At 64.4% G+C, this 57,026-nt stretch carries 59 protein-coding genes and 6 pseudogenes (1 of these 65 running past the window's edge); 37 read left to right on the plus strand and 28 right to left on the minus strand.

Going from position 1 to position 57,026, the window contains the following annotated elements:
• The 5 genes and pseudogenes from RJ1_RS12810 to RJ1_RS47660 all read right to left on the minus strand — a co-directional run.
• A partial coding sequence (locus tag RJ1_RS12810) for a MarR family winged helix-turn-helix transcriptional regulator (RefSeq protein WP_073360419.1) occupies positions 1–335 on the minus strand: 335 nt, incomplete at its 3' end.
• Between the two features lie 73 nt (positions 336–408).
• A pseudogene (locus tag RJ1_RS49270) lies at positions 409–545 on the minus strand (hydrogen peroxide-dependent heme synthase); the annotation flags it as partial.
• Positions 546–549: 4 nt separating this feature from the next.
• A pseudogene (locus RJ1_RS47655) lies at positions 550–728 on the minus strand (response regulator transcription factor); the annotation flags it as partial.
• Entirely contained in the window at positions 689–856 is a 168-nt protein-coding gene (locus RJ1_RS48810) for a transposase (RefSeq protein WP_083400701.1), read from the minus strand. The gene RJ1_RS48810 and the pseudogene RJ1_RS47655, both read right to left, overlap by 40 nt.
• 171 nt (positions 857–1,027) lie before the next feature.
• Positions 1,028–1,246, minus strand: coding sequence for a hypothetical protein (locus tag RJ1_RS47660; protein WP_240319677.1), 219 nt, complete (start codon positions 1,244–1,246; stop codon positions 1,028–1,030).
• 195 nt (positions 1,247–1,441) lie between these two features.
• Here RJ1_RS47660 and RJ1_RS12820 point away from each other — a divergent pair, with 195 nt between their 5' ends.
• Positions 1,442–1,852: a hypothetical protein gene (locus RJ1_RS12820; protein WP_240319678.1), complete on the plus strand. Its 411-nt coding sequence runs from the start codon at positions 1,442–1,444 to the stop codon at positions 1,850–1,852.
• 235 nt (positions 1,853–2,087) lie between these two features.
• A complete protein-coding gene (locus tag RJ1_RS12825) occupies positions 2,088–3,020 on the plus strand; it encodes a DUF2267 domain-containing protein (RefSeq protein WP_240319679.1) in 933 nt (310 codons plus the stop codon).
• Positions 3,021–3,546: 526 nt separating this feature from the next.
• Here RJ1_RS12825 and RJ1_RS12830 read toward each other — a convergent pair.
• A complete protein-coding gene (locus tag RJ1_RS12830) occupies positions 3,547–4,755 on the minus strand; it encodes a fatty acid desaturase family protein (RefSeq protein ID WP_073360421.1) in 1,209 nt (402 codons plus the stop codon).
• Between the two features lie 735 nt (positions 4,756–5,490).
• On the opposite strand from RJ1_RS12830, the gene RJ1_RS12840 reads away from it, so the two are divergent.
• Positions 5,491–6,984 carry a wax ester/triacylglycerol synthase family O-acyltransferase gene (locus tag RJ1_RS12840; RefSeq protein WP_073360423.1) on the plus strand — a complete coding sequence of 498 codons (1,494 nt, stop codon included), beginning with the start codon at positions 5,491–5,493 and terminating at the stop codon, positions 6,982–6,984.
• Positions 6,985–7,295: 311 nt separating this feature from the next.
• On the opposite strand, the gene RJ1_RS12845 is transcribed toward RJ1_RS12840, so the two are convergent.
• The 4 genes and pseudogenes from RJ1_RS12845 to RJ1_RS12860 form a co-directional block, all read right to left on the minus strand.
• The gene (locus RJ1_RS12845) at positions 7,296–8,702 is read right to left on the minus strand and encodes a selenium-binding protein SBP56-related protein (RefSeq protein WP_073360425.1); all 1,407 of its coding nucleotides are present in this window, start codon (positions 8,700–8,702) and stop codon (positions 7,296–7,298) included.
• Positions 8,703–9,112: 410 nt separating this feature from the next.
• Positions 9,113–9,412: pseudogene (locus RJ1_RS12850) on the minus strand (DUF4193 domain-containing protein); the annotation flags it as partial.
• A 15-nt stretch (positions 9,413–9,427) separates the two neighbouring features.
• The gene (locus RJ1_RS12855) at positions 9,428–10,828 is read right to left on the minus strand and encodes an FAD-dependent oxidoreductase (protein ID WP_073360427.1); all 1,401 of its coding nucleotides are present in this window, start codon (positions 10,826–10,828) and stop codon (positions 9,428–9,430) included.
• Positions 10,829–10,844: 16 nt separating this feature from the next.
• Positions 10,845–11,732: an AurF N-oxygenase family protein gene (locus RJ1_RS12860; protein WP_073360429.1), complete on the minus strand. Its 888-nt coding sequence runs from the start codon at positions 11,730–11,732 to the stop codon at positions 10,845–10,847.
• Positions 11,733–11,989: 257 nt separating this feature from the next.
• Between RJ1_RS12860 and RJ1_RS47665 the strand changes: the two genes are divergently transcribed.
• Complete coding sequence (locus RJ1_RS47665; protein ID WP_240319680.1) at positions 11,990–12,652, plus strand: hypothetical protein; 663 nt, start codon at positions 11,990–11,992, stop codon at positions 12,650–12,652.
• 136 nt (positions 12,653–12,788) lie between these two features.
• On the opposite strand, the gene RJ1_RS12870 is transcribed toward RJ1_RS47665, so the two are convergent.
• Positions 12,789–14,282 carry an MDR family MFS transporter gene (locus RJ1_RS12870; RefSeq protein WP_073360431.1) on the minus strand — a complete coding sequence of 498 codons (1,494 nt, stop codon included), beginning with the start codon at positions 14,280–14,282 and terminating at the stop codon, positions 12,789–12,791.
• Positions 14,283–15,013: 731 nt separating this feature from the next.
• Here RJ1_RS12870 and RJ1_RS45850 point away from each other — a divergent pair.
• The 4 genes and pseudogenes from RJ1_RS45850 to RJ1_RS12895 all read left to right on the plus strand — a co-directional run.
• A pseudogene (locus RJ1_RS45850) lies at positions 15,014–15,286 on the plus strand (sigma factor-like helix-turn-helix DNA-binding protein); the annotation flags it as partial.
• Entirely contained in the window at positions 15,270–16,367 is a 1,098-nt protein-coding gene (locus tag RJ1_RS12890; RefSeq protein ID WP_073360435.1) for an anti-sigma-D factor RsdA, read from the plus strand. The pseudogene RJ1_RS45850 and the gene RJ1_RS12890, both read left to right, overlap by 17 nt.
• Positions 16,368–16,538, plus strand: a pseudogene (locus tag RJ1_RS45855) (acyl-CoA desaturase); the annotation flags it as partial.
• A gap of 290 nt (positions 16,539–16,828) precedes the next feature.
• Complete coding sequence (locus RJ1_RS12895) at positions 16,829–17,101, plus strand: hypothetical protein (RefSeq protein WP_073360437.1); 273 nt, start codon at positions 16,829–16,831, stop codon at positions 17,099–17,101.
• Positions 17,102–17,145: 44 nt separating this feature from the next.
• Here RJ1_RS12895 and RJ1_RS12900 read toward each other — a convergent pair whose 3' ends face one another.
• Positions 17,146–17,550, minus strand: coding sequence for a hypothetical protein (locus tag RJ1_RS12900; protein ID WP_240319681.1), 405 nt, complete (start codon positions 17,548–17,550; stop codon positions 17,146–17,148).
• A 296-nt stretch (positions 17,551–17,846) separates the two neighbouring features.
• On the minus strand, positions 17,847–18,335 hold the full coding sequence (locus tag RJ1_RS12905) for a DinB family protein (protein WP_073360439.1): 489 nt from the start codon (positions 18,333–18,335) through the stop codon (positions 17,847–17,849).
• Between the two features lie 997 nt (positions 18,336–19,332).
• Here RJ1_RS12905 and RJ1_RS12910 point away from each other — a divergent pair.
• The 4 genes from RJ1_RS12910 to RJ1_RS12925 all read left to right on the plus strand — a co-directional run bounded on the left by RJ1_RS12910 (position 19,333) and on the right by RJ1_RS12925 (position 21,354).
• Positions 19,333–19,548 (plus strand): FAD-dependent oxidoreductase, encoded by a 216-nt coding sequence (locus tag RJ1_RS12910; protein WP_073360441.1) that lies wholly within the window; start codon positions 19,333–19,335, stop codon positions 19,546–19,548.
• A 41-nt stretch (positions 19,549–19,589) separates the two neighbouring features.
• Complete coding sequence (locus RJ1_RS12915; RefSeq protein ID WP_275887701.1) at positions 19,590–19,862, plus strand: FAD-dependent oxidoreductase; 273 nt, start codon at positions 19,590–19,592, stop codon at positions 19,860–19,862.
• 553 nt (positions 19,863–20,415) lie between these two features.
• Positions 20,416–20,562, plus strand: a complete 147-nt coding sequence (locus tag RJ1_RS47670) for a hypothetical protein (RefSeq protein WP_240319682.1) — start codon at positions 20,416–20,418, stop codon at positions 20,560–20,562.
• Between the two features lie 363 nt (positions 20,563–20,925).
• Positions 20,926–21,354: a hypothetical protein gene (locus RJ1_RS12925; protein WP_073360445.1), complete on the plus strand. Its 429-nt coding sequence runs from the start codon at positions 20,926–20,928 to the stop codon at positions 21,352–21,354.
• Between the two features lie 169 nt (positions 21,355–21,523).
• Here the strand turns inward: RJ1_RS12925 and RJ1_RS47675 are convergent, their stop codons facing one another.
• Both RJ1_RS47675 and RJ1_RS12935 read right to left on the minus strand, forming a co-directional pair.
• Positions 21,524–21,802, minus strand: coding sequence for a hypothetical protein (locus RJ1_RS47675; protein WP_240320044.1), 279 nt, complete (start codon positions 21,800–21,802; stop codon positions 21,524–21,526).
• 429 nt (positions 21,803–22,231) lie between these two features.
• Positions 22,232–23,239 carry a LacI family DNA-binding transcriptional regulator gene (locus tag RJ1_RS12935; protein ID WP_073360447.1) on the minus strand — a complete coding sequence of 336 codons (1,008 nt, stop codon included), beginning with the start codon at positions 23,237–23,239 and terminating at the stop codon, positions 22,232–22,234.
• Between the two features lie 134 nt (positions 23,240–23,373).
• On the opposite strand from RJ1_RS12935, the gene RJ1_RS12940 reads away from it, so the two are divergent.
• From RJ1_RS12940 to aguB, 3 genes are read left to right on the plus strand one after another with little or no spacing between them, the layout of a single operon-like run.
• Positions 23,374–23,598 carry a hypothetical protein gene (locus RJ1_RS12940; RefSeq protein WP_073360449.1) on the plus strand — a complete coding sequence of 75 codons (225 nt, stop codon included), beginning with the start codon at positions 23,374–23,376 and terminating at the stop codon, positions 23,596–23,598.
• Positions 23,598–25,151: a sodium:solute symporter family protein gene (locus RJ1_RS12945; RefSeq protein WP_240319683.1), complete on the plus strand. Its 1,554-nt coding sequence runs from the start codon at positions 23,598–23,600 to the stop codon at positions 25,149–25,151. The genes RJ1_RS12940 and RJ1_RS12945 overlap by 1 nt, the downstream gene beginning before the upstream one ends.
• 45 nt (positions 25,152–25,196) lie before the next feature.
• Entirely contained in the window at positions 25,197–26,165 is a 969-nt protein-coding gene (gene aguB, locus RJ1_RS12950) for an N-carbamoylputrescine amidase (protein WP_073360451.1), read from the plus strand.
• Between the two features lie 739 nt (positions 26,166–26,904).
• Here aguB and RJ1_RS46720 read toward each other — a convergent pair.
• The gene (locus RJ1_RS46720) at positions 26,905–27,057 is read right to left on the minus strand and encodes a hypothetical protein (RefSeq protein WP_162850314.1); all 153 of its coding nucleotides are present in this window, start codon (positions 27,055–27,057) and stop codon (positions 26,905–26,907) included.
• Positions 27,058–27,348: 291 nt separating this feature from the next.
• On the opposite strand from RJ1_RS46720, the gene RJ1_RS12955 reads away from it, so the two are divergent.
• On the plus strand, positions 27,349–27,660 hold the full coding sequence (locus RJ1_RS12955; protein WP_074872799.1) for a hypothetical protein: 312 nt from the start codon (positions 27,349–27,351) through the stop codon (positions 27,658–27,660).
• A gap of 163 nt (positions 27,661–27,823) precedes the next feature.
• On the opposite strand, the gene RJ1_RS12960 is transcribed toward RJ1_RS12955, so the two are convergent.
• Complete coding sequence (locus RJ1_RS12960) at positions 27,824–28,531, minus strand: cutinase family protein (protein WP_073360456.1); 708 nt, start codon at positions 28,529–28,531, stop codon at positions 27,824–27,826.
• 613 nt (positions 28,532–29,144) lie between these two features.
• On the opposite strand from RJ1_RS12960, the gene RJ1_RS12965 reads away from it, so the two are divergent.
• The gene (locus tag RJ1_RS12965; protein WP_073360458.1) at positions 29,145–29,435 is read left to right on the plus strand and encodes a DUF4193 domain-containing protein; all 291 of its coding nucleotides are present in this window, start codon (positions 29,145–29,147) and stop codon (positions 29,433–29,435) included.
• A gap of 122 nt (positions 29,436–29,557) precedes the next feature.
• Here RJ1_RS12965 and RJ1_RS12970 read toward each other — a convergent pair whose 3' ends face one another.
• The 5 genes from RJ1_RS12970 to RJ1_RS12985 form a co-directional block, all read right to left on the minus strand.
• Entirely contained in the window at positions 29,558–29,869 is a 312-nt protein-coding gene (locus RJ1_RS12970; RefSeq protein WP_073360597.1) for a hypothetical protein, read from the minus strand.
• 466 nt (positions 29,870–30,335) lie between these two features.
• Positions 30,336–30,527: a hypothetical protein gene (locus RJ1_RS12975; RefSeq protein ID WP_073360460.1), complete on the minus strand. Its 192-nt coding sequence runs from the start codon at positions 30,525–30,527 to the stop codon at positions 30,336–30,338.
• 821 nt (positions 30,528–31,348) lie between these two features.
• Positions 31,349–31,630, minus strand: coding sequence for a hypothetical protein (locus RJ1_RS12980; RefSeq protein ID WP_083400427.1), 282 nt, complete (start codon positions 31,628–31,630; stop codon positions 31,349–31,351).
• Positions 31,631–31,790: 160 nt separating this feature from the next.
• Positions 31,791–31,931 (minus strand): hypothetical protein, encoded by a 141-nt coding sequence (locus tag RJ1_RS46725; protein WP_162850315.1) that lies wholly within the window; start codon positions 31,929–31,931, stop codon positions 31,791–31,793.
• Between the two features lie 1,204 nt (positions 31,932–33,135).
• Positions 33,136–33,369 (minus strand): hypothetical protein, encoded by a 234-nt coding sequence (locus tag RJ1_RS12985; protein ID WP_240319684.1) that lies wholly within the window; start codon positions 33,367–33,369, stop codon positions 33,136–33,138.
• Positions 33,370–34,138: 769 nt separating this feature from the next.
• Here RJ1_RS12985 and RJ1_RS12995 point away from each other — a divergent pair.
• Both RJ1_RS12995 and RJ1_RS13000 read left to right on the plus strand, forming a co-directional pair.
• Positions 34,139–34,834 (plus strand): chymotrypsin family serine protease, encoded by a 696-nt coding sequence (locus RJ1_RS12995; protein ID WP_240319685.1) that lies wholly within the window; start codon positions 34,139–34,141, stop codon positions 34,832–34,834.
• Between the two features lie 833 nt (positions 34,835–35,667).
• Positions 35,668–36,428, plus strand: a pseudogene (locus RJ1_RS13000) (SDR family NAD(P)-dependent oxidoreductase).
• Positions 36,429–36,456: 28 nt separating this feature from the next.
• Here RJ1_RS13000 and RJ1_RS13005 read toward each other — a convergent pair.
• Together RJ1_RS13005 and RJ1_RS13010 are read right to left on the minus strand one after the other, a co-directional pair.
• Positions 36,457–36,753 carry a VWA domain-containing protein gene (locus RJ1_RS13005; protein WP_073360466.1) on the minus strand — a complete coding sequence of 99 codons (297 nt, stop codon included), beginning with the start codon at positions 36,751–36,753 and terminating at the stop codon, positions 36,457–36,459.
• 539 nt (positions 36,754–37,292) lie between these two features.
• The gene (locus tag RJ1_RS13010; protein ID WP_240319686.1) at positions 37,293–37,901 is read right to left on the minus strand and encodes an alcohol dehydrogenase catalytic domain-containing protein; all 609 of its coding nucleotides are present in this window, start codon (positions 37,899–37,901) and stop codon (positions 37,293–37,295) included.
• Between RJ1_RS13010 and RJ1_RS13015 the strand changes: the two genes are divergently transcribed.
• The 3 genes from RJ1_RS13015 to RJ1_RS13020 all read left to right on the plus strand — a co-directional run bounded on the left by RJ1_RS13015 (position 37,900) and on the right by RJ1_RS13020 (position 39,656).
• Positions 37,900–38,232, plus strand: a complete 333-nt coding sequence (locus RJ1_RS13015) for a WhiB family transcriptional regulator (RefSeq protein ID WP_083400703.1) — start codon at positions 37,900–37,902, stop codon at positions 38,230–38,232. The genes RJ1_RS13010 and RJ1_RS13015 overlap by 2 nt on opposite strands.
• Before the next feature lie 54 nt (positions 38,233–38,286).
• Positions 38,287–38,406: an SHOCT domain-containing protein gene (locus RJ1_RS49275; RefSeq protein ID WP_378379383.1), complete on the plus strand. Its 120-nt coding sequence runs from the start codon at positions 38,287–38,289 to the stop codon at positions 38,404–38,406.
• A 224-nt stretch (positions 38,407–38,630) separates the two neighbouring features.
• Positions 38,631–39,656 (plus strand): patatin-like phospholipase family protein, encoded by a 1,026-nt coding sequence (locus RJ1_RS13020; protein WP_073360468.1) that lies wholly within the window; start codon positions 38,631–38,633, stop codon positions 39,654–39,656.
• 96 nt (positions 39,657–39,752) lie between these two features.
• Here RJ1_RS13020 and RJ1_RS13025 read toward each other — a convergent pair whose 3' ends face one another.
• A complete protein-coding gene (locus tag RJ1_RS13025; RefSeq protein WP_073360470.1) occupies positions 39,753–40,193 on the minus strand; it encodes a hypothetical protein in 441 nt (146 codons plus the stop codon).
• A gap of 196 nt (positions 40,194–40,389) precedes the next feature.
• Here RJ1_RS13025 and RJ1_RS13030 point away from each other — a divergent pair, with 196 nt between their 5' ends.
• Positions 40,390–41,406, plus strand: a complete 1,017-nt coding sequence (locus RJ1_RS13030; RefSeq protein ID WP_073360472.1) for a hypothetical protein — start codon at positions 40,390–40,392, stop codon at positions 41,404–41,406.
• Positions 41,396–41,950, plus strand: coding sequence for an FtsB/FtsL family cell division protein (locus RJ1_RS13035; protein ID WP_073360474.1), 555 nt, complete (start codon positions 41,396–41,398; stop codon positions 41,948–41,950). The genes RJ1_RS13030 and RJ1_RS13035 overlap by 11 nt, the downstream gene beginning before the upstream one ends.
• An 81-nt stretch (positions 41,951–42,031) precedes the next feature.
• Here RJ1_RS13035 and RJ1_RS13040 read toward each other — a convergent pair whose 3' ends face one another.
• Positions 42,032–42,697 (minus strand): GntR family transcriptional regulator, encoded by a 666-nt coding sequence (locus tag RJ1_RS13040; RefSeq protein ID WP_073360476.1) that lies wholly within the window; start codon positions 42,695–42,697, stop codon positions 42,032–42,034.
• A gap of 260 nt (positions 42,698–42,957) precedes the next feature.
• On the opposite strand from RJ1_RS13040, the gene RJ1_RS13045 reads away from it, so the two are divergent.
• The 12 genes from RJ1_RS13045 (at position 42,958) to RJ1_RS13100 (ending at position 54,368) form a co-directional block, all read left to right on the plus strand.
• A complete protein-coding gene (locus RJ1_RS13045; RefSeq protein WP_073360478.1) occupies positions 42,958–43,692 on the plus strand; it encodes a carboxymuconolactone decarboxylase family protein in 735 nt (244 codons plus the stop codon).
• Positions 43,693–43,882: 190 nt separating this feature from the next.
• Positions 43,883–45,238, plus strand: coding sequence for an MFS transporter (locus tag RJ1_RS13050; RefSeq protein ID WP_073360480.1), 1,356 nt, complete (start codon positions 43,883–43,885; stop codon positions 45,236–45,238).
• 63 nt (positions 45,239–45,301) lie between these two features.
• Positions 45,302–46,930, plus strand: coding sequence for a class I adenylate-forming enzyme family protein (locus tag RJ1_RS13055; RefSeq protein WP_240319687.1), 1,629 nt, complete (start codon positions 45,302–45,304; stop codon positions 46,928–46,930).
• Positions 46,918–47,925, plus strand: coding sequence for an alcohol dehydrogenase catalytic domain-containing protein (locus RJ1_RS13060; protein WP_073360484.1), 1,008 nt, complete (start codon positions 46,918–46,920; stop codon positions 47,923–47,925). The genes RJ1_RS13055 and RJ1_RS13060 overlap by 13 nt, the downstream gene beginning before the upstream one ends.
• The gene (locus RJ1_RS13065) at positions 47,922–48,725 is read left to right on the plus strand and encodes an HTD2 family dehydratase (RefSeq protein WP_073360486.1); all 804 of its coding nucleotides are present in this window, start codon (positions 47,922–47,924) and stop codon (positions 48,723–48,725) included. Before RJ1_RS13060 ends, RJ1_RS13065 begins: the two co-directional genes overlap by 4 nt.
• 29 nt (positions 48,726–48,754) lie before the next feature.
• Positions 48,755–49,678, plus strand: coding sequence for an SMP-30/gluconolactonase/LRE family protein (locus RJ1_RS13070; RefSeq protein ID WP_073360488.1), 924 nt, complete (start codon positions 48,755–48,757; stop codon positions 49,676–49,678).
• Positions 49,675–50,778, plus strand: a complete 1,104-nt coding sequence (locus RJ1_RS13075) for a CaiB/BaiF CoA transferase family protein (protein ID WP_073360490.1) — start codon at positions 49,675–49,677, stop codon at positions 50,776–50,778. Before RJ1_RS13070 ends, RJ1_RS13075 begins: the two co-directional genes overlap by 4 nt.
• 10 nt (positions 50,779–50,788) lie before the next feature.
• Complete coding sequence (locus RJ1_RS13080) at positions 50,789–51,190, plus strand: Zn-ribbon domain-containing OB-fold protein (RefSeq protein WP_073360492.1); 402 nt, start codon at positions 50,789–50,791, stop codon at positions 51,188–51,190.
• Complete coding sequence (locus RJ1_RS13085; RefSeq protein ID WP_073360494.1) at positions 51,187–52,344, plus strand: thiolase family protein; 1,158 nt, start codon at positions 51,187–51,189, stop codon at positions 52,342–52,344. The genes RJ1_RS13080 and RJ1_RS13085 overlap by 4 nt, the downstream gene beginning before the upstream one ends.
• A complete protein-coding gene (locus RJ1_RS13090; RefSeq protein WP_073360496.1) occupies positions 52,341–52,919 on the plus strand; it encodes a Rossmann-fold NAD(P)-binding domain-containing protein in 579 nt (192 codons plus the stop codon). Before RJ1_RS13085 ends, RJ1_RS13090 begins: the two co-directional genes overlap by 4 nt.
• On the plus strand, positions 52,916–53,665 hold the full coding sequence (locus RJ1_RS13095; RefSeq protein WP_073360498.1) for an SDR family NAD(P)-dependent oxidoreductase: 750 nt from the start codon (positions 52,916–52,918) through the stop codon (positions 53,663–53,665). Before RJ1_RS13090 ends, RJ1_RS13095 begins: the two co-directional genes overlap by 4 nt.
• A gap of 31 nt (positions 53,666–53,696) precedes the next feature.
• Complete coding sequence (locus RJ1_RS13100; protein WP_240319688.1) at positions 53,697–54,368, plus strand: NIPSNAP family protein; 672 nt, start codon at positions 53,697–53,699, stop codon at positions 54,366–54,368.
• A gap of 332 nt (positions 54,369–54,700) precedes the next feature.
• On the opposite strand, the gene RJ1_RS49280 is transcribed toward RJ1_RS13100, so the two are convergent.
• The gene (locus RJ1_RS49280) at positions 54,701–54,844 is read right to left on the minus strand and encodes an SOS response-associated peptidase family protein (RefSeq protein WP_240319689.1); all 144 of its coding nucleotides are present in this window, start codon (positions 54,842–54,844) and stop codon (positions 54,701–54,703) included.
• A gap of 211 nt (positions 54,845–55,055) precedes the next feature.
• On the opposite strand from RJ1_RS49280, the gene RJ1_RS13110 reads away from it, so the two are divergent.
• Positions 55,056–55,586, plus strand: a complete 531-nt coding sequence (locus tag RJ1_RS13110) for an MTB12 C-terminal domain-containing protein (protein WP_240319690.1) — start codon at positions 55,056–55,058, stop codon at positions 55,584–55,586.
• Positions 55,587–56,664: 1,078 nt separating this feature from the next.
• On the opposite strand, the gene RJ1_RS13120 is transcribed toward RJ1_RS13110, so the two are convergent.
• On the minus strand, positions 56,665–57,026 hold the final stretch of the coding sequence (locus RJ1_RS13120) for a tyrosine-type recombinase/integrase (protein ID WP_073360502.1). Its footprint extends 2,029 nt past the window's final position; 362 of the gene's 2,391 nt are visible here — the last part of the coding sequence; its start codon lies off the right edge, out of view; its stop codon occupies positions 56,665–56,667.

Genomic DNA, 57,026 nt, shown 5'->3' on the forward strand with positions numbered 1-57,026 from the left:
ACACCGGCTTCGGTGAGTTCGACATCCAATTGCCGCTCGTCGGCGCGGCTGCGGGTGCGCGTGATCAGTCCGGACGCCTCGAGGCGCTTGAGGAGCGGCGAGAGGGTGGGGGAATCGAGTTGCAGTGCGGTCCCGATCTCCTTGACCGCCATCGGGGCCTTTCCCCAGAGTGCGAGCATCACCAGATACTGCGGATGCGTCAGCCCCATCGGCTCGAGCAAGGGACGGTAGACGGCGAGCACCGCCCGGTTGGCGATCGCGAGCGCGAAACACACCTGCCGGTCGAGAGCGAGTAGATCGTCGCCGGCTTTCCCCTGCTGGATGTCTGCGGTCATGCGACCAGACTACCAGAATGATTCGTGCAATAACTAATATTGCACGAATCATTCTGGCGGTAGTCGGCGGTCGTCAAGGTAGTCGCGCAACGAGGGCGTGGAGGTCGGTACGCGGACCCGAGAAGAACGGCGTCTCCAGCCGAACGTGTCGGCGTGCGTCATGTCGACTATCCGGCTCGGTTCCGGAGCCTCGAGGGCGAGATTCCACTCCTAGTCACCCGTCTCCACCTTGCTCCACTACCCAGGCGGCGATCTGTGTCCGCGAGGTAAATCCCGTTTGGTCAGGATGTGTTCCACATGCCCTTGCGCGGTGCGCTGCGAAATCATGACCTTGGCGGTGATCGCCTATTTGGTCAGGCCCTCGGCAACCAGATCGGCGACCTGGCGCTCCCGAAGGACGCCTCGATCGGGGTTGTGCCAGTGAAGGAGGCGAACGCGACCGCCGAACGGAATCGGTGGAACGAACCGACCCGGGCGAGGATCTTGCCCGCGTTCAGCGCCCCGATCCCGATCCCGCACAGCTGAAGTCATTGAGCTTCCGGAGTCGGCGACCGCTGCCTCGATGTCGCTGCCGGCCTTGGCGATCCGCCGATCCAGTTGCCGCATCTCGGCGACCAGGTCGACAGCGAGACCGCGCAGGGTTGCCGACGACGTCGCGAGGACGGACCCGACGCAGCATCTCGGCCGCCTGGTCAGCGCTCAACCCCCGGGGAGCTCCGGCGGGAACCGGGTGGGTGAGCACGACGTGGAGCCGGTTGACGGTAAGTACGGGTCTTGACCAGATCGTCGCGTTGCTCGACGATCGCCCGCAGCGCGGTGACCACGGCATCGATCCGGGCGATGCTCAGCCCGTGGCCGGTCAGCGCGGCGCCCCGACCGAGACCGCGTCGGCGTCGTCGCTCTTGCGGCATGTGGCTCACCGACATCATTGAGCACACACGGGTGAGTGCAACCTGTATCTCTGCGCGATCAAGGACGTCTACTCCACACCGATTTGCGGTTGCTCGGTCGCACGTCGCACATCGCACATCGCACTCCGCACGACCTCGAACGACGATCCGCAGAAAGGTCTACCGTCGAGGTGAGACTCCAGAGATGAGGCCACGGTGAGTACAACCGATAACAAGCGACGAGACGTCCTCGACGAGCACACGCTCCACATGGGCGCGGGCTTCAAAGAGCAGGACCGCTCGCACGTGCTAGAGGTGTTGTCGGCGCTCGCGGCGCACCTGGGGCGTTGGGACCCCAGCGATGTGGACGTGGAAGTCTCGGTGAAAGACCGGGGCGGCAAGGAACAGCGAGTCACGTTACGCACGACGCTCCCCGGCCTTCCGCCATTAGTGGCAGCCGCCACCGATCCGCACCTGGATCAGGCTCTCGGCGCAGCGAAGCGTGAGCTGATCCGGCAGATCGAAGACCAGAAGTCGGCGCGGGAACCTAAGAACAACCGACAGCTCAGGAACAAGACAATCCGACATCTCGGCGCCCTTCGGACGCCGCGCGCGGATACTCCGTGACCGCCGGCGTCGGCAAGCTGGGCGGCTTCACGAAGGTGCTTCGGCAACATGGCGCCGTTCTTCTTCACCGGGAGCGTGACCGTGAAGTGTCCCGACCCGCACAATCCAGTTCGTCGCCATAGACGAGCCGTCCACTTCAGATCGAACACACTCGGGGGTGTACGCCCCCGACCGTGGGCGCCTGCTCAGCGGGTCGAGACGGCCCCGGTCCGGATCGCGGTGGTCCGGGATCGACGTGATCGCGATAAGGCTCCCCGAGCACACCTGCACCGACCGCACCCTGGAGTACCAGGGAGTCGACGCCGCGGTGGATGCCGCCGTCGGCGCTGGGCTGTGCCTCGAGGTCGCCCTGCTGGTCCCGCTCGGCGTGGTCAAGGGACAACCGCGGACACCGGCAATCGGGAGCCCGCGGCTGCACCGTCCACGCGATGTGATCGAAGCCGGAAACTGCCCCGCATTCGAGGTCGTTCGCCCCTGTTGGCGGCCATCGGGGCGGGCGATCATGGAGACACGCACGACTCTGCAGGAGGACCTCATGACGCACCAAAACGACCCTCTCGCGCACGCCCAGCACACGGCACATGAATGGCTGAAGGTTGTCGCCGAGCGGCTCGGGACCGAAGATCGCAACTACACCTACCGGGTGCTGCGGGCATGGTTACATCTGGTTCGCGACCGGCTCACTGTGGACAGCGCAGTGCATCTCGCCGCCCAGCTGCCCGAGTTCCTGCGCGGAATCTATTTCGAGGGCTGGGTACCGAGCAAGGTGCCCATCCGTTACGACACCACCGGGTTCACCACCCTGTTCGCGTACGAAGGCGGCATCAGCCCAGCCGACGTCCCCGCCACCGCCAGTGCAATCTCCGCCGGGCTGGGTACGCTGTTCTCGCCCGGGCAGCTCGACCATGTGTTCGCACAGATGCCGACCGGGCTCCGCGGCGAACTCGCGAGCGAAACCCCCACCCCGGCCGCCGCGCCGCGAACCTCCGCCGAGCATCTTCGGCTGAACGCCATGGAGGACAGGGTGCAGGCGCTGACCGACGCGGTTTCGGCACTGGCCCACGGCCTCGAAGAACTCCCGACGGAGGAGCCTCCCCGTAGCCGGGCGGCAAAGGCAGCTCAGGAAGCGCACCGAATCCTGATGGTGGCGGGCACGACCAAGCGATAGCCCGGCCTGTTGCCGGCTGCCCTCGGGAACCGGACGCCGCGCTGCCGAGCCCCATGAGCAGGACCCGAGCGCCCGGTCGACCTCATCCGTGCCGTGTGGGCTACCGGTGTCCGGATGCGAGTGTGCTCGACGCTCTCCGCGAACGCCGCGGGCAGGGTTCGCCGACGGTCGACCACGTCGCATCCGCCTACCGAGACGAACACTGCCGATCAGCCACGGCCAGGTGGCCACCCAGCCTTCACTTCGGCCCGAATGCTTGTTCGAGAACCACAACGCAGGTAAGTCTTCGGGATCGAAAATCGCTGAGGGTTCATGGATCATCTGACCACCACGGTGCTCGACGTTCCGGCCGCGCTGGACTAGCTCGGCGCTCACTTCCTCAGCGAGCCGGATGCGAGCAACTGCTGACCGGCCTTCCTCACCACACGAGCCAACACCCATTGGCGCGCCCCGAGATTCGCGACACCCCGAGGTTCCCCAACGAATCGGCGAGGTCGCCTGTGTTCGAATCACGCCCCTGGCGATATCAGACTCCCGCACGAGCGCGAATAGCTGTCAACAGGCCGCGGCGCGTGCCCGTGACCGGGTCGATCTGCGGCCCCGAGTCGTTGAACCTGCATTCCGACGCCGTCTCGGGTGCGTCGTCGGCGGTCGCCCTGAGGAACTTGTTCGGCAGCGCCAGCTTGGCGATGGTGCGCCACGACTTCAGGTACTGAGCGGGCAGCGATCCGGTCGTGTAGGGCAGGTCGTACCTTTCGCACAGCGCACGAACGCGCACGGAAATCTCGCGCAGCCGATTGCTCGGCAGATCGGGGAACAGGTGATGCTCGATCTGGTAGCAGAGGTTCCCGCTCATGAATTCCATGACCGGCCCCGCCTCGAAGTTCGCGCTGCCGAGCATCTGGCGCAGGTACCACTGCCCCCGCGTTTCGTCCTCCACCTCGGCTTCGGTGAACTTCTCCGCGCCGTCGGGGAAATGCCCGCAGAAGATGACCATGTTGGTCCAGACATTGCGGATCATGTTCGCCGTCAGGTTCGCGGTGAACGTGGGCAGAAATGCCGGTCCGGTCAGTGCCGGGTAGACGACATAGTCCTTGGCGATCTGTTTGCCGACCTTCTCGAGCACCTCGCGACATCTGCGCTCGAACTCCACACGATCGACACCGCCCTTGGCCACCTTGCCCAGCTCCAAGTGCTGGAACGCCACGCCGTACTCGAAGAACAGCTGCAACAGCAGGTTGTAGACGGGATTGCCGACGCTCAACGGGTTCCAGCGCTGATCGCGGGTGACGCGCAGCAGGCCGTAGCCCACGTCGTCGTCCATCCCGAGCACGTTGGTGTACTTGTGATGGATGTGGTTGTGGGTCTGCTTCCAGTGCGCCGACACGCCGGCGATGTCCCACTCCCACGACAGCGAGTGGATCTCCGGATCGTTCATCCAATCCCACTGACCGTGCATGACATTGTGGCCGAGTTCCATGTTCTCGACGATCTTGGCAGTACCGAGCATCGCCGCGCCGGCAAGCCAAGCCGGCGGGAACACACTCGCGAACAACACTGCGCGACCGCCGATTTCGAGGGACCGCTGCAGCCGGATCGCGTTTCGGACGTACCGGGCATCACGCTCGCCACGCGAGGCTTCGATATCACGCCGGATCGCGTCGAACTCGACGCACAACGCCTCGACATCCTCCCCGGTCAGGTGGGCGTAGTCTGTGACATCCGAAATCGCCATGAATTTACGCTAGCGTAGGTTACGCAACGGTAGGTTACGTCCAGGTGAGAGGTGAGTTAGCTAGGACGGTACTTCCCGCCGCCCGAGCCGATCGTGGACAGCTTCGGTGACAGCGCGGCCCGGCTCGAAGGCCCCAACGGTATCGGGGGCATGCGAGCAGGATTAACCCTTGGTGTCGGCCCGCATCGGGCTACGCACCGATGCGGGCCGCGCAGGTTGTCGCCTGCGTGAGGCTATGTCGTGGCTCTCGCACAGATTGCCTCGACAACCCGTCCGACCGACTCGTCGGGAAGGTGAGAGGCCACGTCGGCTTCGCTGATCAGGCCGATCAGCCGATGGTCCTCGACCACCGGGAGCCGACGGGTCGATCCCACTTCTTTGACCCTCCCCCGCGGGGCTGGGCCAGACAACTGGTGGCACTCGACCAAGGAGTGGACACGTCGACCACGGTCGGCGTAGGTACTTTTCCATACTCGGCACGATCGCCGAGTTCTCTGTTACCTGTAGACGCCGCAATGTCCGCACGAACGCTCGCGACTGCCCGGTTGCGGCCGTACCAGCGGCCGCACATCGAAACTCGGTGTGCGCCAACTCGAAATGGATCGATCCAAGCTCTCTGAGGACTCGGTAAACGAATTGCACGGGACACCACGGGGACGCGCCGCGGCGTAGCGTTGTGGTGACGCCTCGTGGGCTCGCCCAGCAAGTCGGCTCACCCAATCCAGGTAAAACCTTATGCACCAGCTCAGTTCACTCGATGCGCAGTTCCTCGACGCCGAGACATCCACCACCTCCACCCATGTCGGGGTCCTGAGTATCCTCTGCCCCACCACGCCGAGCGGCGGGCTCACCGTGCAGGACCTCCGGACGCTCGCAGACGGCCGATTACACCTGGTGGGGCCACTGCGGTGGCGGCTACAGGAGGTGCCCCTCGGGCTCGACCGGCCCTACTGGGTCGACTCAGAGTTCCTCGACCTCGGCTATCACGTCCGGGAGGTCGCCCTGACCGGTCCCGGCACCGACGAACAGCTCGCCGAGCAGATTTCCGGTCTGGCGGCACGTCCACTGAGCCGCGACCGGCCCCTGTGGGAGTGCTATCTGGTGAACGGGCTCACCGGTGGCCGGCAGGCGATATACACCAAGGTGCATCCCGCGGTGATCGACGGCCTGACCGCGGCGCAGGCCCTCGCGGTGCTGATGGACACCAGCCCGCGACCCCGCACGGTGCCGCACCGGCTCAGCGACGAGCAGTACCAGGCGGCCGGCGCCCTGGGGATGCTCGGCAACAGTGCCTGGCATCTCGCACTGTTGCCCGCGCGACTGATGTGGTCCTCGCTCCGGCTGGCGCCGCACCTGCCCGAGCTCGCCCGCGCCCTCAACGGCCCCGGCGCGGACCTGCTGGGCACACTCGCCCGGAGACTGACCTCGGGCGCGCGGCGGTGGTCGGCTGACGAGCCGACGGTCGGGGCACCGACACCGCCCGACACCCCATTCAACGGCCCCGTCACCGCGCTCCGACGCTTCGCGTTCACCTCGTTGCCGCTCGGCGAGGTCGAGGCGGTCAGGACCGCGTTGGGGTTCACCGTCGACGATGTGGTGACGGCGTTGTGCACCACCGTGCTGCGTCGCTGGCTCATCGACCACGATGCCCTGCCCGACACGGCGCTGGCCGCGGCCATGCCGATCGCGTTGCGCGCCGACGCACAGTTCGCGGCCGCCGGCCATCGGCTCTCCCTCCTGCCCATCGCCCTTCCGATCACCGAAGCCGACCCGGCACGCCGCCTCCAAAAGGTGCACACCTCGCTCACAGCGGCACCCCAACGTTTCCGCGCCGCACCCGCCACCCTCGCCCGCGACTTCGGCGCCGCGCTTCCGCGGGCGCTGCGTGGTCTGATCTCGCGCACACCGCTGCGAACGCTGACCATGCCCACGCCACCGGTCAACCTGATCATCTCCCACGCCGCCGGCCCTGCTCGGCCGCTGTATGCCGCGGGCATCGAGGTGACCGGGAACTTTCCCGTCTCCGCCGTCAGCGACGTGGCCGGCGGTATCACCATCGCCGCCATGTCCTACGACCGGCACCTCGACGTCGGCATCATCGCCTGCCGAAACCTCGTCCCCGATGTGTGGGACGTGACCGGGCAGCTACACCGGGCCCTCTCCGAACTGACCGCGTGCACTCGCAACGTCCGAAACTTACGCCCCGGCCGTCCCCCGGTATCGCGGTAACCGCTCTCGTCATCGGGCCACCATACCGACCCGACTACGTAAAACGTCACGGCTCGACCCAGACACGATTTCGCGTGGAGCCCGTCCTGTAGAGCGGATCCTCCACCAGGACACGTCACCAAAGTGTTACCCGGAATCGTTGGCAGCCGGGGAATCCGGCTGCCCGTCATCAGGCGTCGGCGATGGGCGCGATCACGTACGGCGCCCCTCCGACCATCGCCGCGAGGACAGGGAATTGAGCGATCAACTCGCTGTACGCGATGCCGAGCCCCGGGGCTCGCGGCACGGCACGCGGCGCGCCAGGCCGACTGCTACCGATAGCAGTATGAATCGGAGGAGGCATCGCCGCCTTGGAGGCGAACCTGGTGCACCCGCAGACCCCGAAAGTCCTCGTCATGAGGGAAGAAGGTCTCGTCGATGGTCATTCCGCCGCGAGGATCGGCGTGCATCTCAGCCATCCAGGCACCAACGCCGTCCGGGTAGAACTGGTCGTCCCAGGCACCGTAAAGGGAGTTGGTGACGTAGACCCGCCGACCATCACGGCTGATCTCGACCATCTGTGGGCCACCGGACAGCGGCTGGTTCGGTGCCGCCGGATGGGCGCTGTGGCCGACGATCCCTCCGAGCCGAATGGACCCGGTCTCTATGGGGCTGGCTGGGTCGTGCACGTCGAACTGTTTGAGTTCCCCGATACCCCAGCAGGAGACGTAGAGGAATCTGTCGTCGACCGACAGGTCGATATCGCTGACCAGCGGTGGCACCGCACCGAACGGTTTCAGCGCAGGCGGCAACAGGTCGGGATCGGCCGGCTCGGCCGGGATAGTGATCACCTTGTCCACCGCCCAGCTGTCCCTGTCGCGGTGCCAACGCCACACCGAGGCCGACAGATCCTCAGTCGAGATCACCACGCCGAGGAATCCCCACGTGGCCTCCGGGTCGTGTGACGGGCGCAGCTCGAGCGGCATCTGGTGCTGCGCGCCGAGATCCACTCGTTGCTGGTGCTTGCCGGTGGCGAGGTCCCAGAAGTGGATCGCGTGGCCGTACTTGTTCTCCAGCAACAGCTCCGGTACCAGCCCGCCCTCGATCATCGACGGTGTGCCCCACTCGCTGCTGATCAGTGTGTTCTGGTTCAGATGCCACCAGGCGTCGTACGCGAGATATTGAGGCCCCCGGTCGGTCTCCCATTGCCGGAGCACATCGAATGTGGAGTGATCGAGCAATGCGATCCCGCCCGGCCCGTCCGATCCATTGGCGCCGCCGAGGCAGGTCATGAACACGCCGTCCGGCCCGCAGTGCAACGTGTGTGGCCGGGAGTAACCGGCCTTGGCTGCGAGCTCGGCGCTGTCCACGATCTTGGCCAGCGTGGGCTGACGTGGATCGGGCTGAGTATCGAACACGTACAGGTGGGACGAGCGCAGACCCGGCACGATCAGGTACCGGCGAGTCAACCCCTCCATGTGGTGACCCTCGTGTTTCAGCGCGCTGCTACAAGCGTTCCAGCCGAAGTGGTGCAACTCGTTGCCCCGATGGGGTACCTCGGTCCAGCCCACCACCCGGCCGTATGTGCCCGAGCCGGGATCCACGTCGATCACGCTCAGCGCATCGGGCTTCTCCGCTGCGCGATCGAACGCAACCACGTAGGCCAGTTGCTCCGGTGCGGCGGCGGCCGCCTCGGCTGCGCTGCGGTAGAAGGTCGGATCCATAGTTGGCTGACTCATCTCAGCCTCCTTCGTATCGATACGACGAGACCCGCTCATACCTCCTGTTACAAGTACCGCAACCCGCGCCCACGGGGTCGCAGCGATGACAGAGGACGCACAGGCTCTCGGTGTACACCAAACCCGTCTGCGCGCACAGACACCCGCCCGCCTACCGCGTACCGGGACATGGATACCCACTAAGGATAGGAGAAGCGGACGACCGGCGGAACCGGCTCGACCCGCCGACTCCAGCTCTTGCGGGAATCTCACAACACACCATCTGTCCGGAATCGCGATCCTCAGCCAGGCCTACATGAATCCCATCCGGCATCCATGCGGGCAGGCGCACGATGACCTGGCCCGGCCGCGCATAGATATGCAGTCATACACGGTCCGGTTTTCGGATCCCAGCCTGTGCCGGGATGTGCTCAGCCGGCGCAGTCCAGGCAGATCATCTGCCCACCGGCCGTGTCGGCGAGGCGGCTGCGGTGATGGACGAGAAAACAACTGGTGCAGGTGAATTCGTCTGCCTTCTCGGGTGTCACCCGCACCGTGAATTCCTCGCCGGACAGGTCGGCCCCGGGCAGCGCGAAGGACTCCGCGGTGTCCGTCTCCTCGACGTCGACCACGGCCGATTGTGATTCGTTTTTTCTGGCCTCGAGCTGGTCGAGCGAGTCCTCGGATGGCTCGTCGTCGGTGTTGCTAACTCTGGGTGCGTCGTAGTCGGTCGGCCGACCCGGGCGTCACGCCCGCGAGTGCAGGTCTGCGGCGAGCTGTGTCACGGTCCCCGAGGCGCAGCTGCGGTTGTCGCCGACGCCGCCGGAGGCGCCTCGTTTCGCCCAGCCGACGACATACAGTCCGTCGAGCGGTTCGCCCGTCTCGATGGAGATCACTCGTCCTCGGCGGTTGGGCACGACCCCCCGCTCGTCGACGGGGATGCCGTCGATCTGCTTCGTCGTGAATCCAGTCGCGCATATCGCGGAGTCCGCGAGGAAGGTCCGACCGGTCGTCGTGGTGACGGCGACGCCGCCGGCTTCTGTCTTCCCGAGATCGGTCACCTCCTGCCCGAAGGACAACACCACGCGCAGCAGGCCCGCGGCGGCGGTCGGGCCGTCTGCCGCCCAGATATCGGCAGCGGGCAGGGCGGAAATGTCACGTAGTAGCGGGGCGTCTGCACCGGCGCCCGGCGGGCGGCCGGAGCGGTCGATCAGCACCTCGGTGTTCTCGAGGTCCAGAAGTTCGTAGAACGCCGACGGCGTGAAGGAGGCGCGATCCGGGGCCGATCGCGACAGCACCACCACCTCCGTCACCGCTTCGGCCGCGGCACCTCGGTCGCGTGTCTTGGCCATCCATCGGATGACATCGAAGGCGACGTTTCCCGCCCCGATCACGAGGGATCTCGGTCCCAGCGGCCCGCGCGGGCGAAAGCCGGACACCCCACTGTTCTCGGCCACCAGAATGTCGATGGCCTCATAGACACCCTCGCCGCGATCCGCAGTCGTGGGTCCGAGTCTGCGCGGTTGTGAAGCGCCACATGCGAGCACTACGGCGTCGAATCTGGTCCGGAGGTGGTCGACCGAGACATCCACACCGACTTCTGTGTTGTGGATGATCGTGACGCGATCGTCGCCGAAGGGCACGTCGAAGAGCCGGATCATGTCGCGAACGCCGACGTGGTCCCGGGAGACTCCCCGGCGCAGTAGGCCCCCGATCTCGCCGTGCTGTTCGAAGACGGTGATGCGCACCGAGGTCGATCGCCGGAGGAGTTCGCGAACGGTGTACATCGCCGCCGGCCCGGATCCAACGACGGCGATCCTCAGCCTGTCGCTCGGCCTGCCCAGCGGTTGCTCGAAGCGGATCCGTCGCGACCGGGGCCGGGACTTGGCGGGAGCCTGCTCGAAGAACTCTGCGTTGCGGGCCGCGTAGGGCCGTTCGGTGAGGGTCAACGCCCACTCGGGTTTGATGGCAGACGCCGGGCAGGCCTCGACGCAGGCGGTGCAATCGATACACGAGCGCGGGTCGATGAACAACGTCTCGGCCGACTCGAAACCCGCTTCGCCGGGGGCAGGATGAATGCAGTTCTGCGGGCACACCCGCACGCACGAGGCATCCTTACAACAATGCCCCAGGACAACATGGGTCACAACGACTCCTGCTTGCTCAGAGAAGATTCGATTTTCGGTAGATCCATCGCGCGCCGAAATTCAGCAGCCCTTCCCTGCTCAGGAATTCGATAAAAGGTTCTGCGGCCCTGCGGAACATTATCCGGTGGTGTTCGTTTGCGTCGATTTCCGGCCCCACGACCTTCCAATCCAGGCCGAGGTCCTCGTACATTCGACGATTGATCAGGCTCTTTGCGATGAGATGCGTTCCCATCGCGATGACCAGGGTGCTGATAAACCGTCGGACGCGCGAGATCTTGATCAACCGAGTCCGGATTTTCTGACGCGCATACGCCATGTGCCGGGCTTCCTCAATAACATGGATATAGCAAGCCCGGCGGATGGGCGCGGCGACGTCTTCGCTCGCCATCCAGTCGCGTTGCATGACGTCGAAGATCTCTTCTCCGGCCAGTACGATTCCGTACGCCACCTCGTCCCACGCGATGGTCCTGAACAGCCATCCGAAAAAGTCCAGTGAGCGGTCGCGTCGATAGAAGTGCGATCCGATGCTGTCGATGACGTTGACGAACATCAACGAGTGCAGGTTCTCGTCGGCGCATTCGTTGAACAGAAACTTGACGTCCGAGCGGGCGGGGTCCGCACTGTGGCTCGCCCGCAGCAATGCCACCTGCAATCCCACCTCCAGCCAGATTCCGACGCCCAGGAACTGCGCGACGTCGCTTCTGGTGAGGCGGACGCGTTCCGGCTCGGTCATGGAGTCCCACGTAGCGGTGCCGAACAGAGGCGACCACTCAGGTGTCATCCCGTGAAATTCGGCGCCATCTGAATCGGGTTCGCAAACTAGCGGGTCACGGGGATCGAATGAGAGACGCTTGGCCGATTCCAAGAGAGTCTCGAATATCGCATCGCTTCCGGATGTCGTCATCCTTTCTTACTCCTATATCCTGTTCCAATCGAATCTCGAATCGATTAGAGAGCTAATGTGATTATCCAGGGTGCAAAAACTCACCTTGCGCTCTGTCTCAACTGTGTTCCGCCCGGCATTCGAGTCGGTTACGGCAGCCATGGCAGCGTACCCCGCCATCGACTCGACGATCAGGTTGCGGCATCCGCTGAATTGATCTTGAATCTCTCAGCGGTTTTCGTGAGAATTCAAGTAACACGCAGTTGTTCTGGGAAACCGTGGCCGATCACGACACGGACCGACGTTCGCTGCCGCTCCTGAGCGAGTCGACGCCGGCCACCGCGCTCGCCACAAATCGCAATCATGCTCGACTCCCAGATCCTGGTCATCGGCACAGGGACCTGAGCCTGGAATTCGGAGCGATCGCCGCCCTCGGTGCCGAACTGCTCCGCAAGAGATACGCGCTGCTCGCGTTCGCCACCGCGCGGGCGCCCCAATCGGCCGATACCGCCGCATCAGACCCGGAGTCGCCCGTGCTCACCGCCCCGGCAGTGCACCGGGATCGAGGTCGGCACCGGGTCGCAGTGCGGGTCCACCGCGGCCGTGCCCGCCGGGGGCGGACCCTGTTGCTCGAGGCCACCCCCGCCGAGGCAGGCGCCGCATTCCGTGCCGCTCTCGACGACTGGGCCACCGTTCGAACTGGGCCCGAAGTTCCCCGCGGATACGTGCCGACCGAAGCCGAGCTGGCCGCGAGCGCCAGGTCACTGATCCGTGTCGACTACGACAACGGAGGAGAATTATTAACGCATCAACCGATAGGTCCCGACGTCGCCGTCCTCAGCGACGAACTGGAATGCAGCATCTCCGACGACGATGGTTGCGCGTTACTCGTTCCAGTCGCGGCGGCCCCCGGATGGACGCTACCCAGGCTTACATTCTGAGCTACACCATCGGCCAACTCGACGCCGAACAACTCGTCTACCGACTCCAGCCCTGCACCGCTCAGCCGGCAAGCGCACCGAATCCAGGCGGCTCGAACTCCGGCTCGCGCGCCGCCCTTCGGCACGCGCCAACCGTTCAGGTCGTTTGAGCGGGCGCATCCACGGATGCAGGGTGTGCGTGGTCTTCCGGGTTCGCCGGTTTGCGCACGAAGGCGCATGCGGCGATCAGCACGAATGAGAGGATCCCGGCGACAAAAAAGACCATGCGCACCCCCTCGGTGATGGCGTCCGGTGAATCGTGAGGGTGACCGGATCGTGAGGCGACGACCGTCATTACGGTGACGAACAGCGCCGTACCGGCGGCGCCGGCCACCTGCTGGAACGTGCCCACCACTGCGGAGCCGTGCGCATACAGGTGAGCCGCCACCGATCCCAATCCCGATGTCATCAGCGGCGTGAAAGTCGCCGCCAGGCCGAGGCACAGCGCCATGTTCGACAACAGCAGCCACCACAACGAGGTGGACGTGTTCACCGTCGTCAGCATCCACACTCCGATGCTGACGAGGATCGAACCGGGGATGACCAGCACGAGAGGACCGCACCGGTCGTAGACGCGGCCCACGATCGGTCCCGCCAGACCCATCAGAATGCCGCCGGGCAGTGTGATGAGACCGGTTTCGAACGGATCGAGGTGAATCACCGACTGCGCGAAGTAGGGAACGATGATGAAGGTACCCATCATCGTTGCCATGCCGACCAGCATCGCGACGACAGAGATGCTGAACTGGCGGTATCCGAACACGCGCAGGTCCAGCAGGGCGCGGTCCTCGCGTTGCAGCCGGAACTGTCGGGCGAGGAACCCGGACATCGCGGCCGCACCGATGAGGAACGGCACCCCCACCGGGATCGTCGGGGATCCCTGGGCCGACTCGCCGATGCTCACCAGGCCGTACACCAGGCCACCGAATCCGAGTACCGCCAGGGGGATCGACAGAAGGTCGATGCCGGCCTTCGTCGTCTCGGACACCGAAACCACGAATCGTGCGCCGAGGACCAAGGTGACCAACGCGATGGGGGCAACAAACCCGAATATCCAACGCCACCCGAAGTGGTCGAGGATGAAGCCGGACAGAGTGGGGCCGAGAGCAGGCGCAACCGCGATCACAATGGAGATGTTGCCCATCATCGCGCCACGACGGGCGGGCGGCACCAGCGTCATGATCGTCGTCATCAGCAGCGGCAGCATCAGGGCCGTCCCGGATGCCTGCACGACGCGGGCGAACAGCAGCACACCGAAGCCCGGTGCGGCGAACGCGATCAACGTTCCCGCCGTGAACAGCGACATGGCAAGCACGAACAGGGTGCGCGTGGGGATGCGCTGGATGAGAAAGCCGGTGAGCGGGATGACCACCGCCATCGTGAGCATGAATGCGGTCGTCAGCCACTGCCCCACGCTGGGATGCACACCCAATTCGACCTGGAGGACGGGGATAGCGATGCTCATCACCGTCTCGTTGAGGATCACCACAAAGCTGGCCACCAACAGGACACCGATCACCTGGAGGTGTCGGCGTTCGATCCGGTCGTCGGCTCTTGCCTCGTCGTTCACGAGGCCGGCGGGTTCGGTCACGGTGGACCTTTCGGATGGTGGGAACTGGGGACATCTCTGCCAACGATGGAACAGGGGCGGGGCAGCCACCGAATTTACCGACCCCCCGTTCTGCCGCCAATTGTTTTTCCGCACTCATCTCGGGCGACGCGGGGCGCCGGCCACCCAGCTCAGCGGCAGGTGAGACTGGTGGGCCCGCTCGTGTCGACGAGGCATTTACACGGTGGCGTCGCGACGCCCGGCCGACAGCACTGCGGCGACGGCACCGATCGCCACCGCGAGCACCATCAGCAACGGGGTCAACTTCATTCCCGCTCTCCGTCCAGGAGGCGGGGCGGGACGCGACGGTCGTCGCGACCGGGTTCGTCGAGGAAATGGCCTTGATCCGGGCCTTGATTTCCTCCGTACTGATCGAGGCACCACCTATAGGATCGGATCGCGGAGGCCCGCAAGGCCAGTATCGACGACTGGCGACGCTGGACGACGCGACCGCGCTTGCGGAAGCGCATGACGTGCGGCAACTGCTGAGCCTCGCCGAGTACGGGCCGCTGGTGGGATAATCCAACTAAGAGGATCGGCCTCGCAAAACGTCGACCCCGGCCCAGGGCCTCAGGACCGCCCGAGTGCGCCGGGGTCGGCCCACATAGGGCGGGTGTGGTCGTGCGGCAACCGACTGCGTGCGGACCGAGACCGGGAACCCCCAACCACCACGGAGGGCTCCGATTTCTTGTCGCTCTTCTCTGACATGCGGTAACAAGTCGGAGCCCGTCACCGACGTACTAGATGTCGTAGCCAACGATGACGGACCCGAACAGCGGGCGCTGGACTCGAGAGGCGAGCAGGCAGATGAACGAACTGCTGAGCACGCTGCCGGAAAGGCACCGGGAGATCTTGATCCTCCGCGTGGTGGTCGGTATGTCAGCCGAGGAGACGGCCCCCGGCCGTGGGGTAGTACCGCGGGAGCTGTCCGCGTGGCTCAACACGAGCCATCGCGGGTGACGAGGGCAGGTGAGAGGTTTGGCTAGGGGCATCAAGCGCAACGGCAATCCCGATGCCGATCTCCCAGGAGACGACGCACCGGTGGACGTCGCGGCAGTTCGCCGCGACGATGCGCTGATCGACGCGATCGCCGGTGGCGGTCCCGTCGCAACGGATTCGCCGGAGCAGGACGAGCTCGCGCTTCTGCTGACCAATTGGCGCGCCGACATCGTGGCGACGCCGATGCCGACCGGGCCGCTGCTCGACGACGTGATCGCGGCGATCGACGCCTCGGACGCCCGCTCGGCGCGCAGTGCCGCCCGCAGCAAGCTCCGCCTGCTGCGACCCATCGCGGGCGCTGCTGCCGCGATCGCGGTCGTCATGGGCGGCGCCACCATCTTCTCGTACAACGCCGAACCGGGCGATCCGCTGTGGAGCGTCAAGTCGGTCGTGTTCAGCCAGCAGGCCGATTCGACCGTTGCGCAGATCGACACCACGTCTCAGCTGCAGGAAGCCGAGCGTCTGATTTCCGCGGGCGACGCGGAGGCGGCGAAGAACGTGCTCGAGGGCGCCGCCGACCGTGCCGGCGGGGTACGCGACGCCGACACGCGCAACGAACTCGACGTGTGGCGTGCGAAGCTGGCCGCCGAACTCGCGAAGATCGCTCCCACCACGCCGCCGGCGACGACGCCCGGTACCGCCACCACCGACGCGCCGACGCAGACCACCGAACTACCTCCCACCGTGCCGGGGACACCCGGTTCCACGACGGCGCCGGGAGTCGAACAACTGCCGGGAACCCTGCCCACGGATCTGCAGCTTCCGGGACAGCCGCCCACTTCACTGCCGCCGCTACCCACGACGACGCTCACGCTTCCGCCCGAGACGTTGCCGTCCACCAGCCCTGAACCCACCATCACGATGGTCCCGCCTCCGCAGCCGCCCCTGCCTGTGCCGTCGGACAACCCGACCACACAACCACCCCCACCTATGCCGTCGGACAACCCGACCACACAACCACCCCCACCTATGCCGTCGGACAACCCGACCACGCAACCGCCCACCCAGCAGCCGCCGCCGCAGGAGCCTTCCTCGGCGCCGCTCCCGCCGCCAGTCCCGACCAGCTGAGAACTCGGCGGCCGCGCGGTGCTCTTCGGCTCCCGCAGGCGCTCGCTGTGGGTGCTGGGCACCGGGATGCTCTCGTTGTCGAAGATCATCGAGAACAGGGAGCTCGGGCACAACGTGATGCACGGGCAATGGGACTGGAGGAACGACCCCGAAGTGCACTCCGTGAACTGGTGAACAAACTAGGATCCCGGTTCACCCGCTCCTGTGCACGGCACCCCCCACACCCCCGCGACGGGTACGCTCCACAGCCCCCGACACGGGTCTGTTACCACGACCGCGCTTCTTGCCGAAATGCAATCCAGCGGGCCGCCTGCACGACATGCTTGAGTCATTCACAACAGATGGAGTGATCGCATGACCGACCTCGACCAGCCAACAGCCGGCGTGCGCGAGCAACTGGGCGCTCAGGCCGACGTGCAGCTGCACCTCACCACCGCCGCGGTGCTCTGGGACGTGATCGTGTGAGCACGCCCGCTGACCTCGACGAGCAGGTAACCAAGGTCCGGGATGCGCTGCGCGCCCTACGTCGAACCCTCCTCGACCTGGAGCGCACCTACGCCGACCTCGATGCGAACGCGCTCGACGTGGACGCACTCGGCGACCCGACTACGGCACCGGAGACGTTAGAGAGCGCCGTCGACGCCCTCCGCGCCGCTCAGGACACGCTCGGAATCGCTGACGCCGACCTCGACGTGGCGAAGCGACACACCTCACGGTTGACAGCGCGCGAATGACCGCGGCCGCCGCCGGCGGCGTCCCCCGGTCGGGTCGGCGCACCTCAGACGAGGGTGTATCCGAGCGTCTGCGCGGCCGCGGCGAGACGGCGTTGCAGACCGGGATGCGCGAGCGGGATGCGCGAGCGGGTTCGACGTGGCCGGCCGGACAGGGAAGGCATCAGTGGCTGGGGGAACAGCGCGGCACACGGCCCGCCGGAAGACCGACCCCGGTACAGCAGCCCATCGAGCCCGGGATACGCCGCCGCAATGACTCGGGCCCACCGCCGGGTGATTCCGTGCGCGGCGGAATCGAGGGCGGAAGTGCCACCGACCCGGGTCGGCCAGCGGCCGGCCCCGAACCTGCCGACGTCGAGCAGCCGCAGTTCCCGGACCGAATGCAGCCCTTCCGATACGGCGCCTCCTGCAGCCGCGGAAGCGAAACAGACTGAGTGCCTCTCTGCCGTCACCAGGGTCCGTTTTGACCTTGAACATTTGTCGGCACATGCGAGAACGGTGCTCCACCGCGAACCTGTCAGTTTCAGAAGACGACTTGCACGGGAACCTGCGATTTCGGTTCGCATGCAGTTATCTTCCGACTATCTGTGTTCATCAGTGCTGTACACGGCCGCCGGTGCACGTGGCGTGCCCCAACAGTCGTGGCTGCTGTTGCGGCGACGGTAGCTCCTCGCACGCGACCGTTCGGTAGAACACCCCATTGCGAGTGAAATGCGTCAGGTAACGAGAATTGTCACGAGTTCGGCTGTCACAGCAGAGGATTGTCGATCTGTTCGCGAAGGATGTCGCCGTGACCTGCGTGCCTGGCGAACTCCTGGATCATCAGAAGCAGTGTCCATCGCATGCTGACGTTTCCCTCGCGGGGATTGTCCTTGTGGTCATCGAGATCGAAGCGGGACGCGATCTCACGTGATCGTTGGCTTGCTCGCTCGAACTCAGCGATGACATCTGCCAGCGACTCGTCGTCGGCGACGGCGAAGGTACCCTCGTCGCGGCGCGAGTATCCATCGCATTCGGATTCGTCGAGTCCCGCCCAGAACCGTTGGAACCAGATCCGTTCAGCAGCAGCGGCATGCTTGATCAACGAGATCGGTGTCGTCAGCGATACGACGAGTCGTCGGCGGGCGTCGCCATCAGAGAGGCCGCGTGCGGTCTCGATCAGTGCCTCGCGGTTCCGGTCGAGCATGTCCTCGATGATCGACCGCTCCGTGCCTGCAGTAATTATGTTGGTGTCCATAATCTTTCACACCATTCTGTCGTGTGGTTGGTCAAGGACCGTACGGTATGTATCGGTCGGGTTGGGTTATGCAAGAAGGCGATCCGGCGCCGAGAAAGCAAAAGAGCATTTGATGTGCTAGCCGTCAGGGACTGTGGCCTCGGGAGTGCCGTGAGAAGCGGCCCGCGTCAACACCGCAGCCCGGGCTGTCAAGGGACTGCTGCTCAGCATAGCGTATCGCACAGTCGATGCTCGTCTTCTGAAACTGACAGAAACGATCGGATTCAGAAGCCGGGTGCACGGATTCCTGTGGTTTCCCTTGAGTGCAAGGGCTTCCGATGCCCCGTGATCAGAAGTCCTGTGTACCCTCGGCATCGGATCCACAGCACCGGTGGGGAGATCCGGTACGCGTCCAGCATTTCACTCGTCTCGGCGGCGTCGGCCGCAGCATTCAGAACCTCAGCCAACCGGCGTGCGAACGCTGGTGTGAGTTGACCGAGGGCCCCCTCCTGAGCGTAGATGCCGACATACGGAGGGACGGTGCTCGTTCCTGGCTGCTCTCGCAATTGACGCGTGTAGACCGACACGTCGCTGTCCCATCGCGCAGAATCCAGTACGCGCGGTTGCCGACGCGTCCGGTGGGTTCGTCCACGTTCACTGCGGTTCCGTATCTTGGAGAATGGGCGAGATAGTCCTGCAGCGCTTCCCTGATCACGTCGGTGAGATTTCAACCTTCCGCCTCCGCCTTACCCGCCCCTGGCACAGGGCGATGCCATCGCGACAGGTCCCAGATCACGCCCCCGCGTGACCATCCCAGGAGCGCTCGGCGCGCCCCCCGACGAGCGAGCTCACCGCCACCAACGGACACCACCGGCGGATCGACACCGAACTCGGTTACGCACTGCCGCAGATGGGCCCGCACGGCACGCCCGCACCACTACAGCGTCCGCCCCAGCGCGCACGTCGCGGCGACAATGGACCCGGCAACCCGCGTATACGCACCAGGAACGGAGAGCCCATGTCTGAGGTCACCATCGTCGGAGCCGGCATCTGCGGGCTGACCCTCGCGATCGCCGCCCGCGGCCACGGGCACCGGGTCACCCTGTACGAACGGCAGGAACCCAACTCCGCGGCCGACAACGGTGCCTACCTGACAATGTCTGGGCGAGCTCTCGCCGACCTCGACGCCCTCGGGGTCGGCGACACCCTCCGCACAACCGGAATCGAGAGCTGACCACCGCCTTCCCCACACCCGTCCTCGACGTCCGACCCTTCATCGAGGACACCCCGACCGTCTACGCCCGCAACGCCGAACAGGTACCCGACCTCCCCACCTGGGGCGATCAACGAACCATGATCCTCGGTGACGCCGCCCACGGCATGTCACCCGCAGCAGGCCAAGGCGCCTCCCTCGCCATCGCCGACGCCCTCACCACCGCAGCCGTCCTCCACCCGCACACCCCCGAATCAGCATTTACCACCGCGATCGGCCGGCGCCGCACCGCCACCGACCAGGCCCGCACCACGACCCGACGAACCACCCGATAGCCCGGCCAACTGAACCATGTTGCCCCGCTGGCAATCACGGGGACGAGCTACACATGCCGGCCACCTGATTCCGGGGCTCACCGAGCACCGCAGCAGAAACACTGCGAGCACGGTCATCGCGGGCAGTATCCTTTCGTGTTGCTCCATCACACCCTGTGGCGACTCGACGGCGTGTGGGAGGAACTTCGGGCAGGCCGGTATCGGACACCGCAGACGGGAATTCATCAGCCCTGATGTCATCCGGCGCACGCTGGGTCCGTCGACTGCGACGATGGTTCCACGCCGATCCCGGAATGGAAGCAGGACAGTCTGGCGTGGCGCTTCGCCATGACCGACGACAGTCCGGACTTCCAGGCCCCCCGGCTTTGAGCCACCGGCCGCGTGGCTGCTCGCGATCGGAGCCGTTGCCCGCGATCTGCGGTGCCTGCGATACGGACACAACGTGCGGGTCGACCGACTGGTGTGGGAACTCGAAATCAACGACCAGTACACCGTCACGATCGGCTGACGCGGACCAGGAGTCGGTGGATTCAACCTCTGCCACGGACTATCGATGGATGCCCCCTACCCGCAGGCCGCGGTCTGGGTCGCCGACACCACGCAAGGCGAACTCGCCGGATACGACTTCGTCCAGTGGCCATCGCGAGGACGGCACATGCTCAACCCCCGCCTGCGTGGCGAATCCGGCTCGCGTGGTTGAGGAACGACCAGCACCAGCTGCCGGCGCTCATCGAGGGACCGTCAGGCCCGACCACCGGTTACGGTAGGTGAAAGTCCGCGCTCAACTGCCACGGCAGCACTGCCGATTACCCCACGGTCAGATTGAAGTCGTCGAGGAGCGAGGCGGTCACCGCGCTCACCGCAACAGCCCTCATAGCTGTGACGTGAATCCGATACCAGCCCGTATCACCTCATCGACTCTTCAGATCCAGAGTGCATGGTCCGGGCCCCTCCGCCGCAGGAGCACTGTCGACCGGTCAGCCACGCGAAGCGGCAACTCGATGCGGGCAACGGCTAACGTGAGGACACGTCTTTCGCACGTTCCCTGACCAAGGAGTCCGACATGGCCCTGCCGATTCCCTCCGGACGGCGTACCAGTGCCGCTCTCGCTCTGGCCACTGCAACGGTTCTGATCGGCTCAGCCTCCGCCGGCGCCGACCCTGCCACCCCGCCGATTCCTCGCGGCTCCCTCGTGTTCGTCAACGACGTGCTCGGTCCGCAGGACCCCGGCTTCTGGAACCCCGATGTCCCGGGAACCCGCGTTCTGACTCCAGTCGAGCCCGGGGTGAGCGTGGTATGCACAAGCGGCTTCGAACCGACCCCCGGGTGCTCGACACTCGACATGCGCGACTGGACCTCGCCGCAGCGCTCCCTCGTATTCGTCGACGTCCCCATGATCGGACGGCCACCATTGCGAGTGTGGATGGACATCCTCCCCCGCTTGGACGAGGGCTCCCTGGGGCAACTGATGGAACACCTCTTCCCTCGTTGACACCGGGCATTCTCAGGTGCTGCGAACCGCCACCCTCGGTGGGCTACGAGGAGCCCTGTGAGCCAACCGATCGTCGCTCCAACGAGGAAAAGCTATGACCCGATTGGGCCACGGGTAGACGACACCGATCCCGTCCGCTGTTTGCTGGTGCCTCACCCGATGCCCCACCTCACGGGCGAAAACCACCCGCCGCCGACAAACCGGCCAGCACCGCCCACCAGCCCACCGCGAAGATCACGGGGTTCCCTGCGATGTCGAGGCAGTCCATCACCAACTCCCCTCGTGGCGTGTCACTGCCCCGGCACTCGAGAGCAGACTCGAGCGTGTCAGCCCACCGACGGGCTCCGCCCCGGTCGCCGAGCACATCCCGATCACCGGCGAAGACGACGAAGGTCCTCGAGGGCAGCCTGCGCCAAACGGCCTTGCTCGGGCACGAGAGGATCGGCACCGACCACCTCCTCCTGGCCATGCTCGACGACCCCGCCTCCACCGGCGCTCAAATCCTCACCGCCCCCATATCCCTCAACATCAGCGAGGTGCGCGGACACCCCCAGCACAACCTCGCCAACAGGCCCACCCCCGGCCCGCCCACCGCATCCCCATCCGGCTCAACGACGACGAATACACCCTCGCCCTGGGCGCCGCCCGCACCACCGGACAAAACCTCGAAACCTTCGATCCACGAACGCATCACCGACGCCAAATAACCCGAATAGCTATGGGAACCAACGCCGAATGCTGCAGGGTGTCGTACGAATATACCCTCGGTCGCGGAACCTCGAAAGAGTATTGGACCCCGCGCAGGATCCCCGTGAGAGCCTAATGGGGGTGCAAACGCGTCTCCGCGGCCTCTCAGTGGGGATCAGGCGGACAGCCCTCAACTCGGTTGTGCATCAGAGGCATCGACAGTTCGATGCAAGTTCGCCGCATGAAAACGGTGCAGTGGTTCGGATGGAGGTGAAGTGGACACTTCAACGAGGAAGTCCATGGCCTCGTGGCCGAAACTGCGCGGGGCAAGGTCTACTGCGAAGATCTGAGAACTTCCCAACTCACTGACGGGGTCGCCAGCAAGGGAGGCCACGCGAAAATCGTGATCGCTGTTGACGTCGGGGGTCTTCCCGAGCGAGTGCAGCATCGGGAGGGCGCGCCCGGCCAATCCTTGGGGCCCGAACACGATTGCGTCGACGGCGCATTCACCAGTCAATTTTTCGAGAGCAGCGAACAGTTCGTCCTCGTTGGGGTCTGCGGGTAAGAGGAGCATGTGCGGCTCGATGCCCTCACGGAGGCACCACTCTTCGAAGCTGCTCTTCGAGTCGGCGGCCCAATGGGGGCCGCGTAGTGATTCGAGGCCGACGTAGCCCGGACGCCGCGTACCTGTTGATTTGAGTTGCTCGAGAACAAAGTCGACGACGGCGCGATGGTCGATCTCGATCGTTCCCACCGGTTGCGCGGGCAGCGGAAGGGGGCCGCTCCGTCCGGCGAAGACGATCGGGATCGCGGCCCGGAGCATCCTGTCGACTACCGGGTCGTCGTCGAGAGCATCGATGACGAGCGCGCCGTCGACCTGGAAGTGTTCGGACGTTCGCGTATGGAGCGTGAGATCTCGTCCGACGGACGCCGCTGCGTCCGCTGCTCCGAAAGCGAAATGCATGTAGAAGGACAGTCCTCGGACCTCCGAGGGAATGTACAACCCGAACGCGCCGGTCGTTCGCCGACGCAATGACCGGGCGGCACGATTCGACACGTATCCCATCGACTGTGCGGCCGTCATCACCCGCTGACGCGTGGCCTCCGACACCCGACCGGATCCGATCAACGCATCGGACACCGTCGTCTTCGACAGCCCGAGTTCGCGAGCCAGATCGATGATCGTCACTGCCGGCATGCCGCAATCGTACTGAGGTTCCGGTTTGGAAACTTCAACAACACTCCTTGACATGTGACCGGCGTTACGTGACGATAAAAATATGCCGGAACGTTCCGGCAAATGCCCTGAGGGCCCTACCACGGAGTTTGCACATGTCATATTCAGCTCGACCGTCCGCGAGAAGGTCGCGTTCCGCCCTGATACTGGGGCTCCTGGCGCTCGACTTCGTCATTGGGCTGGCACCGACGCTGCACTGGCTGGCCGGCAACGGCACCGCCGTGGTCTCGATCGGATATTTCGTCGCAGCCGGTGTGTTCATCACGCTGAGCCTGTTCGTGATGACCGCACTCGACTCGGCGGGCGGGGGCGATCATTGATGAACATGCTCATCGGATACGGAGGCATCGCCGTTTTCTTCGTTGTCGTCGTGACGGCCTTGGAGCTCACCAAGCGGAAAGACGCAACCTTCAGTGAGTACGCGACGGCCGGGCGGTCCTTCGGATCGTTCTTCGGAACCATGGCGTTCCTCAATACGTGGCTGCCAGGGACGATGTTCATCTCGTTCGCCGGGCTCGCCGCGAGCGCCGGAGTCATCGGTTTCTACTCGATGATCTATTCCCTGCTGGCCGTCGTGCTCATGTTCTTCCTCGCAAAACCCGTACACGATTGGGGTAAGCGCTACGACCTGAGATCCCAAGCCGACCTGCTCGGCGCCCGCTACAACTCACGCGCGGTCCGGGTAGTTGCCGCAGTGATCGGAATCGCCGCGTCCTTTCCCTGGATCGTTCTCGGGATGCAGTCGCTGGCACTGGTATTCAAGTATCTGTCATTCGGGCACGTCGGAGCGAACGCGGCTGTGCTGATCGGCATCGTGGTGATCGGCCTCCGCCAGATCTGGACGGTCAGATTCGGCATGCGCGGGGTGATCATCAGCGACATGGTGCAGGGCATCGCCGCCTACTTCATCGGGACCCTCATCGTCCTCGGCCTACTCACCTGGCTTGTCAGCAACGGGCACGGATTCGACAACGTCGCCGCGGACCACTTCGAGCTGCCCGGACCGGGCAGCTCGCTCGGACCTCTCTACCTCTTGTCTCTGATTCTCACCGGCGCGCTGGGAGGTTGGTGCTGGCCGGACATCTTTGTCCGGCTGTTCACGGCGAGAAGCGTCGCGACGATCAAACGCTCGGCAGTGCAAGCGGCGCCAGTGCTGCTGATCTTCGGGGCGGCATTGACCTTGATGGCGATCGCCGCTTCCAGCGTCCCCGGCGTAGCCGAGGCGCCCGACGACGTGTGGTTCATCACGGCCGGGGTCGGAGGTGTCGTCCTGATCACCGTCGCCGGTATCTGCGTGGTCGCCGCCACCATGGGCAACGTGGGTGCCAATCTTCAGGCCCTAGGAACCCAAACCGCCAACGACATCGTCGGCGTTGCACGGGGAGTCCGAGTCACCGATCCGCGGATCGGACGCATCACCGTTGGCGTGCTGACTCTGCTCGCCGCGCTCGGGGCCTTCGTTACCGCCGGCACCTCCTCCGGATTGATCACCCTCGCCCTCATCTCTTACCAGGGGATCTGCCAGCTCGCCCCAACATTGTTCCTCGGGATCTTCTGGAGAAGAGGCACCGCCACGGCCGCGGTCTCAGCGATGACCAGCGGGTTCGTGACTGCAGGTGTCCTCCAGCTGGTCTACCCGATCTCGATCCCCTGGCTCGGAGGCCTCACCTCCGGTGTCGCAGCACTACTCGTCAACGCGGCCGTCTACGTCGCCCTGACCTACGCAGCGCCGATGACCACCGCCGAACGCCGGAGAGTGGATCTGCTGTTCGACCGCCTGCACGCTTCGGACGCCGATCCGGACCCCCAGACCCACCCCGACCGCGCGGTGGACCTCAATTCCCATACACCACCCATTAGCACCCGCACCTAGAAGGCAATCCACATGAGACCCACCCCGGAAACAAAGCCACTGCCAGTGACCGTGGCCGCCACCCAGTTCGCCTGCACCTGGGACCTACACGAAAATCTTGCCACCGCCGAGCGCCTGGTACGCAAAGCCGCCGGCGCCGGCGCCCAGATCATCGCCCTCCCCGAGTTATTCGAGACGCCGTACTTCTGCCAGAGCCTCGACGACGAGTACTTTTCACTCGCCGCACCCATCGACGAGAACCCCGCGGTGCAACTGGGACGCGACCTTGCCCACGAACTGCAGGTCGTTCTACCGGTGAGCACATTCGAACGCGACGGTCAGAAGTACTTCAACAGCGTCACCATCATCGATGCAGACGGCACGATCCTCGGAACATATCGGAAAACGCACATACCGGAAGGCCCCGGATATCACGAGAAGTTCTACTTCAATCCCGGCGACACAGGCGTGAGAGCGTGGCGCACGCGTTACGCCACCATCGGCGTCGGTATCTGCTGGGATCAGTGGTTCGTCGAATCGGCGAGAATCATGGCGTTACAAGGAGCAGAAATACTGCTCTACCCCACCGCAATCGGATCAAGCCCCACCCCGAACGACCACCACGGTGACCACTCCACCGAACCGGGAGACTTGCAGAATACCGAACTGCGACACACCCACTGGCAGACCGTGCAGCGCGGACACGCAGCCGCCAACATGATGCCGATCGTCGCAGCCAACCGAATCGGCGTCGAGACCCAGGGCACCACGCACATCGAATTCTTCGGGCAGTCCTTCATCACGAACCAACGGGGAGAAGTCGTCGAGGAACTGAGCAATGACAGGGAAGGAGTCATTCTCCACGAGTTCGATCTGGAGAAGCTGCGCACCCAGCGAGCAAGCTGGGGCCTCTTCCGCGACCGCCGCCCCAGTGCCTACACCGACCTGACCGCCGGTTCATACCCACCATCGAATCGAACGACTCCTCTCTCACCCCACCGCAATCGCGCCTCGGTGTCGTCAAGCACCATCTGACAGTGGACGGACCCGCCACCGCGCCAACCCGATCAACCCAACACCGGCATCGGTCACCGCACGGTGGCGTGCCCTCCCGCCACGCAGGGCGAAGGCGCCCGCGCGGCGGTCTGGGTGAGCCCCGACGCCACTCACCCGGGCCTGCCCTGCGGCAAAGTGAGCGTGCGCATCGACAGCAATGATCAAGGCTCACGTCAGCTGCCTTACTGGTCTGCATTCCCCTGGTGACCGCGCTGCGGGACCGGGTGGCCCGACGAGCGGTGCGTCCGGTCGACGCCATCCGAACACCCTCCCCTATACGCTCGTCGAATCGGGATCCAAAGTCATGATGACAACAAACCCGACAATCGCACACTGCTGGAGATCCCCATGGATTCCCTCTTGCGCAGCGGGTTTCATAAGACATCCGGATCCGGTGTTCGATACATCGGGGTGACTCTGGGCTTTCAGGTGGCCAGTCTCATCGGCGCCGGTTCTACACCGTTGATCGCGAGCAGCCTCCTAGCGGCTTCCAGGAGGCACCCGGCCGCTGAGCGTCAGGATTTGCAGCGACGGCCCCGTCACCATCGTCGCGATGTGCCAAATGGTCGAACCCCGGGGACGCGACCTCACCACTGACCCGCTCTGAACTCCAAGCTTCTGACCTGGGACGCTGGAATCGCGGCTCGCCGCGTCAGCCGCGGGTCCCGCGCCGTTCGCCGGTTGTGCGGACACGCCCGCAGGAGCGTGAATGCCCCGATCAATCGCTGGGAGGCATGAGGCGTTCGAGCAACTCGGCCAGCTCGGCAATGGTGATCTCGACCGTGCCGAACAGCGGATCACCATCCATAGCGGCGTGGGCCACAGCCCGGCCGAGACGTTCAATGAGGTCGGCGTGCAGCTGATCGGTCATGACATATCAGTCTCCGCGAAACCCCGCACCAAGAGGCCCATTCATGTCGCCCGCGGTGTGTCCCGCACCAGACGTAGCGCAGGCGGATCCTCGCTCAACACGCAGAAACCAACGTAGAGTACGTCGAAGCACCACCTGTCCCCTCACCGGTCGCGTCTTCGTCATGACGCACAACATGACAATTTCTGAAGAGAGGGCCACAGCCCTACTCCGCCGGTGAACCCGCACCGACCGCGTCGACCGCGGCAAGACGGCGCAGCCATCGTGTACCTCACGCAATGGCGTCATCGTGTGGAATCGGTTGAACGCCGGGTGCGCTACGGACCGCGACCGAGACCGGCACTCGACAACAGAGTGACCATCACCGGCACCCTCACCGGATGCCCGGCATGCGACAGTCGACTTCTCGGCGACGGACCCCGGGACCGACTCGAACGCCTCATGCGGCAGGGCGGCCGACGCGCTCACCGTCTTCACGTCGCAGTCACCCGGCTCGACCAGCGATATCGCGACGCGATCATCGAAGTCGAGGCCCCCGCATCCCTCCCCTGGTGGGACAGGCGGATCCCGTGGGTGAGTAAGCTCGGCATCCCGCTCACGTGACCCGGGCAACCGGGGCGCTCAGGGCAGTGCACGGCCCCGACGTGGCGTGGAAACAGTGCGGCATGCCACCGAGATGACCCCGCCAGTCGGGCTCCGGTGCGCGGCCGGCAAGCGCCAGCCCGATCCCTAAGATCTGAGGCGATGCACCAAGCGCGCGGACCGGCTAGAGGCGAGCGGCGGCGAACTGTGCAGCCGCGATGGTCATCCCGTTCGCGGGATACAACGCGTGCACGACATTGGGGCTTCCGAGAGGGGAACCATCGCAGATGTTGTCGCCGGGAGCGCACAAATCGATTGTCTTAGGATCGAATAGCGGCCCGACAACGATCGGCGGACTGCCTGCATCACGCATGAACCGATCCGAGGGTTTTCCAAAGAAGACGACCGCGGCAACGTGGCTCGCCACATCCGGCGACAACGGTCCGGGTAGGACCAGCTCAGTAGGTAATCCGGCTGGATTTTCGTCCGCGGTGACAAACCCTGCCACAGCCGCGCCCTGGGAGTAACCGCCGACCACCATCCTCGTGTTGGGGCAGCTTGTCGCCATGAACTGAATCCGGGAATGCATGTCCCGCATCCCGTCGACGAAGGTGTGGACAAACGCTTGTTTGTCATCGAAATTGCTACCGGCAGGGTAGTTGACGGCGTACACCCCGATCGACCGCGTGCCCGCGAACAAGCGCAGCGATTCGACGAATGAGAGTCCTGTGCTGCCCACGCCATCCGGTTGATCGGTACCCCTGGCGAACGCCACCTCGACATCGGGACATGGCTGGGCGGATGCGGGCGGGGGTTCGACGGGTACGCCGAGCAGCGCTGCACACGTCAGCATCGCCGTGCACAGGAATCGAGCGAGCGTGCGTGTCGCCATGAGGTAAACACTACATTCAGTAACGACACGATCATGCTTCCTTCACCGACCCGGGAAACAATTCTCCTCCGACCGGTCAATCACCACATTCCACTGCAACGAGACTTGGGGGTTGACGCCGGTGTGGAAGATCCGTCGACCGCTCGCCATCCCAGTCGATCGGATCGCCAACGCTACGGTCAAGTGCCTGCACAACCTGTGAGCAACCTACGGCCAAGAAATATTGCGTTGCAGCAACGTCCACACTTCCGGCTAGTGAATGACATTGGCGGACAATGATTAGCGGGCTGGCCAGCTACACGGTGACTACTCCATCACTGTCGGCCGGCATCCAGATCCAGTCAGTGGGCAACAACTCTGCGGGTGGGACGCAACCCAGCGGACCGCCGCAACCAACACCCTTCCAAGGTCGGCTGAACCGCAGAGGAGATCGAGGCGTCAGGTACACCGAACTTCCAGCCCGCATCGTTACAACAACGCATCCGCATCGACACGGTGGCCGAGCGCGCCACACACGACGCACCCGCACGGCCCGACCCCGGAAGCCTCTCGCGGTGCCGCACCCTTTAACCTGGCGGATTCGAAACACCGAGAGCATGAGGACGAAACAGACATGGCCACCGACTACGACGCCCCCAGAATCACCGAATCCGACGAGCCGGATACGTCCCTCGAACAGCTCACCGCCAGCCGGAAAGACACCCAGTCCCCCGTCGTCGACGTCGAAGACACCGACACCGCCGAATCCTGCGAACTGCCCGGCGCCGACCTGTCCGGCGAAGAACTCACGGTCCGCGTCATCCCCAAGCAGGCGGACGAATTCACCTGCACCAGTTGCTTTCTGGTTCACCACCGCAGCCGCCTCGCCGACCCCGCGCAGCTGATCTGCCGGGACTGCACCTAACCGAACACCGGACCCTCGCCGGGTACCTCGGACGCCTGCGGGCTCCGCACGACACTGGGGCACCCCGCATCCCGACACCTCGCGGGCCGGGACCCGTCCGCGGGCGGCGTGGTGCGCAGCCGTCATTCTCCCCGGTGCCGGCCGGATGTGCGCGCGGCCTGATCGCGGTCCGGGTCCGGGGTTCGGTGGTGGAAACTCGGATCGATGGTCAGGTCCTCGGTGTCGGCGAAGATCAGCCGCCCGTCGTCGACCGCGATCGCCCACCGATGCACCGGCGCCCACTCGTGCCCACCACCGCCGGGGTCGGTCACTACCGCATAATCCTCGACAACCACACCGGTGAGATCGGCCGCGGCGCTCCTGCGGACCAGCACCCGGACACCGACCGTCAACACCGGGCCATCGACCGGCCGGTTGCCGCTGTTTCGGACCATGCTGCGCCACCTTCCCTCCGCGAACTCCCAGGATCGAGCATAAGCACCGCCCGGACCGGCACGCGAGCCGACCTGCACGAACACCGCCCACACACGCCGCGCTCCGCGGCCGACCTCTCAACATTCCCTCCCCATTACCGCGCCGCAGCAACGCCCCCTGCGGGCACGACACCCGGACCCGGCCGCTGCTGGGCACCGGCATCCCCACCCCGAACGCTCAGAGGCTCACACACCCGCCCAGGTGCGCTCTGAAGCAGGTCCGGTCACCCGCCGTACTCATCCCGCCGTTGTGCAGATCGCGGTCGCCGGCGGCGTGCGGATGGCGCACTAATTGGCCTGCGGCGAGCATGTGCAGTCGTTTCGGCGCGCTGAGCGGACTAATTCTGACGGCCGGACGATCCGGTGACGGGAACGTCGGTGCGGGCCGCCCGGTCCACGCCAGGGGCGTCGAGGCTCCGGTGTGTCGCTATCGGTGGTCGCGGCGGTACTGCTCGGCGATCTCGTCGGCGTCCCGTGCCAGCCAGGTCAGCTCCCCCACCGATTCATCCCCGGGCGAGAGCAGATCCGCCCATCGGCACTGCGGTCCGCGGACGCACACCAACGCCAACCCGGAATCCGACAACGTCTGCCACAGCTGCTCACCCACCGGCGACCCCATATCCCCCATTCAACCGCAACACACCCCACTTACCCGAGGTCCATACCAACCGGTCCGACCTCGAACATCCGCATCCACCGCCGGGCGCTGTACACCACACGTCGACGATCTCTCATTGCCCGGGCGGGCAGAGTTCGGCACCAGGCGAGTCGATCAGTCAGGCACCGAATCCGTCCTGTCAGAACCAACGCCCGTACTCGAATGCGTGTATTTGAATCGGCGCCTGCACCGACGGCCGCCGGCCGAAGTGCGGGCAACCGAAAAAGTCATGTGGCCCGGGTCACATTTCGCCGATCGGGGCGGGCTGCGGACCTACCATTTCCTCGCACCGGAACACGAAGGAGCAGTTCGCCAAAACAATACTGCGCCAGCCAAACCTGTACTGGCTAGCAGCGATTGGTGCACACACCGCTCCGCCGAAATTCGTAGATCCGGGCGAAAACTTTACACGAAGCACACGTCCGAGGAGACATCAGAGACACCATCACCCTGGTACACCGACGCGCAACCGCACCGCCCGACCGTAGTACGCCTCCTCCCGGACGCGCACTGAATGAGGAGCGCGGTCAGGATTCCCGCGCCGGGTACCTGTTGTATGTCCCGGCGAGGCCCGGCCGGAGCGGACGACACTCCGACCGGGCCGCTTCGGCTCACCTGGGGCGTCACCGCAGCTCGGGAGCCCTCTGGCGCGTATGCCACAGCGGCCGAGATGGTTTCAGATTCCGGTGATATTCCAGTCCCGGGCTCGACGTCGAAGGCTCAGCCCCTCCCGCACCCACAGCTGCGAACCAACCACCGCGCCCCGGCGCACCTCGTCGCACTCAACCGACGCAGATCAGTGCACCCACGACCGCTACTGCGACCAGCGAGGCGCCGCCGCAGATCAGCCACGCCCTCGTTGCCAGCTGCCGCCACCGATCACACTGCTCGTCCGCATTCGCGACGGCGACCGAGCCCACCGGATTCGGATGGGACGCTCGGGACTCCGCAAGGCGGCGGACCTTCGCGTCCGCTCGTGCCGCCACACCGAACGAGACGGGGACCACCAGAAGCGTCACCACCAGCAGGCCAACCATGAGACCCACGCTCGTCCCGAACATCATCGCCCCTTCCACGGCAAACGGGGCCCGTCACGGGTATCGCGCGTTTACTGCCGGCCACGCGGAGCCACGGGCACAACCACGCCCCTGTCAGCTCTATCGCCGAACTGCCACCGAGTGTTTCACTCGCCGGCATCGGCGCACGACCATGAGTCCGCCGGGCCTACACGCCGGGCATCGGGAACTTCCACACCGCTACCGCAACCACGCCCATGATCAGCCCGGCGTACAGAACAGTGCCAACCACACCGACCCGCAACGTATTCAGCAGATTCATACCCAAGTTTTCGGCGATCCGTGCCATGACAACTCTTCTCTCACGTGCAGATAATTCTCGACTGCCACGTCGACGACGCGCACCCGCCACTGTGGACCGACTTCGACACCTGCACATTGGCCGAAATACCTACACCCATACCCGAAATTAGGTCTGGAGCTTTGGGTCTCAGCTTAGGGTTGCAACCGAACACCCCTGAGCACCAGACTTCTCCACAAATTCAGCTGTGTTATACATCACACAACCGGTGTCCGAACCATGTCGCCCAAGCATTTCGCGACACCAGCACAAATCGTGCGGGGTTGCCGGCCCGCCCGCGGGCAGTGATCCGACCGGGCCGTTGGTCGTCTGCGTCAACGGTAAGTGAGCGGCTCGCCGCACATACTCTATTGCACAGAACAGCTACGAATTCGCCCGGAAACCTGCAGCACAGAATAACCAGTGGACGATTCAAGCTTGTCGCTCAAGCACTCGATGCCGAAATCCGCCGACACTGCTGCGGCGAAGCCGAACACGCCAGGTCCGGCAGTACCACCCCTGTCGCAGGCTCGCGCCGATCGCGACCCAGAAACTCCAACAGGATCGTGCACGCGCCGCAGGAAGCGTCGACATCGCACTTACTGGTCGGTAATTCAGCGGTTCGAAAATAGTGCAATGGCATGGATCACACTCCCTGGACTTCCAGGCTCCGGCTCATGAAGATCGTTGATGCGCTGCTCGTTACTACGTGCAGGTTGTCCGTGTAGCGCCCCTGCCAGCTGATATACATCGTTGGCGGGGGCTGCGCTTGGCTGCGCCACAACACATCGACCGTGTCGCCGCCCCACTGGGAACCTTCGACACGGCGACCCTCGGCTGACGTGTCGACCCTCGGAACGAGTCGCCCCTCGCCCCGTCTCGTACTCGAACACTCCTGCCCACCAGACCGCTTCGGGCCGTGACGGCGCAGACCCGACACCGACAACGACCCCTGCCGCTGGCATCTCCACAGGGTTAGGTAGCGAACCAGATCCTCGTCGTCGGGCTGGCGCGAACCACGATGCCGCAGCATGTGTGCAGTCCCATGGAGACGGGCACGGAACCCCAGTGATCACTCACGCGACGATCAAATGCTGCCTGCCCCAGCTCCGCAATCGGTGCCAGCGCGGGCCGGATCAGCGTCCGAGTGCCGCGTTGTGCGCGGTGAGAATCGCACCCAACAGGTAGTGCCCGGCGGCGGAGTCGAGCGCGATCACCCCTCCGACGGCGTAGACGGCCGGGTAGTGTGCACGGCCAGGTCATCGGCCGACATCCAGGCGAGAATGTTCTCGCCGTCCCGCGGCCGATATTGCACGCCATCGACATCGGGGTTCGCGGCGAGGATCGCGGCGACCCACCGACGAGTGTGCAAATACCCCGAGGCGTCACACGTGGACAACCAGGCATCGGCGTTGATCCGGGACGCCCCGGTCCCCGTCACATCCACGACCCACACCATGCGGATCTCGACCCCGTGGACAGCCCCGGGCGCGAAAACGGGTATGCCTACGGGTCGTTCTACCGTCGTCGGATGAACCTCATGGGGGGAGTGTGGGGTCGAACAACCCACGCACCCTGCAAGTCGAGGCCCCCGATGCACGATCAGCTCCACCGCTCCCCCGTTGTCGCACGCGACTTCTTCACCATGTGCCGCTGCGATCAGTGCCGCACCATGCTCGCCGCCGACGCGTCCACGTGCTCGTCGTGCCGCAGCACTGAAGTCAGCAAAGTTCCCTCGTCGGGAACGCCGCGATCCTGTCGTGCACCGTCATCGAGCTGTCGCCGAGCCGGAGGGGCACCGACTTCACCCCCTTCACGGTCACGACCGTGACGCTCGATGATCGGACCGTCGGGCATACGCCCGGGTTGACGACCCTCTCACACAGGGTGCCCGGGGCAAGATCCGCGTTCCGCTATGACCGGACGATGGAGGGCGAGCCATATCCGCTGTTCGTGTGGTTCTGATCGTCGCCCATCCCACCACGGATCCGTGTGGACTGCCGCCGACCGCGCCGTTCATTCCGAACAATGCCTGTGCCCTAACGTCCTTGCTGACGGCCGTGCCGGAAGCCAACGGCGACCGGCAGACAGGGTCCTGCTACTTCCGACCCCCGAAGTCAGCCGTGAAGAAATCATCAAGTCGAGCCCAGTTCGGCCACCAACAAGAGCGGCCTACAGATAGTCCCTCGACGCCCCGAATAAAGAAAGAACTCAAATTGCGAACGGTTTACGGGCTTCTTGCGTGTCTCGCAGTCACCCTCGGCGTATACCTCGTCAACGTACCGGCGGCATCAGCCACCGGTGTCGTGTCCAACGGCATCGCATGGACCGACGACCTGAACCCGGTCCCGCATCCGCCGGGCATCATCGAGTTCTGCACGATGGGCGTCGTGGGCACCGACTTTCTCGGCAACAAGATCGGCATCTCCGCCGCCCACTGCGTCGACGACGCACCCGACGGTGCGCCCGTCTACCGCTACGCGCCGACCGGACCGCGGGAACACATCGGGAACATCGTGTACCGCAGTCCCGGCGGCGGGACCGGCGTCGACTGGGTGGTCATCCGCCTCAATGCCGACGCGGTACTCACATCGAATGGTCCCAGTGCCCGGGTCGACGGAATCGGCGCACCCAACCCGGTCGGTCCCCATTGCAAGGACGGGGCCGGCACCGGCGTCCACTGCGGGGCGATCACCTCGCAGAACACGACACGCTTCTACAGCAACGCCCAATCAGGCGGTGGCGACTCCGGTGGTCCCGTACTTCAGAACAACACCGAGATCGTCGGCATGGTCCGCGGATTCGACACGGCACTGTTCGCGTTCGAGTACATCAAGTTCGCTGCCGTCCTCGACGGCATCAACGCCCAACCCAACCCCGTCGGGAGGGGGTTCGTCGTCACCAACAACTGATACGGACGCAGATTTGCCAAGAGGGCAGCAGGAGGTGGACGTCCGGGACCGTCAGCGGGCTACCACAACTGCTGCACCATCAGCCACAGCCACTCTCGGACAGGTTGGGGAAACGGGCTGTAGTACAGCCACCAATTGTCCATTGTCCGTCCTTCCGCGTGGGCGCCCCGACGGTCCGTCGATCATACGTCCGACATCTCGACCTTGCCCTCGCGCATTCAATCGCGCACCGTCTCGAGCCGGTGCCCGGGATCGGGGAGGCCCCGCGACGCGTTGCCGGTCGATCCATTGATCGCGATGGCCCCAGCCTCCTTGCGCGCCACCGGCACCGCCTCCGAAGCCGGGTCGGGCGGGAATAGAGTGGGGTGCTGATGTGCAGCCTCGCCACCCAGCGTGCAGATTCACACGTAGGGTCCCAGCGGAGATCGCCAGCACGATGTCGTTGACGTGCTTGGCCAGCAACAGAATTCGTTCGATCCGGGGGCTGCCGCGACCTGACATTCCCCGCCGATCGGTACGTTGAGCAGGGTGTGCGGGGCGGTTAGCGACAGAGCGCCCACTTGCCGCGGGCGGCCCGCTCCAGGGCGTCGATCGCCGCGGGCACCTAAGCTACGGCTGGACGCGAAGCCGAAGGCCTACAAGTCAGCCATCATGCCGCCGCCACGCTGGAAAGCCTCGACCAGCTGCATGAACGGTCAGCTCACACAACCACGCTCACCCCTGTCGGCATGCCGGGATCCAGGTCGAGTCATTGTGAGTCAAGTTCGACCCGCAGCCACTAAAACGGGTTCGCTACGTAGCGCGCCGTATGGGTACGGTGCTCAACCCCCCTCATGACATCAGGACAGAGCGCACTGGTCACCGGCGCGAGCCGCGGACTCGGACGCAGCGCCGCCCTCGCGCTCGCACACCGCGGAGCACGGGTAGTAGTGACCTACCGAGAAGGTGCACAAGGCACCGCCGACACGGTGCGCATGATCCAGAACACCGGGGGCGACGCGCTGGCGATGCCGCTCGACATCAGCGACATCGACTCCTTCGCCGCGTTCGGTGCCGAACTGATAGAGCAGCTCCTCGCACGGTGGAACACCGACAAGCTCGACATCCTGGTCAACAACGCCGGAATAGGGCTCTTCGACCCGTTGACCGAAGTGACCGCAGCCAGCTTCGACGCCGTGGTGAACACCAACTTCCGCGGCACGTTCTTCCTCATCCAGGCACTCGTCCCCACATCCCCGCCGGCGGCCGGATCATCAACGTCTCAACCTCCCTGACACGCCACGCCAGCCCGGGGACATCGGTCTACTCTGCATCGAAGGCAGCCATCGAAGTCCTCACCCGCAGCTTGGCGATCGAACTCGGAGCACGCAGCATCCGCATCAACGCGGTCGCTCCGGGCCCGAGCGCCACTCAATTCAACGGCGGCGCCATGCGCGACGACCCCACACTCCGCAGCACCCTCGCAGCACAGACCGCGCTCGGGCGGGTCGGCAAACCGGTAGAGATCGGCGACGCCATCGCCGCACTCGCCTCAGACGACATGCGGTGGGTCACCGCCGAGCGCATCGAGGTCTCCGGCGGATCCCTCCTCTGAGGCCGCCCTTCCGGCCGAAACACTGCATTCAGCAGTAGCTGCTGCGGCGGTGGCCGGCAATATGCGCCCAGGCCGACCCGCACGGGAGCAGTGCCATGCACGCCCGTCGCCATCCCGGTCGCCTCGTCCACGTCCTCGTAATCCTACTGCTCGCTCTCGTGACCGCTGCCTGCGTACCATCCACCGACCAACCTGCAGGGCCGGCCACGCTGCTGCCGGCATGGGCGTAGACCTCGAGGTTTCCGTCGGAATCGAGCTGGGCCGCCACGGGCACCATCCGCTCGATGATGCGTTTGACCTCACCGGACCTGTATCGCGTGGACATCGATCCTGTGTTGTCCACGACCAGGACGACACAGCCACCCTGAGTTTGGGTTCAATTGGGATCCGTCCCAGGCGATTTGGCAAGACATCGATTCTATCTCGTTCGTCTGGGACTTTCGCGACCACATCTATCACGTGGACTTCAAGGACACGCGGGTGCGGCGCCACAACGGCATGTCCGGAATCGTGGGGTCTCACTTGCCGTGGGGGATCCACGGCGACAGTGGGATTCGTGTCGGTCAGTCATGGCGACATTCCGTCGGAGGATTCGTTTCGGACACTCGATGCCATCGGCTATCGTGGCCCGATCTCGATCGAGTGAGAAGACGCCGGCATGCACCGAATGCAGGGAGCGGCGGAAGCCACTCGGATTGTCCGATCGTTGCTCTTCGCGAAACCGGACATGCGTTTTGACCGATCATTCGAGATACAGCCCCCTGAATCGTCTGGCGCGCACTTAGATTACGTGCGATCTCAAGGGTATTCATAAAGAGCGATTCGTGCTTCCGCAGGCCGCCGTCACCTGCCCGACGGACAAATTCAGGGTTGGCGAAGGTTGATTACGATGGAATGAATGGGACGTCCTTTGATCACCGGTACCGCACCGAGCGATTCGACGATCTCGAGTCGGCCGGCCGACTCCGGCACCCCGATCACGACGATGCGGGCGGCGCCGACGGCTCGGGCCGCAGCTACCGCGGCGATGCCGTGGTAGCCGGGGCCGATGACGACGACGGTGGAGCCTTCCTTGGCGCCGCCGGCGTCGACCGTCCAGTCGAGCGCGTTGGCGAAGGGCTGCGTCCACGCTGCGAGATCCGCGTCGAGATCCGCCGGTAGGCGGTAGACGAGGCTGTTCGCGCTGAGCTGCATGTATTCGGCGTTGCCGCCGTGCAGGCCGGCCCCGTCGTCCGCCGAGACCAGACCCACTCGCCGTTTTCCCGCGAACAAATCGGTGTGTGGGCACATGCGGTAGTCCCCGATGCGGCACGCCGGGCAGGCCTCCCGCAGGCACGGCAGGTATTCCTCCAGCGCGACCCGGTCGCCGGGCCGCACGTCCCACGCGGTCGACTGGGTCTCCTCCACCGAGAGGACGGCTCTGTCACGGCCGCGGACATCTTCACCGCAGAGAAGGTACGACCCGACCAGCATGGACGAAGACCTGTTCGGCCACGAACTCGAATGGCAGCGACACTCCCGATGCCGCAGGATGGGAACCGAACTGTTCTTCCCGCAGGACGGAGAGTCTCCGCACCAGCGATCGAAGCGTGAACGTATACCCAAGGGGCTCTGTGCGTGCTGCGCAGTCGCGGACAGGTGTCGTACCTACGCGTTGGAAAATTCCGAGCCACATGGGATATGGGGCGGTCTGTCTGCCCACGAGCGATGCTTGAGGCTCGGAGCAGCATCGCATCTCGAGGGAATGCGCGCCCCAGCTGCCGTCCGTCAGGTCCGGTACGGCGCCATATCCGGCTTCTGCTGAGAAGGGGCACTGCCCGATCGCGACATCGGTAGTCGTGGGCCCTGGTGCTGAGGCGTGTCGACCGGCGGTCTGACAGATGAGATTGAGCGTCTCGCTGCGCTGCGTGCGCAGGGACTGCTAGACGACGCCGAGTTCACCGCGGCAGAGCAGGCTGAAATCGCACGTCATATATAGGAGGGGCCGGCTGCACTGGCGACCGCGCCGACGGTGTCTGTCGTTCCGTGTAGGCGTGCCGAATACCGGACGATGTGAGTGTCGGCCTCTCCGGTGATTCTGATGGACTTGAAATCTGGACGCTACATAAGCTCTCGAATCCGTCCTTCACTGACGACGAAGCGGCGAAGATAGGAAGGCTTGAATTTTGGCCACTCCGCACAAGCGACCAGGGGACGGATGATGTGACCGCATCAGGGGACAGCAAGGAGGCCGACCTCGTCCTAGCGGGTGGCGGCGTCAAAGGAATCGGGTTGGTCGGCGCCGCCTCAGCGCTCATCGATGCCGGATACACGTTTCATCGCGTGTCCGGTACGTCGGCCGGCGCGGTGGTGGGAGCCATCCTCGCGGCCGCCACAGCCAGCGGGGAACCCGTGACCGGCGAGCAGCTGAAGAAGCTCACCCGTATCGACTATAAAGAGTTTCTCGATCCGGGCGTCCTCGAGAACATCCCGATCGTCGGGCAATCGTGGGCGCTGCTGCGGGGCACCGGACTCTACCGGGGCGATCGTGTTCACCAGTGGATCAAGGACACGCTCGCGGCCCTGGGGATCTCAACCTTCGGCGACCTGCAGATCGACGACGACACCCTGCCGCTGAACCGGCGGTACAGACTGGTGGTCACCGTTACCGACGTGACGACCGGGCAGTTGGTGCGACTGCCCTGGGACTTCGAACGGGTCTACGGCCTCGACCCCAATGCACAGTCCGTAGCCGACGCGGTGCGGGCGTCCATGGCTATCCCGTTTTTCTTCCGCCCTGTCTCGTTGACCAGTGCCGCCGGAATGACCTCGACGCTGGTGGACGGCGGAGTGCTCTCGAACTTCCCGATCGATTCTCTGGATCGGACCGATGGACAGTTGCCGCGATGGCCCACCTTCGGGGTCACCGTCCTGCCCAATCTGCCGGCTGGGAACGATGACGTCATCCCCCATCTCAGACTCCTGCGCCTTCTCGGACCACCGCACCTGTTCGAGAGCGTTCTCAGCACCATGCTCGTGGGCCGCGATCAGGCGTACCTCAACCAGCCGTGGGTGAGTGTCCGCGCAATCAGGGTGGACTCCACCGATGTGGGGGTCCTGGACTTCGACCTTCTCCAGGAGGACATCGAAGCTCTTCACCGGAACGGATACGAAGCGGCGCAAGCTTTCCTGTCCACCTGGAATTGGGAATCCTATGTTCAGAGGTTTCGGCCGATGCCGCCTGGGTAGCTCTCATACCAAGCTCGACCGAGACAAGGACGGGATCGCTGCGACAAGTGATGCGGCGGAACATCGTCGACATCAAGCCATAATCGACTGTGCAGGTCAGACGGGACACAGGGTTTGCCGGGTTCGGTTCCAGAACGGAAACAGCTCAGGGCTCCCGGCGTCCGGGTGTTGCCGTTGCGCCTGCTCGACGAATTCGAGGACCGTCTTTCCGGTGGTGTGGGAGAGTGCGCAGGCGTCCAGACTCAGCTTCGCCGACGCCACGAACCCGATCCGCTCGGCGTACGGGCCCAGGACCCCGGAATCGACGAACGGAGCGAGACCTGTCCCCCACCGATTGAAGGCGGACTGCAGCCCGAAATCACAGGGTTGCCCGAATAATTCACTGCACGTCGTCGGTCCGCCGTGGACCATGACCGCGGAATCGGGCAGCGGGCGCGGCGGCTCGGGCGAGTCCGGTCGCGACGCGACCGACCACACCACCAGCGCCGCGGCGCCGACGACCAGGCACACCAGCACCGTCTTCAGGGCCTGCTTCATCGCTCACTCATCTCGTCACACACCTTCATTGCACCACTCCTGCCCTCCGTCCGTCCTGAAACACCGGTGGACGGCAACGAGAAGGCCAGAACGGGAGTGCCGTCGTAGGTCACCGGCGAGGGGCTGGCGTCCTCAATGAGGTGATCGGACACACCACGGCATCGAATTCGGCGAAGAACTGCCGACAGTTTTGGCGGTGCAGTTCGCGGCGGGCGTCCGCCTCGATCCAAACTCGTCCCTCGGCCAGTGGGTTTGGTCAGTCGATCTCGACGTCGGGGGTGCGCTGTCCTGCGATGACTTCCTCGACCGGGACCAGGGTGTGGCCGTGGTCCGCGCGGTTCGGGTGTTGGAACGAATGGCGGACGGGTCGTTGTTGTTCCCCGCGAGAACTGCCTGGGCCGTGGCCACGCCGGGCTCCCGGAAGCGGCGTGGGGAGGCGCTGACCTGTCAGGGCGCCAACGGTCGGATCGCGGCCTTCACCGCATGGCTGAACGACTACCCGGCCCGCACCCGCCCCAACGATCCGCACGGCCCGGTTCATGTCAACCGCTTCCGGCGAACCCTCGCCTGGCACATCGCCCGCCTGCCCGGTGGCCGCGTCGCGCTCGCGCTGCAGTATGGGCACCTGCGCGCCTCCACGGTCACCGACTGCTACGCCGGACGAGCCCGCGACGGACTACGCCGGATCCTCGACATCGAAACCGCACGAGCCATGGCCGACTATCTCGACTCCGTCGCCGATCGTCTCCACCACGGCGAACACGTCTCCGGGCCCGCTGCCCGCCGCCTGATCAGCGCCGCCACCGGAGCCCAGCTTCGATTCGAGGGCATGTTCCTGACATCCACGCAGGCGCGCGCACTGCTCGCTGTCCCGCAATTCCACGTCTACGACAACCCGGAGGCGTTCCTCACCTGCAACTACGATCCAGCCAAAGCGCTCTGCCACCCGGACCGTACCCACCCACCCGGCCGGTCGACATCCCCGGCGATCGACCGGTGCGATCCGGCCTGCGCGAACATCGCGCGCACCGACATCCACATCGCCGCACTGCGCAGCGAGATCGCCCGGCTCCGCGAGGAAATCGTCGAGCCGGCCACCCCGATGCCGCTGCGTGAACGTCTCGGTCAACGAGCAGCCCACCTGGACAAGCTCGTCGAGCAGCATGAGCGGACCCGCATCACGAACCGCGAGGAGACCGACGTTGACCGATGAGGACGACCGGCGTGCCATCACCGCGGCCATGCAGCGACTGTTCGCGGGAACACCGCTGCGCTCGTCGGGCAAGCTCGACATCGTCAGTCTCGCGCAAGAAGCCGGGGTGAAGCGAATCAAGCTGACCCACAAGCACACCGATCTCAAGGATCTCTTCTACGCGCAGCGGCGAACCCGCGACGGCGTCCCTGACAACGAGGTCAAGCTCCGCGAGCAGATCGCCGCCTTGCAGAAGACCAACCAGTCTCTGCGAGACGAGCGGGACCGCTACCGCCTGACCAGCGAAACGTTCGCTCGCGCGTTGCACGTCCTGACCATCGAGAATGACAACTTCCGCCGCGACGCACGCAACCTACCGCCACACCCATCAAGCGGGCTCCGACCATTCGCGCCTGGTCGAACACCTCCAGCCTGGAACGTCCACAGCGAGGTAAGGAGTAGCCCCCGGATGTCGTTGACGGTTGTTCTGGCCGGGTCGGACATGGCTCGTCCGCCCCATACTCTTCCGGGAACATCACGGTGGCCAGGTCGGAGCGGGAGTTAGCCGACAGGCGATCCCGATTGTCCAGAGTGTCCCGATTTACGCCCCGACAGCAAAATCATCACCGGACGGGAGAATGGACGGCTAACTGGCATCTTCGATTCCTCGGTTACCGAGAAATTCACGTAGCAGGTGACCGGAATGGGAGATTAGGTGGGACATCGATTGCTCTGCGGCGTCCGGATCACGGCGACGTAGCGCGCTCAGGACTTCCCGGCGATGGTCCGATGACGGGTACTGATGATTCGTGGCAAAGAACCGGCTTGGTACGTAGAACAGTGTATTGCTCAGCAGCAGTCTCAGCTTCGGGGAACCCGCGCTCTTGTTGATGATTCGATGAAAGCTGTCGTTGAGATCTTGGACGGTCTCACTGTCTCTCAGCGCAGCCGCCTGATCGATCTCGTCGTGCATCTGTGTCAGATTGTCGAGCTGGTCGTCGGAGAGGTTCGTGGCGGCGCGACGCGCCAGTTGTCCTGCCAGGAACGCTTGAGCGAGGAAGACGTCATCGATGTCTTGATCGCTGAGCGCCAGAACGCGGAAACCTTTCCGGGGCTCGAGACTCAAGAATCCCTGGCCACGTAGCGCCTGCAGGGCCTCTCTGACTGGAGTCGGGCTGACACCGAGATCCTCGGCGAGGTTCTCGGCGCGTACTCGAGATCCCGCGGGGAACTCGCCCGTAAGAATCTGTTCTCGCACATAGGATTCGACCTCGGTTGATAGCTGCGCACGTCCGACAAAGGCCTTGGGCATCTCATGTCCTCTCCATTGTCGGAGGGCGGCGACTGTCCGCGCTCCTGGCCGCAGACGGATCCATTTGGAACCATACCTACGCCTTGGCTACCACTTTCTATAGATAATAGAGTAGTGGTAGGGCCTGATTTAGCCAAGTCCGACTATCCCTGCCTGCCAGGCCAACACTGCGCCACATCCGCAGAAAGCCATCCACCGCCACTCCGCGAGCGCGGCTTGACCTGGGGCAGACACTGCATTCGACCCGAAAGGACCACACGATGACAAGAGCCGAGACCGCCGACGAGGGCCGCGAGACCGGGGTTTCCTCGCGAGTATCGAAGGTATTCGGGTGCGTTACGGCGCAGTGGGAACAATTGATAGCGCTGGATCCTACGTTCGCGGACGCCTTCTCGAGATTTCTCGAGGCCGCTTACGACTCGGACGAGTTGCCCCCGCACATCCGCGAATTACTGCTCTTGGCACACGATGCCTCGGTCACCGTCCGCGACCAGGGTGGCGTCGCACTTCGGATGAGGCGAGCATTGGATGCCGGCGCCTCCCGCCGTGAAGTCCTCGACGTGCTGCTGCTTCTGCCGTTCGTGGCGCTCCATGGCGTGACGGAGGGGCTCCCCCTGGTGTATGACGTCAACTCGTACGAGGTCCCTGCAGCAACCAAGGGCGCGTATTGGCGCCCGTTCGAAGACAAATTTCCGGGCGTGCACGGCATGCTCGCCGAGGAGTTGCCCGGGTTCTTCGACTCCTACCGCCGGCTCGGGCGTGCGGTGTGGGAGCACAGCGAACTCGAACCGAAATGGCGCGAGTTGGCGCTTGCGGTGGCCGACATGTCCACGACTCACCTGTTCTCACAAGGTGCTGCACTTCACGTGGAGAACGCACTGCAGTACGGCGCCACGCGCCGTCAGGCGGCGGCTGCACTGGCTCTGACGGCGGTGTTTGCGAACACAGCTGTCGAACTGGGAGTCGCGGCGCTGGAGTCGACCGAACAGGCATAGTCGCTGGCCACTCCAGTTGCATGACCAATGACGCAACCCGTTTGGCTGATCAATGCTGGTGCCGGTTGCGATGCGAGGTCCGCTCGGCCGTAGCAGTAGTTGTGCGATAGCAGCGACCACGCGCTCTTGACGTGACGCCGATCACCGCATATAAACTCTTTTCTATAGAAAATTCGGAAGAGAGTGTGAAATGGCGAGCAGTACAGTTTCCCGACCCCCGAGTCAACGTCGACTGATCATCGCGGGGATATCCACCTCCACCATCGAGTACTACGACTTCCTGCTGTACGGGACGATGGCAGCGTTGGTGTTCAACAAGGTGTTCTTCCCGTCCTTCAGTTCGGCTGCAGGAACATTGGCCGCGTTCGCAACCTTCGCGTTCGGGTTCATCGCCAGGCCGATCGGCAGCCTGGTCTTCGGGCGCATGGGGGACCGCCTCGGGCGTAAGCGGACCCTGATGGTCTCCCTGTCGTTGATGGGGTTCTCTACACTTGCCATTGGCCTGATGCCCACCTACGAGATGATTGGAATCGCAGCACCGTTGCTGTTGGTGGCGATGCGGTTTCTCCAGGGTCTGTCCTTGGGCGGCGAGTGGGCGGGCGCCTCGCTGGTGTTGATCGAGAATTCGAAGCCCGGGCGCGAGAACTTCATGGCCAGCATGGTTCAGATCGGCTCGCTGGGCCTGATGCTCTCCTCTATGGCCACCACGTTGGCATCGAAGTTCACCGGCGAGCACTTCATCACCTGGGGGTGGCGACTGCCATTCCTGCTGGGCTTCGTGATGTTCCTGTTCACCTTCTGGATCCGCCGCAACATCGAGGACAGCGCCGAGTACACCGAAGCCAAGGGCCAAACATCCCCGGAGGCGCAACTGTCGCTGGCGAAGACGTTGACCTCCTACTGGAAGCCGATCGTGCTCGGGTTCTTCGTCACCGGCGGCGGCGTGGTCGTGTACTTCACGATCACCACATACGGAATCGCTTACGCGACCACGTCTCTGGGATACAACCGCACATCGGTTCTCGATGCGTTGACGCTCGCCGCCCTCGTCTACTCCGTCGCGATTCCAGTCGCGGGGTGGTGCGCGGACCGATGGAGTCCTCGGATTGTGCTCGTCACCGGCTTCGTGTTCGGCGTGCTGCTGTCGTTCCCGTTCTTCTGGCTCCTCGGCCTCGGCGTCATCGGAGTCTTCGTCGGCCTCGCCATGTACCTCGCTTTGTCTCATGCCCTCATTCAGGCACCGCAGGCGGTCGTCTATGGACGTCAGTTCCCGCCGTTGGCTCGCTACACCGGCACCGCTCTGAGCCACGCGCTTCCAACCGCGGTCGTGGGCGGAACCGCGCCAGTGATCGCTCAGGCCCTGTTGAACGCCACCGGCTCCAACCTGGCGCTTTCGATCTACATCTTCATCATGGCGTCGTTGGGCGCCGCGGCGGCCTACCTCTTGACGGCGCAGGACTCCGTGGCCCGGAAGCAGGCAAAGGTGGCTCAGCGCGGCATTGCCGAGAAAACGGTCTCGGGCGACACCCTGGGCGCCAAGCGATGAGGCGGTTGGAAAACAATCCACCGACGGCTATTATCTATAGAAAATAGTATGTGAGGCAGTGTGATGAACGAACCTGTACCGGCCTCTACGACGGACGCTGCATCGACAGTGCCGTTGGCATTCGAGGCCTACGCGACTCAGTCCCCAGACCACCCGATCGTGATCGACGACGTCCGTACGGTCACAGCACGCGAAATGTACGACTACTGCACTCGGCTACAGGCAAACCTTGAACATCTGGGTCTTTCCAAGGGTGACACCGTCGGAATCCTGATGGGAAACAGCTGGAAATGGGTTGCTGCAGTCCTTGCTGTCACCCGCGGGGGAATGATCGCGGTCCCACTCAACACCTGGTACAAGGCCGCCGAACTCCGTTCCGCGAGCGCGAAAGTGCATCTGCGAGCCCTCATTTCGGAACCCGACCTGCACGGCCACGACTACACGGAAATCCTCGCCGAGGCCGACCTGGTCGATCCGGACTCGTCCCGGAGTTATCTCGGGACCTTCTTCTGGGCCGGCCCCGATCTCCCCACAGGGCTCGATCGCACAATCGGGCACCCGGTGCCTCCGGCACACATCACGGAATCCGACACGGCGATGTACGCCTTCACCAGTGGCAGCAGTGCCGAACCGAAGGTTGTCATACTCGAACACGGCGGCCTCGTCCGCAACGGCCACGCGATGGGCGCGCGGATCGGGGTGACCGAGGAAGACCGAATCTGGTTCGCTGCACCGCTGTTCTTCGGCCTCGGCTGCGCAAATGTGATCCATGTGACGCTCACCCACCGCGCCACCCTCTGCCTCCAGCGTAGATTCGAGCCGGCTTCGTCGGCACAGTTCATCGAACGGGTCAAGTGCACCGTGTTCTACGGACTCGGCCCACTCATTCGCGGCCTTGCCAAGCAGCAGCAGACGCAACCCTTCGACCTGTCCAGCTTGACCAAGGGTGTGATCGGTGTGACTGCGGAAGACAAACGTATCGCGATCGATACCCTCGGCCTACGCGGAGCGCGTAGTACGTATGGCCTCACCGAATGCTATGGACTCGCAACGATGACCGAGCCCGGAGACGATGTGGACACTCTCGTCCAGACCCAAGGAACCGCGCTCGACACCCAACAGATCCGGTGCACCGATCTCGAGACAGGCGAACCCATCGAGGTCGGCCATCCGGAGCAGCTCGGGGAAATCGAAGTGCGGGGGATCGTGACCCCCGGCTATCTGAACAACGAGGACGCCAATGCCGCATCGTTCACCGATGACGGATGGTTTCGTACCGGCGACCTCGGCTGGCTTGACAGCGATAGGCATCTGCACTTCGCCGGACGCCTCAAGGAAGTGGTCAAGGTCAACGGGATCACGATATCGCCCGCTGAAGTCGAGGATTTCGTCGCTCGTCACCCGGACGTGGAGGACGCGTTTGCGTTCGGCTGGACAAGTGTGTCCGGTGACGAACAATTGTGCTGCGCGATCGTACTCGCGGCGCCACAAGACGCAGACGAGGAGCAGTTGTCGGATGCGCTGAGGCAGTGGCTCCGACAGCGCATCTCCTCGTACAAGGTCCCGTCGCGGTTCGTGTTCCTCGACGCAGACAAAGTGCCGACCACCCCCACCGGCAAAGTCAGCAAGCGCTTGATCGGTGAGCAGTTCGTCGATCCTCAGATCCAGGGGGCCAAGTCATGCGCCAAGTAGCCACACCGGAGTACGGCGGACCCGAGGTACTCGAGCTCAGTGAGACCGACCGCCCGTCACCCCGCGGCACCCAGGTTCTCGTCGCGGTCGAAGCCGTCGGAGTTTGCGGACACGACATCGCCGACCGCGCGGGTTTGACCAAGATTTCACTACCTCACGTGTTGGGCCATGAAGTGGCGGGACGTGTCGTCGAAATCGGGGAATCGGTCACACACGTCGAGCCAGGCGATCGGGTCGCGTGTAAACAGCACCACACATGTGGATGGTGTGGTCCGTGCCGAACCGGACGCGAACTCGACTGCACCGGCAAGACATTCGTCTACGGGGGCTACGCAGAATTCATTCTGCTAGAACAGGACGCCCTCGCTCAGGTCCCCGACAACATACCGGCACAGGCAGCCGCCATAGCCGCGTGCGCTGTCGGCAGCTGCGTCCAAGCCCTGCGCGGTGCAGCACACCTTCGCAGCGGCGAAACGGTCCTCGTGACCGGCGCAGGGGGAGGACTGGGTATCCATGCCCTGCAGGTCGCAGCGTCGATGGGCGCCCGTGTCATCGCGCTGACATCCTCGGCATCGAAGTCCGACGCCCTCCGCGCGTACGGAGCACACGATGTCGTCATCACCACCGAGAACCCCAACACCCACATCGCGGACCTCACCCACGGACGCGGCGTCGACGTCGTGCTCGACAACGTCGGCTTGCCGACGGTGTTCGACACCGGTTTCAAAGGACTCGCCCAGCGCGGTCGCTACGTGTTTACGGGCCAACTCGAACGCCAAAAGATCAGCGTCTATCCCGCCTTCGTGTTCTTCAAGGAAGCGGTGATCACCGGTTCCGCATCGACATCGACGGACTCGTTCCTACGGTCACTGGAACTGCTCGACTCCGGCCAGGTGCGGGCAGTCACGACCGACTACACCCTCGACGACGTCGTTGGTGCTCACCGCGCCGTCGAGAAGTCTTCGGTTGTCGGACGCGCGGTGCTGGTTCCATGACCACAGTCACCTCCCTCCCACGCACGGACCGAACCGAGACACTCGGTGCAGCCCCGGCCCGGGAGTTCGTCGCGCTTTTCGGACTGGATGTGAACTACCCCACGGACGGAACTCCGGTGCCGCTGATGGGACACTGGATGTACTTTCACGAGCACCCGTCCCCGACCCAGCTGGACGCTGCCGGACTTCCGACTCAATCGGACATCCTTCCACGGCCGGAGCAGGGAACCAGGCGCCTTCTCGGGGGCGGCTCGATCGAATTCCACCATGACTTGCTTCTGGGCGCGCGGGCCGTACGGACTTCGCAAGCGACTGGGACGAAACAAGTTCGGGGACGCAGCGGCACGTTCACCATCACCACACTTGAGCACCTGATCTCTCAGAAGGGGCGAGTCTGTCTCCGTGAGCAGCAGGACGTCATCGACCACTACGGGCCACACACCGCGGCGACGCCTCAACCAGCTGCCCCTGCGGCGTCCGGCGTCACGCTCCCCATTGACGCGACGACGCTGTTCCGATTCTCCGCACTCATGCGTGCATCCCACCGGATTCACTGGGACGAGAACTACGCACGAACGGTGGAAGGTTACTCCGGTCTGGTGGTGCCCGGCCCCTTCCAACTGATCGCCGCAACCCGCCGGATCCGAACGCTCCGGCAAAAACCCATACGGCATGTGACGTTCCGGTACACCTCACCTCTGACTATCGACCAAGGCATGGTCCTGTCGTGCACGGACAGAACAGCTCTGGTCACCGATTCGACAGACCGTGTGACCAGCCGGATCGAGATCCTCGACTGACATCACCAATACCACGACAAGGAACACCAGTGACGAATCAAGCACAGACCGAGCGAAAACTGGTCTTACCCGATGGCGCCCGTCTCGTGGCCTCAGGTCTCGGCTTCACCGAGGGACCCGCACTGCTGCCTTCCGGTGAGGTGGGCGTCGTCAGCCTCAACCGCGGAATCGTCTACGGCGTCGATCTCACCGCCGAGAGCCCCACACGAACGATCGCAGAAACCGGTGGCGGACCGAACTGCTTGGCGGTGGGCATCCAGGGCGAGATCTGGGTAACCCAGAACGGCGGGACGGCGATGCCGTCGAAGTCCGCAATCTCTGCCGCACCCTCGATTCAGCAGATCGTCGACGGCACGGTGACAACCGTCCACGAAGGCAACGTATCCTCGCCGAGCGACTGCATCGTCGACGATGCAGGACGGGTCTGGTTCACCGACCCCTGCGGGCACTCCGACGACGGAGGTGAAGGGCGAGGAGCTCTACGTATTCTCGACCCCAGCACAAACACGGTGACGACCGCACTCGACGGACTCCGCTTCCCGAACGGTCTCTGCCTCGGAACCGACCACACGCAGATCTATGTCGCCGAAACGCTGCGGGGCGTCGTGCGCCGCTACCACGTCGACGGAGCGCGATGCGAGTGGGACGGCTGGGAAGCCGCCGTCCCCGGCGGGACCCCGGATGGAATCGCCCTCGACAGCCAGGGATGGCTGTGGGTGGCGGGTGGATCCGGAGACAATGTCGTCGCGCTCGATGCCGATGGCCGAGTCGTCCGTGAATTGAGTTTCGGTACAGGGGTTCTCGTCACGAGCATCTGCTTCGCGGGAGGGGACCTCGCAACCCTCGTCGTCACGGTTGCCAAGGGCGGGTCGGTCGTTGCGATGCCTGCCGTCCATCCCGGGCTACCGCTTCTTCCGGCCCGTTCGGACGTGGCCGTAGGAGGTAACCAGTGAGCGTTCGTCCCTACGAGGGAATCCGCGTCCTCGAGTTCGCCGGACTGGGGGCGGCACCGTTCGCGTGCAGTCTCCTCGCCGACGCCGGTGCCGAAGTGATCCGCATCGAACGGCCGGGCAGCGCCGCCACACGGCCCTCGTTCACGCTGCGCGGTCGCACAACGGTCGAAGCCGATCTCAAGAGCGAAGAGGACCGAGCATTCGTCTACGAGCTCGCGGCGTCCGCCGATGTTCTGGTCGACGGATTTCGTCCCGGCGTGATGGAGCGGCTGGGTTTCGGACCGGACAAGCTGACGGTCGCCAACACGGCACTCGTCTATGCCCGCATGACCGGATGGGGTCAGACCGGTCCAGCCGCACACGAGCCCGGCCACGACCTGAGCTACCTGGCCATGGTCGGGGCGGCCCGTTCGATCGCGCGCGAGGGGCACGACCCCGTCCCGCCACTGAACATGGTCGCCGACTACGGCGGAGGACTGATGCTCGCCTACGGTATCGGCCTCGCATTGTTCGAGCGGACTCGTTCCGGGACCGGCCAGGTCATCGACGCTGCGATGACGGATGCAGCGCTTCTGCTGATGTCCGGGCTCTGGCAGCGCAAGGCTGACGGGCAATGGTCCGACGTACCGGGCACCAACGACATGGATTCCGGTGCTCCGCACTACAACAGCTACCGAACAAGCGACAGACACTACATGGCCGTCGCTGGAGCTGAACCGAAGTTCTACGCCAACATGACTCGGATACTGGGTCTCGAGGACGCGCTCGACGGCGCCCGTGAAGACCGGACGAAGTGGCCCGCCGCGAAACAGAAGATCGCGCAAGCCTTTGCCACGAGAACCCGGGCCGAATGGACCGAACTGTTCGCCGGAGCCGAAGCCTGTGTGGCACCGGTCAATGCTGTCGACGAAGTCGCCTCTGATCCGCACGTTCGCGCCCGATCGATGTTGGTCGAGAGAGACGGCGCCGTGTTCCCGGCTGCCGCGCCGCGCATGAGCAGGACCGGTCCCGAACTCAGCGACACCGGAGCACGACGCATCGATCTCGCCACCGCTGCACACAACTGGTGCACGCCAGCCATCCCCACCTCGACACACTGAAGGAGGTCACATGAGCACCGACACGCTCGACCTGCCCCCACTGAGGGACGACTTGTTCACCACCGAGCCATTCGCACTGATCGGTTCAGCGTGTCCGCAAGGACACGTCTCGTTTCCTGCTCGGGAGTTCTGCCCCCGCTGCTACACCGACGATGTTCACACGGTGGAGCTACCGCACGACGGCACCCTGGAGAGCTTCACGACCGTCCACCAGGCACCCCCGGGATTCACCGTGCCCTATCAGCTGGGATTCGTGCGGTTGGACGGACCGGTGGTGCTCCTCTCGCGCCTGCAATTCCCGCCTGGACTCAGTCCACAGATCGGGCAACAGGTCCAGCTGGCGGCCGACGAGACAACGATCGACGGGCAGCCCCATCTGAGCTTCGCCTTCGTCCCCAAGGAGCAGTCATGAATGCGAACGCCGTACACGCAGTCGGCGTCGGGATGGTTCGATTCGGCAAGTACCCGGCAGAGGTGACCCTCGAGAAAATGGCTGTCGAGGCCGCCCGTTCGGCTCTGTCCGAGGCCGGATCCCTCGCCCACGACGTCGATGCGCTCTACCTGGGAACCGTCCTCGGAGGCTCGGTTGCCGGACAACGCGTAGCGGCTCACCTCGGGCTCGCCGGCCAGCCTGTCACCAACCTCGAGAACGCGTGCTCGAGCGGAGCCACCGCGCTACGCGTCGCGTCGATGGCTGTCGCCGCCGGCCAGCACGACCTCGTGCTCGTCATCGGCGCCGAGAAGATGACCGACCGAATCAAGGGCGGAATCCTCGCCGACCGCACAGACCTGGATGCGGCGATGGGCATGATCATGGCAGCCAACCACGCCATGAGCGCCCGCCGGTACATACACGATCACGGAGCTACCCGCGCGCAGATCGCGAGCATCGCCGTCAAGAACCACGCACACTCGGTACACAATCCCTACGCCCAGTACCAGCACGCGGTGTCTCTGAAGCAGGTCCTCGAAGCACGGACCATCGCTGATCCACTCGGACTATTGGACTGCAGTCCGATCAGCGACGGCGCCGCCGCGATCGTCATCGCGAACCAAGCCGGCCTGACACGGCTCGGACTCCGCGCGGGAGACAACCCGAAGATCCTCGGGTGTGGCCTCGTCAGTGGCACAGTGCACGACGGCGAACGCTCGATCAACGAAGAGGACATCTCCCGCCGTGGCGGACAAGCCGCATGGGAACTGACCGGGATCGGTCCGGACGACATCGACTTCGTGGAGATGCACGACTGCTTCACCATCGCCGAGATCGTCCGAATGGAAGGTCTCGGTCTCATTCCCCGTGGAGAGGGAGGACGATGGGCAGAGCAAGGACACACCGCCCTGGGCGGCAAACTCCCCGTGAACCCGTCCGGTGGCCTGCTTTCGCGAGGACACCCTGTCGGTGCGACCGGAGTGGCCCAAGCCTGTGAGCTCACGTGGCAGCTTCGCGGTCAGGCCGGGGCCAGACAAGTCGAGGGCGCGCGTACTGCCCTTGCCTATTGCAAGGGCGGAACAGTCGCCGGCACCGACGGCGCCTCTGTGACGACGCTGGTGATGCAGGCATGACCAACACCACCCGTTCGACGCGTCCCGCCACCGCCCTCGTCGGGCTCGAAGGCGAACACCCAGCTGCCCTGGCAACCCGTTTGGGGTTGGAAGCCGGTTCACTTGCCAACGTCGCCGACATCGATGCGCGTCACCAAACTGTCATCCTCGTTCGGCCTCCGGCGCCGCAACCCTTCTCCTCGACAAATGACCACGACCTCGAGGCCGTCGAGGCTACGTTCTTCGCCTTCGTCCACGCACTCCAACGCGCAACAATCGCTGTCCGGGAAAATAGAGAAGGCGAGTCCCACCACAGCATCGCAATCCTGATCCCTTCAGACGCAGCACTGGGGACTCGGGACTCGGTGTTGCCGAGCATGCTCGTGGGAGCCGTCCTGTCCTTCACACGCACCATGGCCATCGAGCTGAAGAAGGATGCCATCACCGCAAACAGCGTTCTGTACGGCAACCTCGACGACGACGCAGAGGCATCCACGATCAGCACCCTGCTCGAGACGTATCGGACTGCAACCACCCTGACAGGGCAGGAAACCTACACCTCCTCCGGCCCGAACCTCGGAAGGATCAAGCCGTGAGCACCGCGCACAACAGAGTCGCCCTCGTCACCGGTGCGGGGAGCGGCATCGGACGAGCAATCGTCGAACGACTGGCCGACGACGGCGCCACGGTTCTCATCACCGACCTGCCCCACGTCATCGACAGTCTCGACGATAAGACAGCACTTCCGCCCGGCGTGGAGACGCACGCTCTCGATGTCCAGGACGCCAGTTCGCGTGCGGCGGTGATCGACACCATCACCGGACGACACGGCAAGCTTGACATCCTCGTCAATTGCGCCGGTGTGGGTCGTGATGCTCGCCTGACGAACATCAAGGATGAGGATCTCGCGTTCACCTTGAACATCAATCTCCTCAGTGCATTCTCTCTGATTCGTAGGGCACTGCCGCTGATGCAGGCTGCTCGCGGCGGCGCGATCGTCAACATTGCGTCTCGGGCGTGGCTGGGCATCTTTGGTTCCGGTGCATACTCGGCGTCGAAGGGTGGCTTGATCGGCGCAACCCGGTCATTGGCACTCGAAGTGGGAGAGCTTGGGATCACGGCGAATTGCATTGCCCCGGGTTATATTGCGACGCCTCTGTCTGCAACGCTCCCGCAGGAGGTGCTCGACAAGACGCTGCGCTCGATCCCCGTACAGCGGGGAGGTGTTCCGGAGGATATTGCCGCTACGGTGCGGTACCTCGCACTCGAAGGTTCGTACATGACGGGTCAGGTTCTGACGGTCTGCGGCGGCAGATCCATCGGCGATCCCACCTCCCGCTGAGCACGGAACAGAACCACAAGGAAAGGCAGAAGTGAATCCACAACAGCCCGAGGCGATAACAGGCGAGGACCAGCCAGCCGATGTCACAGCAATCCGTTATGAGTGGACCACTCTGCAATTCGCTCTGGTGGATCAGACCGAAGTAGCGAAACAGGCTGACGCCTGGGCTTTGAGCGCGGCCGACGGCGGAGAATATCTCGGGGGGTGGTCGGCAGAGAACGGCAAACTGGGACAGATCTGGGTTCTGCGGCGTTTCGACAGGATCGATACGCTGTTGGCCGCTCGCGAGCAGCAACGCCTCCACGGCCACCCTCTTTCACAGGTTTCGTCGGTCCGGTCGCTCTCCGTCGAGACATTCGCCGCCTTCCCATTCGTACCGACCGTGACCGCCGGATCTCACGGTCCCGCCTACGAGATCCGCGACTATCGTCTCGTCCCGGGTGGGTTGCCGGCGACCATCACCGGGTGGCGAACAGCGTTGCCACGTAGGCACTCCATCGATCCCATCGCGGTCGTGATGTACGCACTCGACGGCGTTGACCGGATCATCCATATCTGGCCCTTCGACTCTCCGAATGAGCGTTTGGCAAAACGCAAGCAAGCGTACGAGGAGAAGGCCTGGCCGCCGCCTGGAGCACCCGAGGTGATCGCTGACGCAGATTCGACGATGGCATGGCCGTTGCCGCAATCACCGCTTCAGTAGCGAATGGCAGGAGCCCGCGGCGGCTCATGCCATTCGCACGGGCGACCCAAGGGGAAGGCTGCGGATTGCACATCATCAAAACTCTGCCCCGACCGCATTCTCGCGACCAGCGTGGCCCTGACGTTGATCGCGACTGTTGTGCCGCGACCTACCCCCTCATAGCGGCATCCCAACCAGAGCGAGGTCATGCCGAATCTTACGACCACTTCGGCACTGCTTGCGAAATGCTGCCGCCCGAGCCTCGTCGGGGACGTCGGGGTTGCGCCAGAAGTCGAAGATGCCGGCCAGAGGCAGAATGTCGCCCTCGGCCGGATGGATGAAGTACGGCGGTTTCAGCGGTTTCCCGGACACTTGCCGACCTCGTCGGTCGGGAACCACTCGTAGAACCCGGAAACCGGCACAATCCCGCGCCGCGACTTGAAACACTGCCTGTACGCAGTCTTTTCGAGCACGGTCTCGGCGCGGGCGTTGATCATGCGGGAGCCGACCTTCGGACTTTTAGACCAGAACGGCGTCAGACCCTTTTCCGGACTAGCGAAACGCGCCCCTGCCAGGTCAATGAGGAACGCCGAATGAGCGCCGGATGAGGATCGGCTAGCGGACATCCGATCGCTGATGGAGATGCTTCGAGGGATCTCGTGCGGCACGGGTTGTCACGCTGCGTGGACTCGGGGCGATACCTAGATCATGAGGGTGAGGAAAGCCGCGATAGGTGCCAGCGCTCTTGTCGCGATCGCAACCGTCGCCGGCGCCTGCTCGCCCGCGGACACCGAATCGCGCGATCCGACCGTCTTCGTCCAATCCACCCAGTTCGCACCGCCGCCGGCACCGATCACCGATCTCGTCCCCACCGCCGAACAACTGACCGCCCTCTACAACGCCACAACCAACTACTCCGTACGTGAGGAGGACCGCGCGCGACGCTTGGAGGGCCCCAGCGACCAGACGACTTTGCGAATCGCGCGGGCCTGGGGTGCGCAACCCTCACCCCAATACATCCAGTTCACCACCGTGGAACCCGTCGGCCCAGACATGATCAACGCGACTGGGCAGGGCCGCCTTGATCGCATGGCCCCTTACCCGGTGGGACCGATCCCCTTCGTGCGTTCCAACAACGAATGGAAGCTGTCCCGCGCTTACGTCTGCGGCATATTGACCGTTTTCGCCAACCTCCCAGATCCAAGTTCAAGTACCCAGACCGCATATCAGTGCGAGTGAGAGTCCGGAAACAGCGATAGCGCGCTCCCCTCACCGGGACGAGATCGGCCCAGCACGTGCCCGCAGCGGTTGGCGCTCGTCCCGGCTGGGGATCGTCCACCGGGATGATTCAGACGCAAGAAGCAACATCTACCAGTGGTTGTCGGGATATGGCGCGGGCGGTAGGTAGCTTGGACGGATCATTCGAATCCTGTGGGGCTGGCTATCTTCTGGCCTGTCAGACCTGTAGAGGAAGGCTTTTTGCGGGATGCTGACCCACTCGATGGCCCAGACATTGCCCAGCCGGTGAACCGTCGGTGAGCTGCCGTCTTCGAGAGTGAGATCGATCTGGACCTCGGGCTCGGCGTTACCGTGGAGCACCCACCATGAGGCCCCGGGGACGTCCCCCGGCGTGTGCTCTTCGATCAGACTCTCCGCGTTGTTAAGGAGTGGTGGCCTCCACATGGAACCAACCGTCGTCGGCCAGTAAGCAACTTCGCGAAGCCGTTCAGGGGTCGCAACACATGACGTTCCGTCATCACGCGCCAGTATGACTACGCGCGAGATTTCCAAGACGAGACTACGAACATTCATCGACGACTCCCGTTTCGAACGATACGGACCGAGCCCAGAAGCAGGTGCAACTTTGCGCCGAATAGAGATTCGTCATCCGGGGTGAAGAGTTCGTCACTGGTCGATAGGGGTGAAACCGACCCACCCACCGATGTCATCTTCGTGGCCTCTATACGGATACTCGGGTGGACCTTTTGACGGGCTCCGGAATGGCCGGCGGTTGCGAGTATGGCCGTTGATAGTCACAAATAGTGTGCGGGGCAAGCTCTCCCATTCAAGGCCCTGAACTCGTTGTACTTGGGTGGCCACGAATTAGAAGCCCTCGACCGAACACCGCTGTGGGTGCTGTCGGCATCACCTGGCCGAACCTCTACCGATTCTTCCCGCAAGCCGGCCCGTGAGCGGGACGCGCTGACCAGCACGAACCCGTTAGACCCGTCCGATGACATTCCCATTGCCGGGGTGCCAAACGGAGCGAAGGCGTCTCTTCGCGTGTCGGTAGGCCAGGAAAGGATGATGGTCGAGCTCATCGGGGTATTCCGAGAAGTACCGGTCCAACGGCCCGACGTTCGGCACGGTCGAGAGCGGCCATCTTTCCGGCGGCCGCATCGAGGCTGATCTGTAGACCCTGTATCTCGCCGAGCCAGCCATTGGCGCGGGCTTCGGCAATGCGGTCGCGCAGGTTCTCGATAATTTCGCCCAGCCGTGCTCGTGCACGCGGATCCACGCGCAGCATCGGACAACGAACACAGGCGTGTTCGTGACTGCAGGGAGTGGCGTAAGGGCGGCCACAGTCCCCGAGCTCAAGCTTTCGGGTCTGAAAGTGCTGCTGAAACTCGGTCCACTCTGCGCTGGTGGGTTCCCGGTACTCGTCAGCCGGGCGCACGG

Source organism: Rhodococcus jostii NBRC 16295, from assembly GCF_001894825.1.
In the GTDB taxonomy this organism is placed as follows: domain Bacteria; phylum Actinomycetota; class Actinomycetes; order Mycobacteriales; family Mycobacteriaceae; genus Rhodococcus_F; species Rhodococcus_F jostii.

Bases quoted from the DNA above. Each gene is read 5' to 3' on its own strand.
- RJ1_RS47660 (WP_240319677.1), bottom strand. From the start codon at position 1,246: ATGCCGCAAGAGCGACGACGCCGACGCGGTCTCGGTCGGGGCGCCGCG.
- RJ1_RS12830 (WP_073360421.1), bottom strand. From the start codon at position 4,755: ATGGCGATTTCGGATGTCACAGACTACGCCCACCTGACCGGGGAGGAT.
- RJ1_RS12840 (WP_073360423.1), top strand. From the start codon at position 5,491: ATGCACCAGCTCAGTTCACTCGATGCGCAGTTCCTCGACGCCGAGACA.
- RJ1_RS12845 (WP_073360425.1), bottom strand. From the start codon at position 8,702: ATGAGTCAGCCAACTATGGATCCGACCTTCTACCGCAGCGCAGCCGAG.
- RJ1_RS12860 (WP_073360429.1), bottom strand. From the start codon at position 11,732: ATGACGACATCCGGAAGCGATGCGATATTCGAGACTCTCTTGGAATCG.
- RJ1_RS12905 (WP_073360439.1), bottom strand. From the start codon at position 18,335: ATGGACACCAACATAATTACTGCAGGCACGGAGCGGTCGATCATCGAG.
- RJ1_RS12910 (WP_073360441.1), top strand. From the start codon at position 19,333: ATGTCTGAGGTCACCATCGTCGGAGCCGGCATCTGCGGGCTGACCCTC.
- RJ1_RS47670 (WP_240319682.1), top strand. From the start codon at position 20,416: ATGGATGCCCCCTACCCGCAGGCCGCGGTCTGGGTCGCCGACACCACG.
- RJ1_RS12925 (WP_073360445.1), top strand. From the start codon at position 20,926: ATGGCCCTGCCGATTCCCTCCGGACGGCGTACCAGTGCCGCTCTCGCT.
- RJ1_RS12935 (WP_073360447.1), bottom strand. From the start codon at position 23,239: ATGCCGGCAGTGACGATCATCGATCTGGCTCGCGAACTCGGGCTGTCG.
- RJ1_RS12940 (WP_073360449.1), top strand. From the start codon at position 23,374: ATGTCATATTCAGCTCGACCGTCCGCGAGAAGGTCGCGTTCCGCCCTG.
- RJ1_RS12945 (WP_240319683.1), top strand. From the start codon at position 23,598: ATGAACATGCTCATCGGATACGGAGGCATCGCCGTTTTCTTCGTTGTC.
- RJ1_RS46720 (WP_162850314.1), bottom strand. From the start codon at position 27,057: ATGACCGATCAGCTGCACGCCGACCTCATTGAACGTCTCGGCCGGGCT.
- RJ1_RS12960 (WP_073360456.1), bottom strand. From the start codon at position 28,531: ATGGCGACACGCACGCTCGCTCGATTCCTGTGCACGGCGATGCTGACG.
- RJ1_RS12965 (WP_073360458.1), top strand. From the start codon at position 29,145: ATGGCCACCGACTACGACGCCCCCAGAATCACCGAATCCGACGAGCCG.
- RJ1_RS12970 (WP_073360597.1), bottom strand. From the start codon at position 29,869: ATGGTCCGAAACAGCGGCAACCGGCCGGTCGATGGCCCGGTGTTGACG.
- RJ1_RS12975 (WP_073360460.1), bottom strand. From the start codon at position 30,527: ATGGGGTCGCCGGTGGGTGAGCAGCTGTGGCAGACGTTGTCGGATTCC.
- RJ1_RS12980 (WP_083400427.1), bottom strand. From the start codon at position 31,630: ATGATGTTCGGGACGAGCGTGGGTCTCATGGTTGGCCTGCTGGTGGTG.
- RJ1_RS46725 (WP_162850315.1), bottom strand. From the start codon at position 31,931: ATGGCACGGATCGCCGAAAACTTGGGTATGAATCTGCTGAATACGTTG.
- RJ1_RS13005 (WP_073360466.1), bottom strand. From the start codon at position 36,753: ATGTCCACGCGATACAGGTCCGGTGAGGTCAAACGCATCATCGAGCGG.
- RJ1_RS13015 (WP_083400703.1), top strand. From the start codon at position 37,900: ATGGACGAAGACCTGTTCGGCCACGAACTCGAATGGCAGCGACACTCC.
- RJ1_RS13010 (WP_240319686.1), bottom strand. From the start codon at position 37,901: ATGCTGGTCGGGTCGTACCTTCTCTGCGGTGAAGATGTCCGCGGCCGT.
- RJ1_RS13025 (WP_073360470.1), bottom strand. From the start codon at position 40,193: ATGAAGCAGGCCCTGAAGACGGTGCTGGTGTGCCTGGTCGTCGGCGCC.
- RJ1_RS13040 (WP_073360476.1), bottom strand. From the start codon at position 42,697: ATGCCCAAGGCCTTTGTCGGACGTGCGCAGCTATCAACCGAGGTCGAA.
- RJ1_RS13045 (WP_073360478.1), top strand. From the start codon at position 42,958: ATGACAAGAGCCGAGACCGCCGACGAGGGCCGCGAGACCGGGGTTTCC.
- RJ1_RS13050 (WP_073360480.1), top strand. From the start codon at position 43,883: ATGGCGAGCAGTACAGTTTCCCGACCCCCGAGTCAACGTCGACTGATC.
- RJ1_RS13055 (WP_240319687.1), top strand. From the start codon at position 45,302: ATGAACGAACCTGTACCGGCCTCTACGACGGACGCTGCATCGACAGTG.
- RJ1_RS13060 (WP_073360484.1), top strand. From the start codon at position 46,918: ATGCGCCAAGTAGCCACACCGGAGTACGGCGGACCCGAGGTACTCGAG.
- RJ1_RS13065 (WP_073360486.1), top strand. From the start codon at position 47,922: ATGACCACAGTCACCTCCCTCCCACGCACGGACCGAACCGAGACACTC.
- RJ1_RS13080 (WP_073360492.1), top strand. From the start codon at position 50,789: ATGAGCACCGACACGCTCGACCTGCCCCCACTGAGGGACGACTTGTTC.
- RJ1_RS13085 (WP_073360494.1), top strand. From the start codon at position 51,187: ATGAATGCGAACGCCGTACACGCAGTCGGCGTCGGGATGGTTCGATTC.
- RJ1_RS13090 (WP_073360496.1), top strand. From the start codon at position 52,341: ATGACCAACACCACCCGTTCGACGCGTCCCGCCACCGCCCTCGTCGGG.
- RJ1_RS49280 (WP_240319689.1), bottom strand. From the start codon at position 54,844: ATGATCAACGCCCGCGCCGAGACCGTGCTCGAAAAGACTGCGTACAGG.
- RJ1_RS13110 (WP_240319690.1), top strand. From the start codon at position 55,056: ATGAGGGTGAGGAAAGCCGCGATAGGTGCCAGCGCTCTTGTCGCGATC.